This is a genomic window from Acinetobacter sp. JADD-222 (assembly GCF_049310645.1).
In genome coordinates this window covers 173,015-230,685 of sequence record NZ_JBMOWI010000001.1, presented here as the reverse complement: position 1 = coordinate 230,685, position 57,671 = coordinate 173,015, and the positions used below count along the sequence as shown (strand labels likewise).

The 57,671-nt window shown below is 39.3% G+C and carries 55 protein-coding genes, 1 tRNA gene and 1 pseudogene (2 of these 57 running past the window's edge); 27 read left to right on the top strand and 30 right to left on the bottom strand.

The annotated features are described in order from the left end of the window. The 4 genes from ACO6UW_RS01095 to ACO6UW_RS01080 form a co-directional block, all read right to left on the bottom strand. Positions 1-494, bottom strand: the 5' portion of a protein-coding gene (locus ACO6UW_RS01095; RefSeq protein ID WP_057062040.1) for an ABC transporter ATP-binding protein. Its footprint begins 442 nt before the window's first position; only the first 494 of its 936 coding nucleotides appear in the window; the start codon lies at positions 492-494; its stop codon lies beyond the left edge, outside the window. A 117-nt stretch (positions 495-611) separates the two neighbouring features. After that, positions 612-688: transfer RNA gene (locus tag ACO6UW_RS01090), tRNA-Arg, on the bottom strand. 102 nt (positions 689-790) lie between these two features. After that, complete coding sequence (locus ACO6UW_RS01085; RefSeq protein WP_081037726.1) at positions 791-1,420, bottom strand: hypothetical protein; 630 nt, start codon at positions 1,418-1,420, stop codon at positions 791-793. Between the two features lie 144 nt (positions 1,421-1,564). Then, on the bottom strand, positions 1,565-2,251 hold the full coding sequence (locus ACO6UW_RS01080; protein ID WP_057062038.1) for a putative quorum-sensing-regulated virulence factor: 687 nt from the start codon (positions 2,249-2,251) through the stop codon (positions 1,565-1,567). Positions 2,252-2,500: 249 nt separating this feature from the next. On the opposite strand from ACO6UW_RS01080, the gene ACO6UW_RS01075 reads away from it, so the two are divergent. Beyond that, positions 2,501-3,730 (top strand): alpha/beta hydrolase, encoded by a 1,230-nt coding sequence (locus ACO6UW_RS01075; protein WP_032055435.1) that lies wholly within the window; start codon positions 2,501-2,503, stop codon positions 3,728-3,730. A gap of 29 nt (positions 3,731-3,759) precedes the next feature. Here the strand turns inward: ACO6UW_RS01075 and ACO6UW_RS01070 are convergent, their stop codons facing one another. After that, on the bottom strand, positions 3,760-3,915 hold the full coding sequence (locus ACO6UW_RS01070) for a hypothetical protein (protein WP_078225145.1): 156 nt from the start codon (positions 3,913-3,915) through the stop codon (positions 3,760-3,762). Positions 3,916-3,975: 60 nt separating this feature from the next. Here ACO6UW_RS01070 and glyA point away from each other — a divergent pair, with 60 nt between their 5' ends. Beyond that, positions 3,976-5,229, top strand: a complete 1,254-nt coding sequence (glyA, locus tag ACO6UW_RS01065; RefSeq protein ID WP_348891821.1) for a serine hydroxymethyltransferase — start codon at positions 3,976-3,978, stop codon at positions 5,227-5,229. Positions 5,230-5,289: 60 nt separating this feature from the next. Here glyA and ACO6UW_RS01060 read toward each other — a convergent pair whose 3' ends face one another. The 3 genes from ACO6UW_RS01060 to adeF are packed head-to-tail and all read right to left on the bottom strand — an operon-like array spanning position 5,290 to position 11,184. After that, entirely contained in the window at positions 5,290-6,765 is a 1,476-nt protein-coding gene (locus tag ACO6UW_RS01060; RefSeq protein WP_057062037.1) for an efflux transporter outer membrane subunit, read from the bottom strand. Positions 6,766-6,777: 12 nt separating this feature from the next. Next, the gene (gene adeG, locus ACO6UW_RS01055) at positions 6,778-9,957 is read right to left on the bottom strand and encodes a multidrug efflux RND transporter permease subunit AdeG (RefSeq protein ID WP_057062036.1); all 3,180 of its coding nucleotides are present in this window, start codon (positions 9,955-9,957) and stop codon (positions 6,778-6,780) included. 6 nt (positions 9,958-9,963) lie between these two features. After that, positions 9,964-11,184, bottom strand: a complete 1,221-nt coding sequence (gene adeF, locus ACO6UW_RS01050; RefSeq protein WP_057062035.1) for a multidrug efflux RND transporter periplasmic adaptor subunit AdeF — start codon at positions 11,182-11,184, stop codon at positions 9,964-9,966. Between the two features lie 200 nt (positions 11,185-11,384). On the opposite strand from adeF, the gene adeL reads away from it, so the two are divergent. From adeL to ACO6UW_RS01025, 5 genes are all read left to right on the top strand, one after another. After that, positions 11,385-12,416 carry a multidrug efflux transcriptional repressor AdeL gene (adeL, locus tag ACO6UW_RS01045; protein ID WP_014207232.1) on the top strand — a complete coding sequence of 344 codons (1,032 nt, stop codon included), beginning with the start codon at positions 11,385-11,387 and terminating at the stop codon, positions 12,414-12,416. Between the two features lie 175 nt (positions 12,417-12,591). Next, on the top strand, positions 12,592-13,377 hold the full coding sequence (locus ACO6UW_RS01040) for an ABC transporter substrate-binding protein (RefSeq protein ID WP_014207231.1): 786 nt from the start codon (positions 12,592-12,594) through the stop codon (positions 13,375-13,377). A 91-nt stretch (positions 13,378-13,468) separates the two neighbouring features. Beyond that, a complete protein-coding gene (locus ACO6UW_RS01035; protein WP_005073444.1) occupies positions 13,469-14,158 on the top strand; it encodes an ABC transporter permease in 690 nt (229 codons plus the stop codon). Then, positions 14,155-14,868 carry an ABC transporter permease gene (locus tag ACO6UW_RS01030; protein ID WP_057062034.1) on the top strand — a complete coding sequence of 238 codons (714 nt, stop codon included), beginning with the start codon at positions 14,155-14,157 and terminating at the stop codon, positions 14,866-14,868. Before ACO6UW_RS01035 ends, ACO6UW_RS01030 begins: the two co-directional genes overlap by 4 nt. 9 nt (positions 14,869-14,877) lie before the next feature. After that, a complete protein-coding gene (locus ACO6UW_RS01025) occupies positions 14,878-15,654 on the top strand; it encodes an ABC transporter ATP-binding protein (protein WP_005068251.1) in 777 nt (258 codons plus the stop codon). A 75-nt stretch (positions 15,655-15,729) separates the two neighbouring features. Here the strand turns inward: ACO6UW_RS01025 and abeS are convergent, their stop codons facing one another. From abeS to ACO6UW_RS01005, 4 genes are all read right to left on the bottom strand, one after another. Further along, the gene (abeS, locus tag ACO6UW_RS01020; RefSeq protein ID WP_004700493.1) at positions 15,730-16,059 is read right to left on the bottom strand and encodes a multidrug efflux SMR transporter AbeS; all 330 of its coding nucleotides are present in this window, start codon (positions 16,057-16,059) and stop codon (positions 15,730-15,732) included. Between the two features lie 237 nt (positions 16,060-16,296). After that, the gene (locus tag ACO6UW_RS01015) at positions 16,297-16,560 is read right to left on the bottom strand and encodes a YfhL family 4Fe-4S dicluster ferredoxin (RefSeq protein ID WP_057062033.1); all 264 of its coding nucleotides are present in this window, start codon (positions 16,558-16,560) and stop codon (positions 16,297-16,299) included. Between the two features lie 2 nt (positions 16,561-16,562). Then, a complete protein-coding gene (yegQ, locus tag ACO6UW_RS01010; protein ID WP_057062032.1) occupies positions 16,563-17,933 on the bottom strand; it encodes a tRNA 5-hydroxyuridine modification protein YegQ in 1,371 nt (456 codons plus the stop codon). A gap of 56 nt (positions 17,934-17,989) precedes the next feature. Then, entirely contained in the window at positions 17,990-19,456 is a 1,467-nt protein-coding gene (locus ACO6UW_RS01005) for a PLP-dependent aminotransferase family protein (RefSeq protein ID WP_081037727.1), read from the bottom strand. Positions 19,457-19,688: 232 nt separating this feature from the next. Between ACO6UW_RS01005 and ACO6UW_RS01000 the strand changes: the two genes are divergently transcribed. After that, complete coding sequence (locus ACO6UW_RS01000) at positions 19,689-20,558, top strand: PhzF family phenazine biosynthesis protein (RefSeq protein ID WP_002118248.1); 870 nt, start codon at positions 19,689-19,691, stop codon at positions 20,556-20,558. A 55-nt stretch (positions 20,559-20,613) separates the two neighbouring features. On the opposite strand, the gene ACO6UW_RS00995 is transcribed toward ACO6UW_RS01000, so the two are convergent. Next, positions 20,614-21,393, bottom strand: coding sequence for a ferredoxin--NADP reductase (locus tag ACO6UW_RS00995; RefSeq protein ID WP_002118187.1), 780 nt, complete (start codon positions 21,391-21,393; stop codon positions 20,614-20,616). A gap of 101 nt (positions 21,394-21,494) precedes the next feature. Here ACO6UW_RS00995 and tsaA point away from each other — a divergent pair, with 101 nt between their 5' ends. Continuing rightward, complete coding sequence (tsaA, locus tag ACO6UW_RS00990; protein ID WP_081037728.1) at positions 21,495-22,226, top strand: tRNA (N6-threonylcarbamoyladenosine(37)-N6)-methyltransferase TrmO; 732 nt, start codon at positions 21,495-21,497, stop codon at positions 22,224-22,226. Positions 22,227-22,234: 8 nt separating this feature from the next. On the opposite strand, the gene ACO6UW_RS00985 is transcribed toward tsaA, so the two are convergent. Beyond that, the gene (locus ACO6UW_RS00985; RefSeq protein WP_057062030.1) at positions 22,235-23,506 is read right to left on the bottom strand and encodes an MgtC/SapB family protein; all 1,272 of its coding nucleotides are present in this window, start codon (positions 23,504-23,506) and stop codon (positions 22,235-22,237) included. 255 nt (positions 23,507-23,761) lie between these two features. Here ACO6UW_RS00985 and ACO6UW_RS00980 point away from each other — a divergent pair, with 255 nt between their 5' ends. The 4 genes from ACO6UW_RS00980 (at position 23,762) to ACO6UW_RS00965 (ending at position 28,067) form a co-directional block, all read left to right on the top strand. After that, the gene (locus tag ACO6UW_RS00980; RefSeq protein ID WP_057062029.1) at positions 23,762-25,519 is read left to right on the top strand and encodes a GspE/PulE family protein; all 1,758 of its coding nucleotides are present in this window, start codon (positions 23,762-23,764) and stop codon (positions 25,517-25,519) included. Between the two features lie 80 nt (positions 25,520-25,599). Continuing rightward, positions 25,600-25,959: a NirD/YgiW/YdeI family stress tolerance protein gene (locus tag ACO6UW_RS00975; protein ID WP_002118236.1), complete on the top strand. Its 360-nt coding sequence runs from the start codon at positions 25,600-25,602 to the stop codon at positions 25,957-25,959. Between the two features lie 108 nt (positions 25,960-26,067). Continuing rightward, positions 26,068-26,730 carry a response regulator transcription factor gene (locus ACO6UW_RS00970; RefSeq protein WP_014207221.1) on the top strand — a complete coding sequence of 221 codons (663 nt, stop codon included), beginning with the start codon at positions 26,068-26,070 and terminating at the stop codon, positions 26,728-26,730. Further along, complete coding sequence (locus ACO6UW_RS00965; protein WP_057062028.1) at positions 26,727-28,067, top strand: sensor histidine kinase; 1,341 nt, start codon at positions 26,727-26,729, stop codon at positions 28,065-28,067. Before ACO6UW_RS00970 ends, ACO6UW_RS00965 begins: the two co-directional genes overlap by 4 nt. Before the next feature lie 72 nt (positions 28,068-28,139). Here the strand turns inward: ACO6UW_RS00965 and hemP are convergent, their stop codons facing one another. Next, a complete protein-coding gene (gene hemP, locus ACO6UW_RS00960; RefSeq protein ID WP_002118129.1) occupies positions 28,140-28,310 on the bottom strand; it encodes a hemin uptake protein HemP in 171 nt (56 codons plus the stop codon). Positions 28,311-28,446: 136 nt separating this feature from the next. On the opposite strand from hemP, the gene ACO6UW_RS00955 reads away from it, so the two are divergent. Continuing rightward, positions 28,447-29,343, top strand: coding sequence for an NUDIX domain-containing protein (locus tag ACO6UW_RS00955; RefSeq protein WP_057062027.1), 897 nt, complete (start codon positions 28,447-28,449; stop codon positions 29,341-29,343). A 25-nt stretch (positions 29,344-29,368) separates the two neighbouring features. On the opposite strand, the gene ACO6UW_RS00950 is transcribed toward ACO6UW_RS00955, so the two are convergent. Beyond that, positions 29,369-29,917, bottom strand: a complete 549-nt coding sequence (locus ACO6UW_RS00950; protein ID WP_057062026.1) for a tetratricopeptide repeat protein — start codon at positions 29,915-29,917, stop codon at positions 29,369-29,371. A 21-nt stretch (positions 29,918-29,938) separates the two neighbouring features. Continuing rightward, the gene (mrcB, locus tag ACO6UW_RS00945) at positions 29,939-32,335 is read right to left on the bottom strand and encodes a penicillin-binding protein 1B (protein ID WP_422405102.1); all 2,397 of its coding nucleotides are present in this window, start codon (positions 32,333-32,335) and stop codon (positions 29,939-29,941) included. Between the two features lie 185 nt (positions 32,336-32,520). Between mrcB and ACO6UW_RS00940 the strand changes: the two genes are divergently transcribed. Continuing rightward, positions 32,521-33,429, top strand: a complete 909-nt coding sequence (locus tag ACO6UW_RS00940; RefSeq protein ID WP_005073476.1) for an NAD(+) kinase — start codon at positions 32,521-32,523, stop codon at positions 33,427-33,429. After that, the gene (locus ACO6UW_RS00935; protein ID WP_002118245.1) at positions 33,426-33,698 is read left to right on the top strand and encodes a YeaC family protein; all 273 of its coding nucleotides are present in this window, start codon (positions 33,426-33,428) and stop codon (positions 33,696-33,698) included. The genes ACO6UW_RS00940 and ACO6UW_RS00935 overlap by 4 nt, the downstream gene beginning before the upstream one ends. 201 nt (positions 33,699-33,899) lie before the next feature. On the opposite strand, the gene ACO6UW_RS00930 is transcribed toward ACO6UW_RS00935, so the two are convergent. Further along, positions 33,900-34,913 (bottom strand): glycosyl transferase family protein, encoded by a 1,014-nt coding sequence (locus ACO6UW_RS00930; protein WP_057062024.1) that lies wholly within the window; start codon positions 34,911-34,913, stop codon positions 33,900-33,902. 503 nt (positions 34,914-35,416) lie between these two features. Between ACO6UW_RS00930 and ACO6UW_RS00925 the strand changes: the two genes are divergently transcribed. Together ACO6UW_RS00925 and ACO6UW_RS00920 are read left to right on the top strand one after the other, a co-directional pair. Then, on the top strand, positions 35,417-36,775 hold the full coding sequence (locus tag ACO6UW_RS00925) for a dicarboxylate/amino acid:cation symporter (protein WP_002118145.1): 1,359 nt from the start codon (positions 35,417-35,419) through the stop codon (positions 36,773-36,775). A gap of 163 nt (positions 36,776-36,938) precedes the next feature. Beyond that, the gene (locus tag ACO6UW_RS00920) at positions 36,939-38,084 is read left to right on the top strand and encodes an acyl-CoA dehydrogenase family protein (RefSeq protein WP_017386519.1); all 1,146 of its coding nucleotides are present in this window, start codon (positions 36,939-36,941) and stop codon (positions 38,082-38,084) included. A 41-nt stretch (positions 38,085-38,125) separates the two neighbouring features. Here ACO6UW_RS00920 and ACO6UW_RS00915 read toward each other — a convergent pair whose 3' ends face one another. After that, positions 38,126-39,070, bottom strand: a complete 945-nt coding sequence (locus ACO6UW_RS00915) for an alpha/beta hydrolase (protein WP_057062023.1) — start codon at positions 39,068-39,070, stop codon at positions 38,126-38,128. Positions 39,071-39,253: 183 nt separating this feature from the next. Between ACO6UW_RS00915 and pheA the strand changes: the two genes are divergently transcribed. The 4 genes from pheA (at position 39,254) to ACO6UW_RS00895 (ending at position 44,859) form a co-directional block, all read left to right on the top strand. Then, the gene (gene pheA, locus ACO6UW_RS00910) at positions 39,254-40,363 is read left to right on the top strand and encodes a prephenate dehydratase (RefSeq protein ID WP_002049199.1); all 1,110 of its coding nucleotides are present in this window, start codon (positions 39,254-39,256) and stop codon (positions 40,361-40,363) included. A gap of 107 nt (positions 40,364-40,470) precedes the next feature. Continuing rightward, a complete protein-coding gene (locus tag ACO6UW_RS00905; RefSeq protein ID WP_017402977.1) occupies positions 40,471-42,717 on the top strand; it encodes a bifunctional prephenate dehydrogenase/3-phosphoshikimate 1-carboxyvinyltransferase in 2,247 nt (748 codons plus the stop codon). Positions 42,718-42,844: 127 nt separating this feature from the next. Further along, positions 42,845-43,228, top strand: coding sequence for a hypothetical protein (locus ACO6UW_RS00900; RefSeq protein ID WP_348891823.1), 384 nt, complete (start codon positions 42,845-42,847; stop codon positions 43,226-43,228). Positions 43,229-43,398: 170 nt separating this feature from the next. Then, positions 43,399-44,859, top strand: a complete 1,461-nt coding sequence (locus ACO6UW_RS00895; RefSeq protein ID WP_057062022.1) for an aminoacyl-histidine dipeptidase — start codon at positions 43,399-43,401, stop codon at positions 44,857-44,859. A gap of 34 nt (positions 44,860-44,893) precedes the next feature. On the opposite strand, the gene rtcA is transcribed toward ACO6UW_RS00895, so the two are convergent. From rtcA to ACO6UW_RS00870, 5 genes and pseudogenes are all read right to left on the bottom strand, one after another. Beyond that, positions 44,894-45,940: an RNA 3'-terminal phosphate cyclase gene (rtcA, locus tag ACO6UW_RS00890; RefSeq protein ID WP_057062021.1), complete on the bottom strand. Its 1,047-nt coding sequence runs from the start codon at positions 45,938-45,940 to the stop codon at positions 44,894-44,896. Between the two features lie 259 nt (positions 45,941-46,199). Next, positions 46,200-46,658, bottom strand: a complete 459-nt coding sequence (locus tag ACO6UW_RS00885) for a DIP1984 family protein (RefSeq protein ID WP_057062020.1) — start codon at positions 46,656-46,658, stop codon at positions 46,200-46,202. A 48-nt stretch (positions 46,659-46,706) separates the two neighbouring features. Further along, a pseudogene (locus ACO6UW_RS00880) lies at positions 46,707-47,264 on the bottom strand (hypothetical protein). A 29-nt stretch (positions 47,265-47,293) separates the two neighbouring features. Continuing rightward, a complete protein-coding gene (locus tag ACO6UW_RS00875; protein ID WP_057062019.1) occupies positions 47,294-48,562 on the bottom strand; it encodes an RtcB family protein in 1,269 nt (422 codons plus the stop codon). A gap of 255 nt (positions 48,563-48,817) precedes the next feature. Then, positions 48,818-49,792, bottom strand: coding sequence for a ribonuclease Z (locus ACO6UW_RS00870; protein ID WP_057062018.1), 975 nt, complete (start codon positions 49,790-49,792; stop codon positions 48,818-48,820). A 67-nt stretch (positions 49,793-49,859) separates the two neighbouring features. Between ACO6UW_RS00870 and rtcR the strand changes: the two genes are divergently transcribed. After that, complete coding sequence (gene rtcR, locus ACO6UW_RS00865) at positions 49,860-51,461, top strand: RNA repair transcriptional activator RtcR (RefSeq protein ID WP_057076646.1); 1,602 nt, start codon at positions 49,860-49,862, stop codon at positions 51,459-51,461. Positions 51,462-51,517: 56 nt separating this feature from the next. Here the strand turns inward: rtcR and ACO6UW_RS00860 are convergent, their stop codons facing one another. Next, positions 51,518-52,150: an alpha/beta hydrolase gene (locus tag ACO6UW_RS00860; protein ID WP_002115250.1), complete on the bottom strand. Its 633-nt coding sequence runs from the start codon at positions 52,148-52,150 to the stop codon at positions 51,518-51,520. Positions 52,151-52,275: 125 nt separating this feature from the next. Here ACO6UW_RS00860 and yaaA point away from each other — a divergent pair, with 125 nt between their 5' ends. Continuing rightward, entirely contained in the window at positions 52,276-53,049 is a 774-nt protein-coding gene (yaaA, locus tag ACO6UW_RS00855) for a peroxide stress protein YaaA (RefSeq protein ID WP_002115321.1), read from the top strand. A gap of 19 nt (positions 53,050-53,068) precedes the next feature. Beyond that, complete coding sequence (locus tag ACO6UW_RS00850; protein ID WP_057062016.1) at positions 53,069-53,692, top strand: hypothetical protein; 624 nt, start codon at positions 53,069-53,071, stop codon at positions 53,690-53,692. Between the two features lie 125 nt (positions 53,693-53,817). Here ACO6UW_RS00850 and ACO6UW_RS00845 read toward each other — a convergent pair whose 3' ends face one another. From ACO6UW_RS00845 to ACO6UW_RS00825, 5 genes are all read right to left on the bottom strand, one after another. Beyond that, positions 53,818-54,603 (bottom strand): thiazole synthase, encoded by a 786-nt coding sequence (locus tag ACO6UW_RS00845; protein WP_001154366.1) that lies wholly within the window; start codon positions 54,601-54,603, stop codon positions 53,818-53,820. A 13-nt stretch (positions 54,604-54,616) separates the two neighbouring features. After that, positions 54,617-54,814 (bottom strand): sulfur carrier protein ThiS, encoded by a 198-nt coding sequence (gene thiS, locus ACO6UW_RS00840; RefSeq protein ID WP_002115323.1) that lies wholly within the window; start codon positions 54,812-54,814, stop codon positions 54,617-54,619. A 13-nt stretch (positions 54,815-54,827) separates the two neighbouring features. Continuing rightward, a complete protein-coding gene (locus ACO6UW_RS00835; protein WP_002115263.1) occupies positions 54,828-55,193 on the bottom strand; it encodes a DUF423 domain-containing protein in 366 nt (121 codons plus the stop codon). A gap of 111 nt (positions 55,194-55,304) precedes the next feature. Continuing rightward, on the bottom strand, positions 55,305-56,171 hold the full coding sequence (rpoH, locus tag ACO6UW_RS00830; RefSeq protein ID WP_002115267.1) for an RNA polymerase sigma factor RpoH: 867 nt from the start codon (positions 56,169-56,171) through the stop codon (positions 55,305-55,307). Between the two features lie 133 nt (positions 56,172-56,304). After that, complete coding sequence (locus ACO6UW_RS00825) at positions 56,305-56,550, bottom strand: sulfurtransferase TusA family protein (RefSeq protein ID WP_033847590.1); 246 nt, start codon at positions 56,548-56,550, stop codon at positions 56,305-56,307. A gap of 372 nt (positions 56,551-56,922) precedes the next feature. Here ACO6UW_RS00825 and ACO6UW_RS00820 point away from each other — a divergent pair, with 372 nt between their 5' ends. Further along, positions 56,923-57,135, top strand: a complete 213-nt coding sequence (locus ACO6UW_RS00820) for a cold-shock protein (RefSeq protein ID WP_000126912.1) — start codon at positions 56,923-56,925, stop codon at positions 57,133-57,135. A 109-nt stretch (positions 57,136-57,244) separates the two neighbouring features. Continuing rightward, positions 57,245-57,671: the beginning of an ATP-dependent RNA helicase RhlB gene (gene rhlB / locus ACO6UW_RS00815; RefSeq protein ID WP_002115257.1), read on the top strand. It continues 725 nt past the right edge of the window; 427 of the gene's 1,152 nt are visible here — the first part of the coding sequence; it begins with the start codon at positions 57,245-57,247; its stop codon lies off the right edge, out of view.

Genomic DNA, 57,671 nt, shown 5'->3' with positions numbered 1-57,671 from the left:
GCAGTAGGCTCATCTAAAATAAGAAGTTTAGGTTCATGCATCATGGCACGTGCAATCATGAGTCGGCGTTTCATACCACCAGATAACATGCGTGCTTGTATATTACGCTTTTCCCATAGACCTAGTTTTTCTAAATAATGTTCAGCGCGTTTTTCTGCAGTCTTTTTATGAATGCCGTAATAGCCAGCTTGAGTGACTAAAATATCGAACGCTTTTTCAAACTGACCAAAGTTAAATTCTTGAGGGACAACGCCAAGTTGTTGTTTCGCTAAGGATGGATGAGTGTCGAGATTATGTCCAAAAATCTCAACTGTTCCTTCGGTTTTTTTCGTGAGGGAACTGATAATACCAATGGTTGTTGATTTGCCGGCACCATTTGGGCCTAACAACGCATAAAATTCACCTTCAGGCACAGTGAGGTTAATACCTTTTAACGCCTGAAAACCATTACGATATGTTTTGGACAAATCTCTTAAAACCAAAGCATCAGTCATGAAATTCTCACATTATGAAAGAGGGGTATATTTTGAGCGATAATGATTAATAAACCAAGTAAAATAGTCGGAATTTTATAAAATTGAGATAAATTTATGAAGTTATTATATATAAACTGGTGCGCCCGGCGGGGATCGAACCCACGACCCCAGGCTTCGGAAACCTGTACTCTATCCAACTGAGCTACGAGCGCACATGTGTGGGCCACATCATAGGAAAAAAACACCCATAGGTAAAGCACGAAATAGGTAACAAGTGAGTTTAATGCTTAATTAAACAGCAGCTTGTTGTTTTTTTAGATGCGTTGTTGAATAAGTTGAATTGAATAATTAATAGAATGAAGCGTATGTGCTAGTTCATTAGGGGGAATACGCGACTCCTGTAAGCTGGTAATCCATTGCATTTGGCACATTTTAAGCTCTTGAAGCGTTTTTATTTGTTCTATTTTCTGAATAAGTGGTTTTGCCATAAGCCCACAATATTGACTCAAGCTTTGCTTCATCAACTGTTGTATTTCTTCAAAAGAGAGCTGTTGAACTGGAATTGGTGGCTGGGTATTTTCAGTATTTGTAGATTGCAAAGATGGTAATTGAGTAACCTGAATTTCACTAACTATATTGTCACTTTTATTCTCATCTATAATATTTTTTTGATGAGCTTCTATTGTAGTTACGGATGATGGTGGGAAATATATTTGTTCATTTAATTCTGAATAATTTTCGCCAGAAGGAGCAATGAGTTTTAAGTCGATAAGCTGTTGAATAAGCTCTGGAGATGCAATACGTTTTTTAAATTCGCTATTTAAATTTTGAAAATCTTCGTGATCTATTAATAGTAGTAAACGTCTTTGTTTTGCATTTAAAGTAATGTTGCATTGTTGAAGCGCGACTCTTCCTAAATTGGTTCGATAAAAACCAGCCATTATTCTTCCCCAAATAAAAAATAAATCAGACTGTCCAATTTTCTTGGTTGAACAGTACTGTTTTTAATAAAATATAAATGGGGTTAACGATAAAACTCAAAAATGACAATATGATGAAGAATTGATGAATATCATCTATTTAAGTCTTTAAAATGCGCTTTCTAACGCTTTACGTAAATAGACGTCAAGTTCATCTTGACGTAATAACCATTGAATATAGTCTTTAGGAAGTTCAGCAATTGCTGTGCCTTTATGCTTACCAAAATTAATAGTCGTAGGGATACGTGCTTCTTCAGAAACTCGGTAAAGCTCTTCAATGTCTTGAATATTTAAATGATAGACAATATGCATCAAAATATTAGCAGTCAAAATAATATCTGCATCGGCTCGGTGCGCGCCTTTGAGCAATTCTCGCGCTTTAACGCTGCCTTGAGAAATCATATAGATGAGTGCAGAAATATTATGCGCTTCTGCATCAGGCCAAGTTTTACGCGCTAAAGCTAGAGTACAAATCGGTTTGATATGAGAGACATCCACGCCACAACGAGCAATCGCGGCAATATCGTAATCAATATTGTGACCAATAATATAAGTTGTAGTCTCTGGCAATTTAAAAGTTTTATAGTGGGGCTGGTTTTCTAAATCTGACTCTAATATATGGTGTACTGCCATAGCCGCGTAAGAGATAGGTGCACTAACCTGATAAAGTTGATCAAACAATTTGCTCTTATCTAAGGTGAGCTTGCCTTCATTAATTTCAATTGGGGCATACGCAATTTCAATAGGCAAACCATTTAGTGTATGTGTTTCTGTATCTAAAATAATGGTTTGCATAACTGGCCCTTTAATCAATCACGAGTAATCAAGAATGTTAACAGTTGGCTACCCACTTTAAAACATGAAGTGAGGTCTGAGAGTAGCGAGAACGTTAATTTATATTAAAAATAAAGTTTTCAGAGATTAATTTCATCCAATAGAACTTGCGGAAAATAAAGATTAGGCGTAAATATTTTTAAGACATTAGGAAATGTTGATTAAAAAACTAAAGCAAAACAAAAATGGAATTTAAGGGAAGATATACCAATGAAAATGAACCTATTAATAACGAGCGTTCTTAGCACGAGTTTATTTTTAGTCGCTTGTGGAGGAGGGAGTAGTGATGATGGCCCAGCTCCTACTAATCCATCTGGGACTCCAACCAATAATATTCAAAATCCAGTCGTTAAAGTCGAGGCTTACACAAGCACCAACTTAGGATCAGTTGCCGCAGAAAGTAGTATTTTGACTTATAAAATGTTGGGTCAAAGTGGTCAAGAAGTGCAGGCAACCAGTTTGGTATTTACACCAAACACTCCACCACCAGTAGGCGGTTGGCCAATTGTGGTTTGGGCACATGGCACTACGGGTGTGGCAGATACTTGCGCACCAAGTAAGGCAGCTTTAGCAGATAGTACAAAAGATTTAATTAGTAAATTACTAGCTGCAGGTTATGTTGTGGTCGCACCTGACTACGAAGGTTTGGGTACCCCAGGCATACATCCATTTTTAAATATTAAAAGTGAGGCTTTTTCAATTACAGATGCCGTGGTTGCGGCACGTAATTATTTATCACAACGTAATTTATTAACCTCAAAAAAATGGTTAACAGTAGGACATTCTCAGGGGGGGCATGCTGCATTAGGTGCTGCACAATATGCGAGCCGTGCACAACTAGACTATAAAGGTACAGTAGCGGTAGCACCTGCTTCTAATCTAGGGGGTATTTTAGTAGATGGAGAGGCGCAAGTTGCGAATGCACCGATAGATATTAAAATTGCAACCTATGCACAGCTTGATACATATACAGCTTTGGTTACAGCTGGCATTCGCAACACACAACCTGCCTTTAATTATTCACAAGTCTTTACTTCACAAATTTCAAGTATTGCCGCACAAGCAGAAAACCTTTGTTCAGGACCATTGTATGGAGCCTTTTATGAGGGTATGAGTAATTATGCTAAAGACCATAATGGCACACTAGATGGCTTTACACGTACACAACCTAATTTTATGGCTGTGCCGTTAGTTAAAACGTTTTTGGAAAAAGATTCGCAGCCGTTACAAGTAAAAGTCACTACTCCAATCATCATTTATCAAGGGATAGCTGATCCTACAGTACCTAAATTAGCAACTGATCTATTGATATTTAATGCCACTACCTTAGGCACTAAAATTAATAGTTATGTGACGGGTAACTGGGACCATGGCACGGTGATGAGTAATAATGTAGATAATATTGTTGGAAATGTTCAGTCTTTACTGGCAGCTCAATAGAGTCATTGATATTTAATACTTTTTTAGTATTAGCGAGAGCTAAAATTAATGATAGAGAAATTTAAAATATAAGCTTTAAACGAGCTTTTTAATTGATTTATAAACAATGGCTCATTTTTTATAAAACTTGAGCCATTTTTATTTAAAACTGAGCTAACTTCATTCTGTTTAATTATAAAGTTCATGCTACAATATGCCGCAATCTTAGCACGGCTTAAAAGCCCTAATTTATAGGACCCCCGCTAATGTTTGCCAATATTTCCATTTCTGAATTTGATCCAGAATTAGCTCAAGCAATTGCTTCTGAAGGTGAGCGTCAAGAAGCACATATCGAGTTAATTGCATCTGAAAACTATTGCTCTCCTGCTGTGATGGAAGCGCAAGGATCAAAACTTACGAACAAATATGCAGAAGGTTATCCAGGCAAACGCTATTATGGCGGTTGCGAGTATGTGGATATCATTGAGCAAATGGCGATTGATCGTGCTAAAGAACTTTTTGGTGCAGATTACGCAAACGTTCAACCACACGCTGGTTCACAAGCTAACTCTGCTGTTTATTTAGCGCTTCTTAACCCGGGCGATACAGTTTTAGGTATGAGCTTGGCTCACGGTGGTCACTTGACTCACGGTGCAAAAGTAAGCTTCTCTGGTAAAACTTATAATGCAGTTCAATACGGTCTAAACGCTGAAACTGGCGAGATCGATTACGAAGAAGTTGAACGTTTAGCGTTAGAGCACAAGCCACGTATGATCGTTGCTGGTTTCTCTGCTTATAGCCGTGTTGTAGATTGGCAACGTTTCCGCGACATCGCGGACAAAGTTGGCGCTTACCTTTTCGTCGATATGGCTCACGTTGCAGGTCTTGTTGCTGCTGGTGTATATCCAAACCCAGTTCAAATTGCTGACGTAACAACGACGACGACTCACAAAACACTTCGTGGTCCACGTTCTGGTTTAATCCTTGCGAAAGCGAATGAAGAAATTGAGAAAAAACTTCAATCAGCTGTATTCCCTGGTAACCAAGGTGGTCCATTAATGCATGCGATTGCTGCTAAAGCAATCTGCTTCAAAGAAGCTATGTCTGATGACTTCAAAGCTTACCAACAACAAGTTGTGAAAAATGCTCAAGCTATGGCTGAAGTATTCATCGCTCGTGGTTATGATGTTGTTTCTGGCGGTACAGACAACCACTTGTTCTTGTTATCTTTAATCAAGCAAGATGTAACTGGTAAAGATGCAGATGCTTGGTTAGGTGCTGCTCACATTACTGTGAACAAAAACTCAGTTCCAAATGACCCACGTTCTCCATTCGTGACTTCTGGTATCCGTATCGGTACTCCAGCAGTAACAACTCGTGGTTTCGGTGAAGCTGAAGTTCGTGAACTTGCTGGTTGGATCGCTGACGTGATTGACAGCAAAGGTGACGAAAAAGTTATTGTTGACGTAAAAGCGAAAGTTGAAACTGTTTGTGCAAAATTCCCTGTATACGCACAATAAGTTGTAAATATAAAAAAAGCGCCGTATGGCGCTTTTTTTATCAAGTTAATTAGATAAGAATTAACTTTTAGATTTTACCGATGACTCGGCATTATGCCAGCCACCACCTAATGCACGGATTAAATTTACACTAGCCATCATTCTAGTGCCGTTAAGCTGTGCAGAAAGTTGTTCTTGTTGCAAAATAGTCCGATCCGAATCAATCACATCAAGATAGCTAATAGCACCTTCTCGATAACGTAAATGAGACAGTTGATTTGCATGACGAGAAGAGGAGAGTGCTTGATTTTGAGCTTGAATTTGCTGATCAAGTATTCTTTGATCTGATAAACCATTTTCAACTTCGCGAAATGCATTCAACACAGTTTGGCGATAGTTTGCCACGCTTTCTTCATAGGCAGCTCGTGCTTGAGCAACTCCAGCCTTACGTTGTCCACCGTCAAATAATGGCAAAGATAAAATAGTACCTGCCACTGGACCAAGTAAGAATGTACGGCTCGACCATTTACCCAACTCACCTAAACTTGATGATTCATAACCGAGTGCACCTGTTAGGTCCAGTTTTGGGAAGAAAGCAGCACGTGCAATTCCAATACGCGCATTATCTGCTGCCATAGCATGCTCGGCAGCCGCAATGTCAGGTCGTCTTTCAAGTAAAGCCGAAGGTAAACCTGCTGGCAGACGAATGCTGTTTGCAGTTAAAGGTTGAACTGCCAAGCTAAACTCAGCAGGTGTTTTGCCTAATAATACTGCAAGAGCATGCTCTGCATTGGCTCTGTTACGAGCAATATTTAATGCATTGGTTTGTGCTGTAGCAAGTTCGGTCTGTGCGCGAGAAACATCTAATTCACTGACTAAACCATTTCTAAAACGTGTTTGAGCTAAGTCGCGTGTCTCGCCAAGCAGTTTAATAGTGCGATTATAAATTGCTTGTTCAGCATCAAGCTGACGAATGAGAAAGTAGCCTTGGGCAACATCTGCTTGTAAAGCTAAAAGCGCCGATTGATATAGAGCTTCTTGTTGCTGTACATCAGCTGTTGCTGCATTGACACTACTGGCAATACGGCCAAATAAATCGAGCTCATATGAAACATTGGCTTGAGCACGCCATAAGGTCTGTGCAGATGTATGGGCATTGTCATCTAAACCCAATGAAGCAGGAGAGGGTTTTTGACGAGTTGGGCCAAAGCCAGCACCAATATTTGGCAAACGTTCAGCTTGTGCTGCGGAACGTAACGCACGTGAAGCCTGAATATTAGCCGCTGCCGCTTTAAGGCTCTGGTTTCCAGAAATGGCTTGTTGTTCGAGCTCATTTAATTGAGCATCATTAAAAACACGCCACCACTCACCTCGAATCTGCTGATCGGCAGGTTGGGCAATTTTCCAGTTATTGTCTTCAAGTTTTGGGTCAGACTCTTTAAATTTGACTGGAACTATCACTTTTGCAGGTTGATATTCAGGAGCCAAAGAGCAGCCTGCAAGCAGCAGGCTTCCCATGAGTGAGGACAAAAATAAGCTTTGTTTTGCTGTAGCCATTAAATGTCCTCCTTAATGATCATGTGGGGTAGATAAAGGTGCTTCATGAACTGCTGCCGAATGCAATTTATGTTTGCTGTTCAATGTGCGAATCAGGACATAAAAGGCAGGGGTTAGGAACAAACCAAACAGCGTTACACCGATCATGCCGAAGAACACTGCAATACCCATCGCATGACGCATTTCAGAACCTGCACCAGTTGAAGTAACCAGTGGTACGACACCCATAATGAATGCAATAGAAGTCATTAAAATTGGGCGTAAACGTAGACGACTTGCTTCAACTGCCGCTTTGAATGCAGTCGCACCTTGCATTTCGAGTTCCCGTGCAAACTCAACAATTAAGATGGCATTTTTACAAGCCAGCCCGACAAGCACCATTAGACCAATTTGGGTAAAGATGTTGTTATCTCCGCCTGTCAGCCAGACACCTGTCAGAGCTGCCAAAATTCCCATTGGTACAATTAAGATTACAGCTAAAGGTAAAGTTAGACTTTCATATTGAGCGGCTAAAACTAAGAACACCAGTAATACGCTAATTGGGAATACCCAAAGTCCTGCATTACCAGCCAAGATTTTTTGGTAAGTTAAATCTGTCCATTCAAACTTGATACCACGAGGTAGAGTTTGTGCAGCAATACGTTCAACCGTAGCTTCAGCTTGGCTAGATGAATAACCTGGGGCAGGGCCACCGTTAATATCTGCTGAGGTATAGCCGTTATAACGCACCACCATTTCTGGACCATAAGTTTGAGTCACATTTACCAATGAAGATAACGGCACCATTTGTCCCGCACTGTTACGGGTTTTAAGCTGCAAAATATCTTCAGGATTTGCACGGAAAGGCGCATCGGCTTGTGCACGAACCTGATAAACACGTCCAAAGCGGTTAAAGTCATTAACGTACTGAGAACCTAAATAAATTTGCATGGTGTTGAAAACATCTGTCACGGCAACACCTTGTTGCTTGGCTTTCACACGATCCAGATCTACATTGAGTTGAGGTACATTAATTTGATAACTTGAGAACATTGGACCAAGTTCAGGGGCTGATTGTGCTGCTTTCATAAAGTTTTGGGCAGCATCATTCAAGGCTGAATAGCCTAAGGTACCTCGGTCTTCAAGTTGGAGTTTAAAGCCGCCCATGGTGCCTAAGCCCATCACGGGTGGTGGTGGGAAAACCGCAATATAGGCATCTTGAATAGCTGAATATTTCTGGTTGAGAGCACCAGCAATTGCATTGGCAGATAAGTCTTTCGCTTTACGTTCGTTGAATGGCTTTAAGGTCACAAAGACAATACCAGCACTCGAACTGTTGGTAAAACCGTTAATTGATAGACCAGGGAAGGCAACTGCACTTTCTACACCAGGCTGTTTAAGTGCAGCGTCACTCATTTTACGAATCACCGCTTCAGTACGATCTAATGAAGCGCCGTTTGGTAATTGAGCAAAGCTAATCAAATATTGTTTGTCCTGCGCAGGTACGAAGCCACCCGGAACAATATAAGAAATCCCAACGGTTAAGCCTAAAAGTGCTGCATAGACACCCATTGCTGATGCTTTATGGGAAATAACACGACTTACGCCTTTACCATAGTTGTCTGATGCACGGGTAAACACACGGTTAAACAGCGCAAAGAAACGTCCGAATACACGGTTCATAAGGCGTGTTAATGCATCAGGTTTAGCGTCATGTCCTTTTAGTAACATGGCAGCCAAAGCAGGAGATAGGGTAAGGGAGTTAAATGCCGAAATAACCGTTGAAATGGCAATCGTCATGGCAAATTGTTTATAAAACTGCCCTGTTAAGCCTGTCATAAATGCAAGTGGTACGAACACGGCAACGAGCGTTAAAGCAATCGCAATAATTGGTCCACTCACTTCTCGCATGGCGCGATAAGTTGCATCTCTTGGGCTTAAGCCTGCTTCAATATTCCTCTCGACGTTTTCGACGACGACAATCGCGTCATCGACCACAATGCCGATGGCAAGTACCATCCCGAACAGTGATAGCGCATTGATTGAGTAACCAAAAGCGAGCATGAGCGCGAATGTACCAATAATTGAAACTGGTACAGCAAGCAATGGAATGATTGAGGCACGCCATGTTTGTAAGAATAAAATAACAACCACAACAACCAGTGCAATCGCTTCAAGTAAAGTATGAACAACCGCTTTAATACTGGCACGTACGAACTGAGTCGGGTCGTACACAATGTCGTATTTAATTGAAGATGGGAAATCTTTTGAAAGCTCCTTCATCGTGCTACGCACTTGATCGGAAACTTGTAAAGCATTAGCACCCGGTGCTTGGAAAATTGGAATCGCGACTGCTTGTTTGTTGTCGAGTAATGAACGTAAGCCGTATTGTGAAGCTGCGAGTTCAACACGAGCAACATCACCCAATCGGGTAACCGCACCATCTGGTGCAGTTTTTAAAATGATATCTGCGAATTCTTGCTCGGTGGTTAAACGACCTTGAGCATTGACTGAAAGCTGTAAAGGGGAATTACTTGGTGATGCACCGATTGTACCCGCTGCAACCTGAATATTTTGTTCACGGATTGCATTCACAATTTCGGTCGCGGTGAGGTTACGCTGCGCTACTTTTTGCGGGTCGAGCCATACGCGCATCGCGTAGTCCCCAGAACCAAATAATCCGACTTCACCTACACCTTGTAAACGTGCCAAACGGTCTTTCACGTTGAGTACCGCATAGTTACGTAAGTAGGTCATGTCATAGCGACTATCTGGTGAGGTCAGATGCACAACCATGGTTAAAGTCGGTGAGCTTTTTAAGGTAGTAACACCTAAACGCTGTACGTCTTCAGGTAAACGAGGCATGGCCTGAGACACACGGTTTTGAACCAGTTGTTGCGCTTTGTCTGGATCAATCCCAAGTTTAAAGTTCACCGTAATGGTTAAGTTGCCGTCGCTGTTAGCCTGAGATTGCATATACAGCATGTCTTCGACGCCGTTGATTGATTCTTCAAGTGGAGAGGCAACGGTTTCAGCAATCACTTTCGGGTTTGCACCCGGATATTGAGCACGTACCACCACAGATGGCGGAACAACTTCTGGGTATTCAGAAATCGGTAACTGGAATACCGAAAGCAGGCCGGCGAGTAAAATCAGTACTGATAACACACCAGCAAAGATCGGCCGATCAATAAAAAATTTAGAAATATTCATATTTGATTAACCTTTTGCCGGAGTTGATGTTTTATCTGTTGGCTGAGGTTGAGGAATAGTACTGCTAGCAGTGATTTGTGAATTTGGCATTGGAACGAGGTGCGGGGTCACAGGGTCACCCGGACGAATTCGCTGTAAGCCGTTCACTACAATACGATCACCTGCTTGTAATCCGCTATTCACGATTTGCAAACCATCTTGTTGGGCACCGAGTTTTACTTCACGGTAGGCCGTCTGATTTTTAGCATCAACTACTACGACAAAGCGTTTATCTTGATCGACCCCAACTGCGGTTGGGCTAATCAGAATTGCTGAACGAGGTTGACCACCGCCTAAACGGATTCGTGCATATAAGCCCGGTAATAAAACACCGTTTGGATTATCAAAAGTCGCGCGAACACGAATCGTACCCGAGGTTGCATCTAGGTTATTGTCAATTGAGTTGATCGTACCTTCGCGAGAGAAACCAGTTTCATTGGCAAGTCCCATATAAACAGGAACTTGTGCTGAGTTGCGCTGGTTACTGATATATTTCAGATAAGTTTGTTCATCAACATCGAAAGATGCATAGAGGCGAGAGACAGATACTAAACTTGTTAAGACTTGTGCACCGTTACCCGCAGAGACTACATTGCCGACTGTTACTTCGGCACGGGAAATTCGACCGCTGACAGGCGCAGTAATACGGGTGTACTCTAGATTTAAGCGGGCAGATTGAACTGCTGCTCTAGCGGCTTGTAGGTTGGCACTGGCTGAGTGTGCATCATTTTGAGCTAAATCTAGCTCTTGACGTGAGACAGCATTACTTTGAATTAAACGTTGAATACGAGAAAGATTAGAACCCGTATAAGTGACCTGTGCTTCAGCTGAAGCGAGTTGAGCTTGGGCACGATTCAGTTCTGCCTCGAAAGGTCGTGGATCAATGGTAAAAAGTAAGTCGCCTTTTTTTACGAGACTGCCATCTTTGAAGTGAACGGCAATGAGTTTGCCGGAAACTTGAGGTCGAATATCGACTTGATCAATTGCTTCTAAACGACCGGAGTATTCTTGCCAGTCGGTAATAGTTTTGCTGATGACATTAGAAATATCAACAGTTGCAGCTTGTTGGGCAGAGGTCGGTGCAGCTTTTGCATCGGCATTTTCATGTAAAAACATAAAACTGCCTCCTGTTGCTAAAAGGGCAACAAAGATGGCAGACAGTGCGAACTGTTTGCGGGAAAATGACATGAGGTGCTCCTAGTTATTTGGATACCTGTTTTCAGACTTTTAGTTGTGGTCCGTATGGGAGAAACAGGGTTTATGGGATGGACGGAGCATAAAAGTTTGTCAATCACGAATAAATATATTAAATTCGATAACACTATTCGTATTTTTATAACAATTGGTGCATTTGATTAAAAAATGCATTGATTGATAGGAGTGTGCGTGTGGATCTATTTCATGCGATGAAAGTATTTAACAAAGTTGTCGAAACAAATAGTTTCAGTTTAGCTGCTGACAGTTTAGGCCTACCGCGTGCTTCTGTGACGACAACCATTCAAGCTTTAGAGAAACATTTACAAGTTCGTCTGTTGAATCGTACAACACGAAAAATCAGTCTCACACCGGATGGTGCCGTATATTATGATCGGACAGCCCGTATTTTAGCGGATGTTTCCGATATTGAATCTTCCTTTCATGATGCAGAGCGGGGACCAAGAGGTCAGCTTCGTATTGATGTGCCTGTATCGATTGGACGTTTGATTTTAATTCCAAGGCTGCGCGATTTCCATGCACGCTATCCAGATATTGATTTAGTAATTGGCCTTAACGACCGACCTGTAGATTTGGTGGGAGAGGCCGTCGATTGTGCAATTCGGGTCGGTGAATTAAAAGATTCAAGCTTAATTGCGCGTCGTATTGGAACTTTCCAGTGTGCAACAGCTGCTTCACCGATTTATTTAGAAAAATATGGCGAGCCCACTTCAATTGAAGATTTACAGAAAAATCATAAAGCGATTCACTTCTTTTCAAGCCGTACCGGACGCAACTTTGATTGGGACTTTGTGGTTGATGATTTAATTAAAAGTGTGTCAGTACGTGGACGTGTTTCTGTAAATGACGGTGATGCTTATATCGACTTAGCTTTGCAGGGTTTCGGTATAATTCAAGGCCCACGTTATATGCTCACCAACCATTTAGAATCGGGTTTGTTAAAAGAGGTATTGCCTCAGTGGACGCCGGCGCCAATGCCGATTTCAGCAGTTTATCTTCAAAATCGTCATTTATCGCTTAAAGTAAAAGTGTTTGTAGATTGGGTCGCCGAATTGTTTGCAGGTTGTCCATTGCTGAGTGGTTGCTCAATGTCCTTAGATCAAAAATGTGAATTTGCCTGTGATAAAGAAACTGGTCATGAATATACAATTCGTACTTTGGTCGAGCAGCATAATATTGCTGAAGCTTACACACTCAAAAACTAACTTAAAATTTGAGTGATTTTTCAACATTTAAACAGTTAATACAATCCATTATTCAGACACCTTCATAAATCCTTAATTTACTGGTATAGAAATTGCAATTCTTTCGGCAGAAGAGTAATTTAGAAATTGCTCAAATTTTTATCACCTTATTAGGATTTTAAGGAGAAGCTTCAAGATGGCAAGCTTTATGAAAAAAATGTTCGTTTCAACAACCCTAGTTTTGGCTGCTGTTGCGACGAATGTTCAAGCAAAGGATTGGAAGGTGATTCGTTTTGGTACTGAGTCGTCTTATGCGCCGTTTGAATATAAAACACCAGATGGCAAGTTAACTGGTTTTGATGTTGATTTGGGTAATGCAATTTGTGCAAAACTCAAAGCCAAATGTGTTTGGGTTGAAAACTCTTTTGATGGGATGATTCCAGCACTTAAAGCGAAAAAATTTGATGGCATTCTTTCATCAATGACCGTTACTGATGAGCGTGCAAAACAAATTGCATTTAGTAGCAAAATCTACAATACACCAACCCGTATGGTTGCAAAAAAAGGCTCGCCTTTATTACCTACCGCTGCCTCTTTGAAAGGTAAACGTGTCGGTGTACAACAGGGCACAATTCAAGAAACTTATGCTAAAACCTATTGGGCGCCAAAAGGTGTAACGGTTGTACCTTATCCAGTCCAAGATTTGATTTATCAAGACATGATGTCAGGTCGCTTGGATGCAACTTTACAAGATGCAATTATGGTTGATGGCGCTTTCTTAAAACAACCAAAAGGTAAAAACTTCAGTTTTGCTGGTGGTAATGTGGTTGATGCAAAAACACTAGGTGTAGGCGCAGCTATTGGTTTACGCAAAGAAGATGCGGATTTAAAAGCCAATATTAATAAAGCACTCGCTGCAATCATTGCAGATGGTACATACAAAAAACTCGAGAAAAAATATTTCTCCTTTAGCATTTACTAATGATGTGAAAAATGTCGGCTTTAAGCCGACATTTTTAGATCTATTCTCATCTCATCAATATTAGATATTGTTTTTAAGGAGAAGATGAGTCATGTTTTTTTCTGGCTTTGGGCCACTCCTGCTCAGCGGGACATGGATGACCATACAGCTTGCGTTGTTGTCACTTTTACTTTCTGTGATTATTGGCTTAATTGGTGCGAGCTCAAAACTCTCTAGTATTAAAATTTTACGTTATATAGCAACCGCTTACACTACGCTAATTCGAAGTGTACCTGACTTGGTGATTATGCTGCTGTTATTTTATAGCTTGCAGTTGGGTCTCAACCAAATTACTGAAGCACTGCAAATGGACCAAATTGATATCAACCCATTTGTGGCGGGTGTGATTACTTTAGCGTTCATTTATGGTGCATATTTTACCGAGACCTTTCGTGGTGCATTTCAATCGGTTCCAAAAGGCCAAATTGAAGCAGCAATGGCCTATGGAATGACTCCTTGGCAGGTTTTTCATCGAGTGTTATTCCCTCAAATGATGCGTTTTGCGCTGCCTGGTATTGGTAATAACTGGCAAGTTTTAATTAAGGCGACCGCACTAGTTTCTATTATTGGCCTGACTGACATTGTAAAAATTACGCAAGATGCAGGTAGAAGTACCATGCAACTGTTCTTTTTTAGCATCGTGGCTGCTGCCATTTATTTAGCGATTACCACCGTGTCGAATCTGATTTTAATGTGGCTTGAACGTCGTTATTCTGCTGGTGTGAGGAAGGGACAATTATGATTGAAATCCTTCAACAATATTGGCAGGCATACCTTTGGACCGATGGTTTGCAAATGACTGGCGTAGCGATGACGACTTGGTTATTGGTGCTTTCTATTGGCATTGGTTTTGTTCTCGCTGTGCCCTTGTCACTTGCACGAGTATCGGAAAACCTTTGGTTGCGTGGCCCAGTTTGGTTATATACCTATGTTTTCCGTGGCATACCACTTTACATCCAACTGCTGATTATTTATTCAGGTATTTACAGCTTTGATTACATCCATGAACACCAGACTCTTGATGCTTTTTTTCGAGAGGGTATAAATTGCACCATTTTGGCATTCGCGCTCAATACTGGTGCATATACCACTGAAATCTTCGCTGGGGCGATTCGTTCTATTCCACATGGCGAGATTGAGGCTGCACAAGCTTTCGGTATGTCGAAATGGAAACGATACACTCGCATTATCATTCCGTCGATGTTACGCCGTGCTTTACCATTTTACGGCAATGAAGTCATTTTAATGTTGCACGCGACAACCATTGCATTTACAGCAACTGTTCCTGACATTTTAAAAATTGCGCGTGATGTGAATGCGGCAACCTATGACACCTTCAATGCTTTTGGAATTGCCGCGGTGTTATATGCAGTGTTGGCTTTTATTTTGATTGGACTATTTCGTAAGCTTGAAAAACGTTGGTTGGCATTTTTAAAGCCATCGAATCATTAGGAGACATAAATGGAACAAGTTGCAAAACTAGTGATTCGCGATTTACATAAGAAATTCGGCGATCATGAAGTGCTTAAAGGAATATCACTTGATGCAAATGCCGGTGATGTGATTAGTATTATTGGTTCATCGGGTTCAGGTAAAAGTACTTTACTCCGCTGCATTAACTTTTTGGAACAACCGAGCAATGGCACGATTAAGCTCAATGGTGAAAAACTACGCACAGTCTTTGATAAAAAAGGCAATTTAAAAGTAGTTGAACCAAAGCAACTACAAAAAATGCGTACGCAGCTCATGATGGTATTTCAGCATTTTAATTTATGGTCTCACATGACAGTGCTGGAAAATGTCATTGAAGGGCCCATTCACGTACTTGGGGTAAAACGTGCTGAAGCTGAAGAGCGTGCACGCAAATATCTGCGTAAAGTTGGATTACCTGAAAGTGTTGAAAGTAAATATCCGGCATTTTTATCTGGTGGTCAGCAGCAACGTGTAGCGATTGCTCGTGCTTTGGCTATGGAACCAGAAGTTATGTTGTTCGACGAACCAACCAGCGCGCTTGATCCAGAGCTGGTGGGTGAAGTACTAAAAGTAATGCAGGGTTTGGCTGAAGAAGGACGTACTATGATTGTGGTGACACATGAAATGGGCTTTGCACGTCATGTATCTAATCAAGTGATTTTTTTGCATCAAGGGAAAATTGAGGAACAGGGCCATCCTGATGAAGTACTCAATAACCCGAAAAGTGAGCGTTTAAAACAATTTTTGACGGGCAGTTTGAAATAAGCTGTTCATACCGAGTAAGGTGAAATTTTTTATAAAAAGAGTTTCATCGTACTCGGTTGCTTTTTAATTATATTTTTATAAATGGGTATTTTTAGAAAACACATTAATAATGATAATACCTGCAATCATTAAAGTAAGACCAATACAGGCCGCCAAGTCTAAATGCTGTTTGTAAAATATCCAGCCAATTGCAGAAATTAAAATAATACCCGCACCCGACCAAATAGCGTATGCAATCCCGATCGGAATTGTTTTTAGCGTCAGCGACAATAAATAAAAAGCAATTGCATAGCCCACCACCGTAACGATGGACGGAATGGGAACAGTAAAACCTTGAGATGCTTTTAAGGCTGAAGTTGCAATGACTTCACAAGCAATCGCAATTGCTAAATAAAGATAAGACATGGGGAGCTACGCCAGAAAGAGTTTTAATCAATCTATATGAAATGTTGAAATGGTTAGACCAGTTTTAACGATTGTGCAATTTTTGGGGTACAAAAATACCAGTAAAACAAACTGAACTGATCATTTGATTTTATCATTAGCAAAGTGGCTTAAGCTATTTATTCATTTATTTAATCATTGATCTGTATAGTCATAAAAAGAGGATCAGCCACCTTAGCCTGATCCTCGATAGACTTTTTAAGAGATAGATTCGCCGAGTATATTTAAATCCTTAAATTTCTCTAGCAGTTGCTCTTTATTTTCAATATGTGCAGGGTCTGGTTTTATGCAATCGATAGGGCAAACCGCCTTACATGTGGGTGCATCATAAAAGCCTACACATTCGGTACAACGGTGTGGATCAATTTCATAAACTTTGTTGCCTTCAAAAATGGCGATGTTCGGGCATTCTGGTAAGCACATATCACAATTGATGCAGTCACTTGTAATCAAAAGCGCCATATTTAACTCGCTGAATAAGCTAAGGTAGAGGCAGTAATGTTTTCCTTAGCATGCGGCAAATTGCGTATGAGTAGGGCATAACTAACATCAACATCTTGTGAAAGTGGAATCTCAACAAAATGCCCCGAACCTTTAGCATCGGTAATTGGGTTACCTTTTAAATCGCGCATTTCGGTTAAAGTAAAGGTGATATTACCTTGAGGCGTCATCAGCTCAAGTGAGTCGCCCACCACAAAACGGTTTTTAACTTCAATGCGAATATAATCGCCGTGACGTTCTAAAACCTCTCCACAAAATTGTTGGTAGTCGAAATGCGATGAACCATCAGCATAGTTTTGATATTCGCTATGCACATGACGTCTTAAAAAGCCTTCGGTATAACCACGGTTTGCCAAACCTTCGAGTTGGGTCATTAAGCTTGGGTCAAAGGGTTTACCTGCTAAAGCATCATCAATAGCTTTTCGATAAATTTGAGCAGTACGCGCACAGTAAAAATACGATTTAGTACGGCCTTCAATTTTCAGTGAGGCGATGCCCATTTTGGTTAAACGATCTACATGCTGTACCGCACGTAAATCTTTAGAGTTCATAAAATAAGTACCGTGTTCATCTTCTTCGGCAGCAAACATGTCTTCATCATTACGTTGTACAAGCAAAGTTTGAGCTGAAGTTGTCTCTGATTGTGCTGATGAGCAGCACGACTTTTCTGAGGTGTTGAGCTGAGTGACTGGAATTACATCGCCGTTTGCATCTTCTTGGGCTTCATGCAACTTATAGTCCCAACGACAAGCATTGGTACAAGCACCTTGGTTGGCATCACGTTTGTTCATGTATCCAGAAAGTAGGCAACGACCTGAGTAGGCCATGCATAGTGCGCCATGTACAAAAACTTCGAGTTCAATATCTGGTACGTGTTGCTGGATTTCTTCTATTTCTTCTAATGACAACTCACGAGATAAAATGACACGGCTTAAGCCGTAATCTTTCCAAAATTTAACAGTGGCCCAGTTAATTGCGTTGGCTTGAATAGATAGATGAATTTGTACTTCTGGAAAATGCTCACGCACCATCATGATTAAGCCCGGATCAGACATAATAAGAGCATCTGGTTGCATCGCTACAATCGGCTCAAGATCACGAATAAAGTTTTTTAATTTGCTGTTATGTGGCTGAATATTCACCACAACATAAAACTTTTTACCCAAAGCATGCGCTTCATCAATTCCGATTTTTAAATTGTCATGATCAAAAGCATTATTACGCACACGTAAACTGTAACGTGGTTGGCCTGCATATACGGCATCTGCACCATAGGCAAATGCATAGCGCATGTTTTTTAGTGAACCTGCGGGAGATAGGAGTTCGGTTTTCATAAAATAAAAGGCATAAAAAATATATGGTTTTATTTTATTAACTCTATATTTTGGATTCAACCTACTGAATTAGTAGGGATTTGATCATTATCCTTTTGTACGGGCAGCATATTTTTTGCTAGCTCTCCTAAGCGCATCAAAGCATTTAACATTTTGGGATTTAACTCAAAACAAGCTGCAATTCGTAAACAATGACTAAAACGTTTATCAGCCGAACACAAAATTCCGGGCATACATAAGATTTTTTCGTCCATTGCTTGGTGAAACAGTTCTAGGGTATCAATTGATTCGGGTAGTTCTAACCATAAAATAAATCCCGCTTGCGGACGACTGACTCGGGTACCGATTGGGAAAAAGCGACAAATATAAGATTTGATGGTGTCAATTTGCTGTTGATAGCGTTTTTTGAGTTGACGTAAATGCAGGTCATAACCACCATTCTCTAAGAAAAGTCCTAAAGTTTCTGTGAGTAAAGCTGGCTCTGCAACAGTGGTTGTAAATTTAAGCTGCTGCACAATATTACGAAAGCGCCCAGCTTCTAACCAACCAATCCGATAATCAGGTGCTACAGTCTTGGTATAGCTAGCACACACCAAAACCCATCCGTTTTGGTCAAACGCTTTGATGTTGGGTAAGAGGGGCTCGGTGAGTTGCAATTCGGCATACATCGCATCTTCAATGACAGGAACTTGGAACTGATTAGCTAACTCTGCCAAGCGACGACGGTTACTTTCAGGCATGCTAAAACCGAGAGGATTGTGTCCTGTTGGAATGGTTAAAATGGCTTGTACACTTTGAGATTTTAATAGTTCTTCAAGAGCATTTAGGCACATACCTGTATGTGGTGAGGTCGGCACTTCTACAATTTTTCGGCCTAAATTATGGAGGAGTGGGTACAGGTTGTGAAATGTTGGAATCTCAAGCGCTATGCTGTCACCCGCTTGAGTGGTTGCCATAATCGCAAGACTTAAAGCCTCCATCGTGCCATGAGTCAGCACAATATCATCTGCTGAAAGAAACATACCTAGCTGTAAGCTTCGCCTAGCAATTTGAGTACGTAAACGTATAGAACCGGGCGGCAAGGTATAGCTTTTAAAAATATCTGATTGAGAGCGCAACACCTGAGCAGTTAAGCGTTTTAAGCGCTCAATTGGATAAAAATTTTCCCCAGAAGGGCAAGCTAGGGCCAAATTGACATAGTCGGGGTCCATTTGTTTTTTAACAATTTGTGCGAGAAAACAGCTAATTCCTGAAAGAGATACTTTTTCTTCACTGACATAACGCTCTTCGAGTTCTAATAAGTTTGAAGGAGCATGACAAACATAGTAGCCAGACTGTGGACGAACTGAAATTAAACCTTGATCTTCAAGCTGGCGATAAGCTTCTTTTACGGTATTAATACTAACCTGATAATGCTGGGCACAATCTCGAATTGATGGCAACCGAGAACCCACAGGTTGCCTGCCATTTTGAATTTGCAGGGTGAGGTCATCACTCACTTTTTTATATTTGTACATGTCAATTCATTAAAAAGCCAAAGCAATGGATACACTTTATAGTGATCTCTTAATTATCTCAAATATTGTTAGTTTTATAGATTTATCCATTTAATCTGAATCTATTTTTAACAACTGTGTCTATTATTTTTAATATTAACTGATACTGTGACCATTAAAAATAAATCAGTAAGATCAAGAAATGGTGAGGACTTAATAGCCATAATTTTTTAATTACAAAATCAGTAGGAGTGGGTCTATGTCTGTTGTTGCATTTAAACAAGTTGATGTTTTTACTTCACAAGCATTTAAAGGAAATCCTGTTGCGGTCATTATGGACGCCAGCACTTTAACGTCTGAGCAGATGCAAGCCATTGCGAACTGGACCAATCTTTCTGAAACCACATTTGTACTCCCTGCGACCGATTCTCAAGCTGATTATCAGGTTCGAATTTTTACTCCGCAAAGTGAGTTGCCATTTGCAGGCCATCCTACAATTGGTACTGCCTATGCTTTGCTTGAGGCGGGTCTAATTAAAGCGAAAGAAGGTAAGCTGGTACAGCAGTGCGGTGCTGGTTTAGTGACTCTGACCGTGAGTGAGTCAAGTCATATTTCATTTGAACTCCCTAAGCCTAAAATTACTCCACTAGATGCTATGCATACTGAGAAATTAGCAGAAATTTTAAAATGTGAAATTAATACTCAATGGAACGCTGCATTGGTTGATGTAGGGGCGCGCTGGATTGTATTACAAGCTGTTAATGCTGAGGCTGTTCTAGATAGCCAACCAGACTTTGCCGCTTTAAAAGAACATGATTTAGAAATGAAAGTTACGGGTGCGACAGTTTTTGGTTTTCATGAAAATAATGATGAACAAAAACACATAGAAGTTCGTTCATTTGCCCCTTCATGTGGAATAAATGAAGATCCTGTTTGTGGTAGTGGTAATGGTAGCGTAGCTTCATTTATTCGTTATTATGGGATTCTTCCTGCACAAAATGATGTCGTACTTTCTTCACAAGGTGGGGCGGTAGGTCGAGACGGACAACTTCAACTTGAATTGTATCAAGATAAAATTTTGGTGGGTGGAACCGCTGTCACCTGTATCGATGGCACAATTAAGTTATAAAAACAGAAATAAAAAACCGAGGACTTTGCCTCGGTTTTTTTATTTCTAGAAAAAATTATTTTTCTACGAACGCACGTTCAATGACGTAGTCGCCCATTTCACCCATACGAGGTGATTCAACTAAACCGTGTTGGTCAAGTAATGCAGCCACATCTTTTAAGAATGCAGGGCTACCGCAAAGCATTGCACGGTCAGTTTCACGGTTGAAGCGTGGTAAACCGATTTTTTCAAATAAAGCGCCAGTTTCAATTGCAGTTGTTACACGGCCTTGAGTGTGGAAAGGTTCACGAGTAACAGTAGGGTAGTAAACAAGCTTGTCTTTAATACCTAACTCTTCAAAGAATTCATGGTTTGGTAATTCGTTCAAGATAAGGTCTTGATAAGCTAATTCAGAAATATAGCGTGTACCGTGAACAACGATTACTTTTTCAAAACGTTCGTAAGTTTCTGGATCACGAATAATTGATAAGAATGGAGCAAGACCAGTACCAGAAGATAAAAGGTATAAGTTTTTACCTGGTAAAAGGTCATCATGAACCAAAGTACCTGTTGGTTTTTTAGAAACTAAGATTTCATCACCAACTTGTACTTTTTGCAAAATCGAAGTTAAAGGACCGTCTTGTACTTTAATTGAGAAGAATTCTAACTCTTCTTCGTAGTTTGCACTTGCAATCGAATACGCACGCATTAACGGTTTGCCATTCACTTCAAGTCCGATCATTACGAACTGACCATTTTTAAAACGTAAGCTGGTATCGCGTGTAGTTTTAAAACTGAAAAGAGTGTCATTCCAGTGGTGAACATGAGTAATGCGTTCAACGTTAAAAGCAGCCATTAAAGGTCTCGATCACGATTAAAAGAAAACAGATTGCTATTCTAATCTAATTTCATTCCCGATAAACTGAATATATTTAATTGTGTTTATAAGAAAAAGTGATGATCAATTCTGTCACCTTCCCTATCATTGGCCACATGTGCTCTCCCTATCGTGAAAAATTCGGTATTCCACGCCAGCCTAATTTGGTCAATATCGAGTCTTATATTGATATGGTAGAACCATATAACGACTTGTTAGCATTTGAGGGAATTGAGCAATTTAGTCATCTCTGGTTAGTTTGGCAGTTTCATGACAATAAAAATCAAGGCAGTGCAGATAAGTTCCGTCCACAGGTTCGTCCGCCACGTTTAGGTGGTAATGAAAAAATTGGAGTATTTGCTACACGAAGTATGTATAGACCTTCTCCAATCGGGCTTTCAGTCGTAAAACTTAATAAAGTCGAAAAAGTGGGGAAGTCTGTGCGTGTCTATGTCACTGGAAGTGATTTATTAAATGGCACCCCAATTTTAGATATCAAACCCTATATTCAATATTCTGATGCAATTGCGGAGGCTCAAAGTGGTTATGCACATGCAGAACCTGAACGAAAGGCAGTCATGTGGACTGAAGCTGCATTAACAGCGCAAAAATATTTTCTTCAAAATAAAGAAATAGATTCGCAATACATTGATGAGCTTGAGCAAGTATTAGCTTTAGATCCTCGGCCTGCCTATCAAGAAGACTCTGAAAGAATCTATAAAATGAAATTTTCAGACTTTGATATTCATTTTAAGGTCGATCAGTTTGTAGTTACCCTCATTGATGTGGTGAAGACTTCTGCGCTTGCATAATAGATATTTTAAAACCAGTGGATGTTGAGCCAAAGTAAAGTAATAAAAATAGCCATATGAATGAGCTGGGCGGGAACGAAAGCAAGGGCATAGTGTAGTCCGCCCGAAATTGCAGAGTTCACACTTTTAGCAAGAGCGTGAACTGCAAAACCTCCTAAAAAGGCAATTAATAAAGGCGTCATATGTGCGCTATCAGGTTCTCCTTGCACAATGACCGCCGCTATAGCTGCATGTATTTCAAATAATGAAGCAAGTAAAGTCCCCGCGATTAATCCCGCATCGCCTAAAGATAGACTTAAACCATAAACACCTGCCTGAATAAGGGTAAGTGTACCCGCAATAATAATGGCTTCTTTTAAGCTGAACATTCTTGAGTCCAGCTCGGGTGAAGCTGTACTAGGCTCGGCTTTACGTAATAAAATAAAGGCCCATACTGCTAAAACTACTAAGGCAATAAGTGTAGGAAATATAATCAGCTTGAACCAAGCAAAGCTAATGCCGATCACAATAATTAAGGTTTGAATCAGTGTTGAAACGCAAGACATCAATGCAGCACCTGCATTTGTTGTTGCGTTGGCTTTGCCTGAGCGTACTTCTAAACCTAAACTGGCAATAGTTGCTGTACTAGAAACAAATCCAGAAGCTAAAGAAGAAAGTAATAAAGCATTTTTAGATGACAAAAGTCGCTTTGCTATATGGGCAAGGGCTTGTACAAATAAGATTAAAGTCAGTAATTTTAAAATCACATGTGGATTTAAAACTGGACCCCAAAAAGGTTTATTTGGAACTAAAGGCAAAGCAATTAACAGTAAGGCAAGTAGAAAAATACCATCACGTAATTCAGATTCAGTAATCCACTGACTGGCAATACCATGCATAGACTGCTTAGCTATTAAGATAGTTGTCATGATCACAGCTAGGCCGGCAGCGAGCGAAATATTCCAAATACAAAGTGCCCCGATGAAGTAAGTCATAATAAAGGCGAGTTCGGTGGTCACGCCCGGGTCATTGGGTTGATTTTTGAGGGAAACAATACTAATGGCACCAATGAGTAAGGCACCTACAATTCCAATTTCAATGCCAAATAAAAAACAGACCGCTCCTAATAATGCACTAATGGCAAAAGATCGAAATCCCGCAAAGGTTTTATATTCATGTTTAAGCTTACTTCGTTCTCGTTCTAAACCAATTAATAAGCCACAACCAAGCGCCGCAGCAATGACTGTAATGAATTCTTCAAATGATGCTGTTTGTAATGACATTGTCATTGGAAGTTCCATATTACTTCCTCTTCGCTTATTGTTATATGTGGATTTGAATCATTTTAAAATCATGTATTCATGTTCAGTTTATGCTTTTTATTATAGTGAGCATAGTGTCTTTTTTAGACAAAACTATGTAGAAAATATTTCTATAAATATGACCTGTGACACAAAAAAATATTAAGATGAGAATTGGTTTAATTAACTGATGTTAAAGGATATTTAAATGTGAAACATCTCTGCTATATTATAAAAATATATTGGGGATAACGCATGAATGCACATGTAGAAATAGATACGTATTGGTGTCTAGAACAACTATTACAAGAAGGCCGTATAACAGAACGAGATAAATTACTGGTACAGACAAGTCACCGCCAAAAAGACCAGTTAAAGTGGCATCCATTACAGTGGATAGCACATTTTAATTTAAAAGATCAGCAACACACACATGCGCATTTGAGTTTAAACCGCTTATGTTTATGGTTTGCAGATCGGGTTCAGCTACCTCTATTTGTGATCGATCCTTTAAAGGCAGATGTCAGCGCTTTAACGCAGGTCATGTCACAAGAGTTTGCCATTCGTAACCATATTTTAGCTGTTGAAATTCATGCTGACCGAATCGTGATTGGAACAGATCAACCATTTCAAACAGATTGGCTTAATAACCTTGAACGTAGTCTAGCGCCTAAAAAAATTGAACGGGTACTGCTTAATCCCGAACAGTTACAACGCTATTTGCGCGAATATTATCAGGTGAGTCGCGCGGTAAACTCTGCTCAAAAAGATGCAGCTCATGACCGTGACAGTAAAAATGTTGAAGCACTTTTGCAGCTTGGCGATAGTCAAAACCCAGATGCTAATGATCAGCATATTGTGAAATTAGTCGACTGGATTTTACAGTTTGCATTTGAGCAGAGTGCCAGTGACATTCACATGGAACCGCGTAAAGATAATGGTAAAGTCAGGTTTAGGATTGATGGCGTTTTACACACTATTTATAACATGCCTTCAAATACACTGACCGCCGTGATTTCTCGGATTAAAATTTTAGGACGTTTAAATGTAGCGGAAAAGCGTAAACCGCAAGATGGTCGATTAAAAACACGGATACCTAAAGGGCAAGAAACCGAATTACGTTTATCAACCTTACCAACCGCATTTGGTGAAAAACTGGTTATGCGTATTTTCGATCCTGATGTGTTGGTACGTTCTTTTCAGCAATTGGGTTTTGAGGAGCGTTTATTACAACAGTGGCAACAATTAACAAAAAATAGCCACGGTATTATTTTAGTCACGGGTCCCACAGGCTCCGGTAAAACGACCACGCTATATTCATCTTTAAAGCAGCTTGCAACCGAGCAGGTCAATGTATGTACCATTGAAGATCCGATTGAAATGCTAGAGCCTAGTTTTAACCAAATGCAGGTCAATAATACAATTGAATTAGGCTTTGCAGACGGTGTGCGTGCGCTTATGCGCCAAGACCCTGACATTATTATGATTGGGGAAATTCGTGATCAAGATACAGCGAATATGGCCATTCAGGCAGCATTAACAGGTCATTTGGTTTTATCAACTTTACATACAAATGATGCACCGTCTAGTTTGACTCGTTTACATGATCTAGGGGTACAGTCTTTTCTGACAGCCGCAACCATTTTAGGTGTGCTCGCACAGCGTTTAGTACGGCAGCTTTGCCCACACTGTAAGCAAAAAACTCATATTAATGAGGATGAGTGGGAACACCTAACCTTTGACTACATTATGGAAATGCCTGAAACGGTTTATCAGGCAGTAGGCTGTGAAGAATGTCGTCATACAGGCTATAAAGGGCGAGTCGGTATTTACGAATTTATGCCAGTCAGTCTTGAGCTTAAACACCTTATTAGTAGTCATGTGACATTAAATGATTTAAGAACTCAAACTAAAAAAGAAGGTATAGAACCTTTAAGAATTGCAGGAGCCCGTAAAGTGATTGAAGGACTTACGACATTAGAAGAGGTCTTGAGGGTTGTGCCATTAAATTAAGTTTTTCTTAAGATTCACCTCATTTATGGTTGATTTAATTGCTTTATCCCAAGAGGGAACCATAAACAGAGGGTAATAATATGAATATGCTTAAAGTAATGTTGATGACTGCTGGTATGACTGCTGCTGGCGTAGTTGTCGCGAATACACCAGTGAATCAAGCTGCAATTGCTCCGGCAACTGTCACCACAGTAAAACAGGCATTAACCTCAAAAGATAATACACCGATCAAATTACATGGTCAGGTTGTAAAGTCTTTAGGTGATGAAAAATATCAATTCCGTGATAAGACAGGTAGCATTACAATTGATGTAGATGATGAACTTTGGCAAGGTCGCCCTATTTCAGCCAATACAAATGTGACTTTAATTGGTGAAGTAGACATTGACTATAAACCTTTAAAACGCGTAGAAATTGATGTGGATCAAGTTCAGTTCTAATGAATAAGGTCTGTAGATCTACTACTTTTAGCCGCATTTAAATCATGCGGCTTTGCTTTTTTTATAAAGGCTTGGCAAGATCAAATCAGGATATAACAGGAAAAATAGATGAGAATTTTGCTTGCAGAAGATGATCGCTCTCAAGCTGAAAGCATTCAATCATGGTTAGAGTTAGACGGTTATCAGGTAGATTGGGTCGAAAGAGGTGATTATGCACTTACGGCAATCGAACAGCATGATTATGACTGTATTTTGCTTGATCGGGGACTACCTCAACTGGCTGGTGAAAAGGTTTTAACAACGATCCGCCATAAACAAAAAAATGTTCCTGTTATTTTTATTACTGCACGTGACAGCATTCATGATCGGGTAGAGGGGCTAGATTTAGGCGCAAATGATTATTTGGTTAAGCCTTTTAGTTTAGAAGAGTTATCGGCTCGCATCCGCGCTCAATTACGCAAACAAACTTTGAGTCAGCAATCGGTTTTAACATGGGGTGACTTACAACTTGATACACAAGCGAAAGTTGTATTAAGCGCAGGCAAGTCTATCGATTTAACTGCAAAAGAATTCCAAATACTGCGTAAGCTTATGGTGCATCCCGAGCATATTATTACCCGTGATCAATTAGAAGAAGCACTCTATGCATGGGGCGAGGAAATTGAAAGTAACGCAATCGAAGTATTTATTTATCAACTTCGAAAAAAAATCGGAAGCAGCAGTATTAAAACCATACGGGGGCTAGGCTACCGTATGGGAGATGTAAAATGAAATCGAATCGCTCATCTTTGCAGTCTCAACTGGTTAAAACTACGATGTGGAGTAGTATCGTGGTGGGATTACTGGCTTTAAGCTTACTCACCATATTTTCTATCTATCACAACATGTCAGTGCAAGATGAAATTATGGATGAAATTTCAGATACTTTGCTGGTTTCAGATCTTTCTGAACACTCCATGAAACAGTTTGATGAGTTGAGTGATGAATTTGATATTCAATATGAGTTATTAAACACAGGCCAAGTACTTACTCATTCTCATAGCTATCAGCATGAACTTTTTGAGCAAGGTAACTTATCAAAAGGTTTTTCGTATTTTTGGTTTGATGGCCAATTATGGCGTAGTCTGGCTGCACAACAAGAAGACTCTCAGCTACAAGTTGAAGTTTTTCAACCAATGAGTACACGTGTTGAAGAGGTACTCAAAGCACTTGCTGGATATAGCGGTCTTATGGTGTTGTTCTGGCTATTACAATGGGTGATTATAAGTTGGCGTACCGAACATGAGTTGGCCGCGTTAAATCTACTCTCTAGACGGATTGCTCAAAAAACTGCATCAAATTTAGAACCGATTCAAGAGCCGGATGTCATTACAGAAATTCAACCTGTTATAGATGCTTTAAATCAATTGCTTGCAAGACTGCAAAGAGCTCTCGTTGCTGAACAGCGTTTTACCGCGGATGCTTCGCATGAGCTACGCTCTCCCTTATCTGCCATACAAATGCGTCTTCAGGTTTTGCAGCGTAAATACCAACATCTTCCAGAACTTCATCAAGATTTTGAACGCATACAAGAAGACGTTTCTAGAAGTACAAAAATACTTGAAAATTTATTACTTCTGGCCCGCTTAGAACCTAATGAAGCTGAACAGCCTGAACTTCCTAAGACAGTTATCGATTTAAATTACTTACTAGCAAGAGTCATTGAAACTGTAGATTTAGACGCGAAAGCTAAACAGATGTTGATAGAGACCAATACTTTATCGACAGAAACTAAAACATATGCGAATGAAGAATTACTGTTTATTGCTTTTAGAAATTTATTTGATAACGCCATTCGTTATAGCCCGACACTAGGCTCTATTCATGTTGAGATTAGTCAATATGAACAGCAAATTAAGGTGTGTATTGAAGACACGGGAAATGGAGTAGATGATGAAGTGCTATTACGGTTAGGGCAGCGTTTTTTTCGGGTACTGGGTACTCAGCAGCAAGGTTCTGGCTTAGGAATTTCAATTACTCGAAAAATTATTGAATTGCATAATGGCAAATTACGTTTTATGCATGCTGAACAAGGTGGTCTGAGGGCAGAGATTATTCTTCCTTCATAAAAAATAGCATGGTTACCCATGCTATCCATTTTTTGTTTTCCCACGAATATTATTGAAACGCGAGTATATTTTTTATTTAGTTAAAATTAGGCGATTGTTGCGAGTGAGGCGTAAACGATATTCCTCGCCAGCATGCATAATGCGAATTTCACGGCCTAATGCAAAGAGGTTATTAGAATGTAACATTGGTAAGGCGTGAGCTGTGTCATTGTTACGGGTAAATAAGCTAAAAGGTGCGTTCATTTGTTGTGCTCCGTGGTATGTTCTTGAACGATTTAAATGATAATCATTATCGAATAGATCTGTCAATGAGATTTTTAAGATTTTATAAAATGATAAAATTTGCTTACACTTGAGAAAAGTTTTAGAGAGTAAAAAGATGCCCAAACCAATAGTCGATGTCGCTATAGCAATCTTGATCCATCGTGGAAAAATATTAGTTGGATGGCGCGAAGAGCAGCAACATCAAGGTGGAAAGCATGAGTTCCCTGGTGGAAAGGTTGAACAAGGTGAAACACCAGAAGAAGCCTGCCGCCGTGAAATCTATGAAGAAGTGGGTATTGGTTTAAAAGATTGGCATCAGTTTGATTATATTCACCATGAATATGATGACATTATCGTCAACCTTCATTTGTTCCATAGTTATGTACCTGATGAGTTATTAAATCTTATTCACCAGCCATGGGCATGGTACACACGTGATCAGCTACTTCATTTAAACTTTCCAAAAGCCAATAAAAACATCATAAAACGACTCTATTGGCCTCATCTCATCAAAATTAGCAATACGCTTTCAACGGTAGAAAGTAGTGATGCTTTATTGTACTGGCGTATCGAAGAATTCGAGCCGCAGTATATAGAGCAATTAACTGCTTTAGATGAAGGGCAACGATCAAGTTTAATTATAAATGTAGATATCTGGCATCAATTAAGTCCTGAATTACAAAAACAAATAAAGACAGTTCATTTAAAGCAATCTCAACTCATGAATTTGCATAAAGGCGATTTAACAGTGGGCGTACGTTATATTGCTGCTTGTCATGATGCCGTTTCTTTAAAACAAGCTCAGCAGATTGGTTGTGATGCTGTTTTTATTAGTCCTGTAAAACCAACAACGACTCATCCAGATGCTGTTGTATTAGGTTGGGAACGTTTTAGTGATCTCGCTCAAAATAGCCAGATTCCAGTTTTTGCATTAGGAGGAGTGCATCCGGATGATTTAGCCACTGCACAGCAGCATGGTGCATATGGCTTAGGAGGTATTCGTAATTTCTAATGAGAAAATAAAAAAGCATTAAAAGCTAAAGGGCTTTTAATGCTTGCTGTGCTTCTTGAACAGTTTTTTGATTATTGCGTTGTTGCCCAGCTTTTAAGATAACCAACCAAAGCTGCTTTTTCATTGGCTGACTTTGGGCAAAACTCAAACCACGTCTTGCTAAAGACTCAGCATTAGAATATTGCTGTTCATGATTTGCCGTAAGTGCAAGAAATAAATAAGTCTCAGCGGCCTGTGGTGCTAAACGCTGTGCTTGAAGTGCATAGCGCTCTGCCTCTGACCACTGCTGATTTTTATAAGCCTGCTGTGTTTTTTGCATTAAAACTTTAAATGCAGGTAACTGGCTGCCATCATCACTAAAATGTTGAGGCTTTTTTTGCTGAGGAACAATCACCTGTAAATTTTTACGTTGAATTTCTGGGTGATCATAAGGCGTAATTTTTACACCTGATGGAGTTTCCGTCTTTTTGACTGGAGGAGTAGGTGTTTTCTCTTTGGAGTCAGAATGATCGGGCAGAGTTGTGCAGCCGACCATAAGAACAGCACCAATATAAAAAACACCTTTCTTCAACATATCCTAATTTCCTGTTAACGCTTAGTTGTTATAACTACCACTTGAAATTACCCGTGAGTTGTTTGACAGATCTTGTTCCATCTGGTTTTCACTTTCACGAATATAACTGTCGGTATTATCATCCTGAGAGTCAGGAATTGTGTTATCACTTTGTGGCGTATATGTTGGATCAACTTGATAATAAGGTGCTCCACATGGCGTAGCACGGTGCGGAACCGTATGCGTTAGCATCGGAATATACATAGCACCATCACAAGCTTGAGCAGATAAATCACCCGTTGCACGGTCAATCCACTGCCACTGTACAGTGTCTGGTTGGCGTAGGTTTACAGGCGTTTGACGTAATTGTTTCATCACATTAATCCATACTGGCAATGCACCAGATGAACCTGTTAATCCAGTCACTTTGTTGTCATCTAAACCTAACCACACTACAGCAACGTGGTTACCTGAGTAACCCGCAAACCATGAGTCACGTGTATCGTTAGTCGTGCCTGATTTACCCGCCAATTTTAAAGCTGGAGACAAGCTATTATAAGCTGCGCGACCAGTACCCGAAGACATGACCTGTTGTAAACCATAGTTCATGATATAACCAACAGATGGATCAATGGTTTGTTGAACATTCAGGCCATAACGGTCAAGCAGGCGACCATTGGCATCTACGACAGATCGAATCGCACGAGTTGGATATTTAAAGCCACCTGTAGCAAAGTTCTCATAAATTCCCAGAACCTCCATTGGTGACATATTGACTGCCCCAAGGAAAATAGAAGGGTAGGCAGGAATGGTCGACTCAACACCAAACTTTCTTAAGTTGTTTGTAAATGTAGATAAACCAAACTCTTGACCCAAGCGTACAGCAGAGAGGTTATATGAATTTGCCAAAGCTTCACTCAGGCTGACTACACCATGTCCGCCACCACTATAGTTTTTAGGTGTCCAACTTTTGCCACCATCTACAGGGACACTAATCGGCGCATCTTCAATTTGGGTTGCCCAGTTGTAACGCCCAGATTCAATAGCACTTAAATAAATTACAGGTTTTAATAAAGAACCGACTTGACGTTTTGCATCTACAGCACGGTTAAAACCAGTAAAGTCTTGTGTAGAACCAACAGCAGCAACGAGCTCGCCGTTTTCTGGATGTGCAATGAGTACCGCACCCTGTAAGTTTTTCAAACGGGCTGGGTTGCTGTTTGCTAAGCGGTCTACTGAAGCTTTAAACGCATTTTGAACTTGAGTTTGAGTAATTGGGTCTAAAGTCGTAAAAATACGTAAGCCTTGATTAGTTAAATCACTTTCTTGATATTCTGTGCGTAATTGACGACGCACAATATCTAAAAAGTCAGGGAATTTTGCAGGACCTAAACTTGGTTTGCTTAGCACATTTAAAGGACGTGCAATTTCATCTTCGTATTCTGCTTGAGTTAAATAGCCCATTACACGCATGTTATTTAATACGGTATCGCGGCGTTTTTTTGCACCTTCAGGATTTTTCCAAGGATTATATAAAGAAGGGCCTTGCACTAAACCAACTAAATAAGCTTGCTGTGCAACGCTAAGTTCACGTAACAGTAAACCAAAATAAAATTGAGAAGCCAAACCATAGCCATTAATTGAGTAGCTACCATTTTGGCCTAGATTCACTTCATTTAAATAGGCTTCTAAAATTTCATCTTTGCTGTAATGCAGCTCAATGAGTAAAGCCATTAATGCTTCATTAACTTTACGTTTTAATGTGCGTTCAGGTGTGAGATAGAAGTTTTTAACTAATTGTTGAGTTAGGGTTGAACCACCTTGACGCTTTCCGCCTGTAATATTACTCACCAATGCACGAGCAGTACCACGAATTGAAACCCCGTGATGATGATAGAAATTACGGTCTTCTGTTGAAATTAAAGCTTCAATAAGAGGTTTAGGGACATTATTCAGTTTAATGAGAACACGGTCTTCATTATGTTGAGGGTAAATCCCTCCAATCAAAAGTGGCTCTAGCCGCGCAACACCTGTTGAAGAAGGTTTTGTACTTCGAACTTCAGCAACTTGATCATTTGCAAAACTTAATTCTAGTACTTGTTCGGGTTCAACACTGTCGCCGTAATCAAAACCACGTGTATGGATATACATATTGCTACCCTGAGCAACATAGGTTCCAGACTTGTCATAATTACTTGAAGTTTTGTAACCCAAGAGTTTTAATTCTTGAGTGAAATTTGCTTGGGTAATAGGTGCGTTATTATAAATTTCCAAAGGTCGTGCGAACACTTTGGCAGGAATATCCCACCGTTGTCCTTCAAATTTTTCACGGATAATATTATCTAAACGAATCAGATAGATACTAAGAGCAATAAAAGCACCAATGACCAAAATGGAAAAGATTAGTGCAAAGAAACCGATACCACGTTCAAACTTCATAAAAATGAGATAAAACCCTAACAATGCCTGTAATGATGCGATAGCTTGTCATCAATTTGCAATGATAAAACTGTGAATAATTGGAAAACTTAGATTGAATTTTACAGCATCTTGTTGTTATGTTTTTTTAAATTAATCAGGTTAATGTTATTATAGCCAAGTATCGCAGCGGAGCTTACTCATTCGTGCAAATTTCACATAAGTCCTTCAGAAACGTCGGGTTAATCGGTCGACCAGATAAATCATCAGTAGTAGAAACACTATGTTTAATTCATGATCATTTGTTGAACCTAGGCTTAAACCCCATTTTTGATCAGGAAACTGCTGAATTAGTGCCTTATGATCATGCACAAATTGTAAGTCGTCATTTATTGGGTGAAGTTGCTGATTTAGTCATAGTTGTTGGAGGCGACGGTTCTTTACTCCATGCTGCTAGAGCTTTAGTTCGCTACAATACGCCTGTTATCGGTATCAACCGCGGGCGGTTAGGTTTTTTAACTGATATCAAACCTTCAGAAGCCATTTTTAAACTTGACCAAGTACTTCAAGGGCATTTCCAGCTTGACCGTCGTTTCTTACTTGAAATGGAAGTACGAACAAATGGTGAAGTCATTTATGACGCCATTGCTTTAAATGATGTGGTTTTGCACTCGGGTAAATCAGTACACATGATTGACTTCGAACTTAATATTGATGGTCAATATGTTTACCGCCAACATAGTGATGGTTTAATTGTTTCGACTCCAACCGGATCAACGGCTTATGCATTGTCAGGTGGTGGTCCAATTTTACATCCAAGTATGGATGCTATTGCATTAGTTCCAATGCATCCCCATACATTGTCATCACGTCCCATCGTAGTCGGTGGTCAAAGCGAAATTAAAATCGTTATTCGCGAAAATCGGGTATTACCAATGGTGAGTGCAGATGGACAACATAGTGTCTCGCTCAATGTTGGAGACAGTTTACACATCCGTAAACACCCATTTAAACTAAGTTTATTGCATCCACCAGGTTATGATTTCTATATGGCCTGCCGTACCAAACTTGGTTGGAACCAAGATTTTGAATCTTTTCAAAGAGATGAATCATGAATATTGAACAAATGCTATCTGTTTTAAACCCTGAAATTGTAGAGCGTTTAAAAACAGCAGTAGAAATTGGTAAATGGCCAAACGGCGTTGTTTTAACTAAAGAGCAGCGTGAAACTTGTATGCAAGCTGTAATCGCTTGGGAGTTGAAGAACTTACCAGAAGATCAGCGTAGCGGTTATATTGACCGTGGTACCAAAGAAGAAGGTGAAGAGTGTGATGATGATCATCACAAGCATGAACCAGAGTTTAAACCGATTCGTTTTGTTTAAAACTTAATAAGACAGAAAAATTATTTTTGGTTATTCCATAGAGCCTTATATAGCATGTTTTTCATAAGTTATAGCATATAGGCTTTTATTACTTTTGAAGGATCAAAAGTAACCAAAAATCCTTTGTATCACTGACGATACTTCCTGTATCGCAGTGATACGGTCGACATCCATGTCGACCTTCACGATAGTATTTGTTAACTACGAATTAAGATTGCTTAAATTTCGTGTATTCCATAACACTTTTGCTTTTTGCATCGCTTCTTCAAAATTAGCAACAACGCCCATCGTATATAGCGCGATTCCGATGGTTTCTGTTACGGCTATTTCTCCATATTCATGGTGCTGTTGACCAAGCCATACTGCTTTAAACGTTGCTAAATCTAATTCTTCTTCAATTGGGCTTCGTTCAGGTGTGAGCTTTGGCAACTCATGTTCATAGAGCTCACCATTTTTAATACCACAAATGAGTGTTTTTGCATCTGGATTTCGTTCAAATTCACCACCTTCACCTTTAATGACGGCACTATTTTGATAGCCTAAGCGTAATGCACTATGTTGGTGAGAAGTTCTGTAAGCAGGGTGGAATATTGCTTGTAAGGTAGCCTTAGCGTTAAAAGGATTAATCAAACGGGCCAAAGTATGAATAGGCGAACGCAATCCCATGACATTTCTTAGAGATATCAATTCGCTTAAAACTGGTGAAATCACGTCTAGGGGTAAGTAAGCAAAATTTTGCTCTGCTAATTGTGTACGAACTTCTTGTTCAGAATGGCAAATTTGATAACCAAGATATTCTAAGACTTGCTCAGTATAAACACGGTTAAGCGTGTGACCTGATGCACCATGCATAACAATTTTATGGCCATGCTGAGCAAGTGTAAGAGCGGCTAACAAAAACCATGGATAGTGTTTTCGCTTACCTGCATAAGATGACCAATCTAAATCAACATCTAAAGGTTCAAAATGAAGCTGATCTTTGGTCGCTTGCACAAACCCTGCAAGTTCATCAATCGATTCTTCTTTAACCCGAAGCAGCATTAAAAATGCGCCTAGCTGTACATCTAGCACTTCACCTTTTAAAATCATGGTAAATGCTTGATAGGCTTCTTCATAGCTTAAAGAGCGAGATCCGGTTTTCCCCTTACCTAAAATACGGACATATTGAGCAAAGGGATGTTCAGCATCTTTATAGATATTACGTTTAGTATTCATCGTAGTTCAAAACAATAAAAATGATGGGATGTAGGCAGCTCAAAATGAAATGTCCACAAGTATTTAATCAATATGACATAAAAAACTGCTGAAAAAATATCAAAAGTGTTTCTTATACTAAAGTCTTAGGATTGCCTGAGTGTTTTTTATGCGTATCAGCTAAAAATTTAACCGAATCGTTATTTAATTCGAGTACACTTTCCCGTGCTTTTTTGAGCACTCATATCATAATTTTATGTGATTCTCCTATATCTTCAGCTTTTTATTGAAAAAGTAAGAGGTTATTTCTAGCTACTCATAGTGGTTAGAAACTTCAGGTATTCTCCTGTTTTAGAAAGCATTGATTTTGTTTTCATTGAGGTAGTAGGAAGGTTTTTTGTTCACAAAAAACCATTTCCCTTTTGCGGTGTTAATGTGAAAGGTTAGGGCTGTGTATTCGTAAAGAATAGACGTTTCATTTTGGTATTTCCAACGGACTTGGAAATATAGATTGAAGTAAAGTTATGGCTAAAAAACCGATTTATAAATCACTTTATTTTCAGGTGATTATTGCGATTATTGCGGGTATCTTGGTAGGGCATTTTTCTCCAAGCTCAACGCAAATTGTCAATGGTGTCGAACAGCATATTCCGGGGTTAGGTGAAAAACTCAAGCCATTAGGTGATGCCTTTATTCGTTTGATCAAGATGATCATCGCTCCAGTTATTTTCTGTACCGTGGTAAGCGGTATTGCTGGCATGGAAAGCATGAAGTCAGTCGGAAAAACTGGCGGCGTTGCGTTATTATACTTTGAAATCGTTTCAACAATTGCACTTCTAATTGGCCTTGTTGTAATTAACATTGCTAAACCGGGTGTAGGGATGAATGTTGACCCTACCACTCTCGATACTTCGGGCATTCAAAAATATGTCAGTTCTGGTGAGTCACAATCTACCATTGATTTCTTAATGCACATCATCCCAGATACGGTAGTTGGCGCATTTGCAAATGGTGAAATCTTACAAGTCCTTCTTTTTGCAATTCTCTTTGGTTTTGCTTTACATAAGTTAGGTGATGCAGGACGTCCAGTTTTAAAATTTATTGATCAAGTTGCACACGTGTTCTTTAACATTGTGAATATGGTCATGAAATTAGCTCCGATTGGTGCATTCGGTGCAATGGCATTCACTATCGGCAAATATGGTGTTGGTTCACTCGTACAATTAGGGCAGCTCATTATCTGCTTCTATATTACGTGCTTACTCTTTATCTTCTTAATTTTGGGTACAATCAGCCGTATTAGCGGATTCAGTATCCTTAAGATGATTCGCCTGATTCGTGAAGAGTTATTAATTGTACTTGGTACATCTTCTTCTGAATCTGTTTTGCCTCGCATGTTACGTAAACTTGAAATTGCAGGTTGTGAAAAATCTGTAGTTGGTTTAGTTATCCCAACAGGTTATTCATTTAACCTTGATGGTACGTCAATTTATTTGACTATGGCCGCAATCTTTATTGCTCAGGCAACAAATACACAGCTTGATATTCAACATCAGATTACTTTGTTATTGGTACTCTTAATTTCATCTAAGGGTGCTGCGGGTGTAACAGGCTCTGGCTTTATTGTTATGGCTGCAACTTTATCTGCTGTAGGACATATTCCAGTGGCAGGTCTGGCATTGATTTTAGGTATTGACCGTTTCATGTCAGAAGCCCGTGCATTAACTAACCTTGTTGGTAACTCATTAGCAACGATTGTTGTTGCAAAATGGGTCGGTGCTTTAGATAAAGATAAGCTAAATGATGCTTTAAACAATCCAGATGAAGTCGACAGAAAAATGATGGAGCAAAAAACTCCTCAAGTCGCTGAAGGTTTAGATTAATTCAAATAAATCTATATAAAAGAGGAAGCTTTGGCTTCCTTTTTTATTGGCTGACTGAAAAGTACAGTTTTAATGAGCAGCTATGTCATGACAGTAGCTTAAAAAATGATTAGCATGCACAACAATCAGATTAGATAAAACAATAAAGCCGAAGGAAAATATTATGTTGGCATACGATGCAGATTTAGAATTATTCCGTGATAATTTTAAACGTTTTATGAATGAGCATATTGCTCCACATTATGACCAATGGGAACGCGAAGGAATCATGCCACGTTCTGTCTGGAATCAACTGGGCGAAAATGGCTTTTTATGTGTGGATGTTCCAGAAGAATACGGTGGTTACGGCGTACCAACCTATTATTCATTAATGTTGGTTGAAGAATCGGCACGTGCTGGATTCTGTGCATTATCAACAGCGATTTCTTGCCACTCTGAAATTGCTGCACCATATATTTTACACATCGGGACAGAAGAGCAAAAACAATATTGGTTGCCGAAAATGGTGACAGGTGAAGTGGTTGGTGCAATTGGTATGACTGAACCTGGAGCAGGCTCGGATTTACAATCAATGCGTACCAGTGCCATTTTGCAAGATGACCATTATTTATTAAATGGCTCAAAAACATTTATTTCAAATGGACAACATGCTGACCTTGTGGTGCTTGCAGTAAAAACTGATCCTCAAGCGCGTGCGAAAGGGGTGTCGTTATTATTGGCAGATACTCATCTGGAAGGCTTTAAGAAAGGTACCAACCTCGACAAAATCGGTCTACATTCTCAAGACACATCTGAGCTATTTTTTGACAATGTTAAAGTTCCTAAAAACCAGTTACTCGGTCAAGCTGGACAAGGCTTTGCTTATTTAATGCAAGAGTTACCACGTGAACGTACCGCTATTGCATCTACCGCAATTGGCGCTATTCGTGGTGCAATTGATTTGGCAACTGCTTATGTAAAAGAGCGTCATGCATTTGGTCAACCTATTTCACAGTTCCAAAATACGCGTTTTGTTTTAGCACAAGCAAAAATTGATGAGCTTGCTACAGCTGCTTTTTACGAAAGAAACGTTGCTCTATATCAAGAAGGTAAACTTGATGTTGAAACAGCAGCAGCGCTTAAAAGTTTCAGCACTGACATGCAAATGAAAGTCGCAGATAACTTGCTGCAACTCTTTGGTGGGTATGGCTATATGACTGAATATCCAATTTCACGTTTCTTTGTAGATGCACGTATTCAACGTATTTACGGTGGTACAAATGAAATTATGAAAGAAATCGTGGCGCGTGGATTAATCGGTAAAGCTTAATAATAGCTTCAAAAAAGCCTACCTTTGAGTAGGCTTTTTTATTATTTAGCTGTTTTCTGCGATGGTTCATCGAATAAAGATTTACAGCTTTCTAAATTTTGACATGAAGCAAACATAAGTGCTTTAGGCAAGCTCGCATACAAATTTGTAATGTGTTGTTCAGCAGGGTTATAAAAATGCCAATAACTAAATTGGTTTGAACGTTTATTTTCTAAAGCTTTAAAGAAATCTGCTTCATTTAATTTATTGTTAAGTTGAGTGCGAGGGCCACCTTGCTCATGTGTACCGACTGTGGTCATGAGTAAAGGGGAATGATTTGGTTTCTGACTTTGCCAATGATTTAACTGCTGAAATAACATGCCTTGGTCAAACCAGAGAGAAGGGCTTGCAGCAAAGTAACGCTGAAATGCATTTGGCTTTTGAAAAAAATGATAAAGCACAAATAAACCTCCAAAAGAATGTCCATAAAGACTTTGCTGTTGGCTATTAATCGGAAATTGTTTTGCAATTGTAGGCTTGAGTTCGCTATTTAAAAAAGCAATAAACTGATCAGCACCCCCATATTTATATTTACCTTGTGCTTGAAATTGGGCAGAAGGTTTTGGAGTGTAATCATAAGCACGCTTTTGCACATCAAAGGTTTTTTGCTGAGGGTAACCAACCGCTACTATCATGAGTGGATCTAGTCCTAATTTGGTAGAACCAGCGCCAATCGACTGAGCAATATTGGCAGCACTTGGAAATATAGCATTTCCATCTAATATATAAAGTACTGGATACCCATGTTGGGGCGGGGCGACAGGTGGTTTATAAATTTGAATAAGATAATCATGGCCTGTATTTTTAGATTTAATTTGAAATTGTGCCTGATTATTTTGAAAAACGATTTTTGGTTGATTTTGTATAGGCGTTTGGGCGAGGGCAGAACAGCTTATTAAAGTATTTAATAAAAAACTAGTAGATAAAAGGAAAAATGATCTTTGCATAATGGGCGATAATAAAATTTATTATACAAATAATAAATGAAAATCATTATCAAATAAAGTAATCAAGAAATGGAAGCAAAAAGGTTAATGAAAAAAGCTCTTACAGCTATATTGCCTAACAAATCAAAGCAGACTATTGTTATACTCTCGTTTAAAAGATGATTTTACTGAGGCTGCATTCTAATGATCAACGATGATCAAAACAAAACGACTTCTCTTAGTTTAGAACAAATTCGTGAAGATATTGATAGTGTAGATCAACAGATTCAAGAATTATTAAATCGCCGCGCAAGCCTTGCTGAAGCTGTTGCTAAAGCTAAATTTGCTTCCGAAGAGAATCCTTTGTTTTATCGTCCTGAACGTGAAGCACAAGTTTTACGCAAAGTCATGGAGCGCAACCAAGGTCCTTTGTCTGATGTCACCATGGCGCGTTTGTTCCGTGAAATTATGTCTGCTTGCCTTGCTTTAGAAGCTCCGCAAAGTATTGCATTTTTAGGACCGGAAGGGACTTTTACTCAATCTGCCGTGCTTAAACACTTTGGTAAAGATGCAGTTGTTCGTCCATTACCAACAATTGATGAAGTGTTCCGTGAAGTAGAAGCAGGTAGTGCACATTACGGCGTAGTGCCAGTTGAAAACTCATCTGAAGGTATTGTGAACCATACTTTAGATTGTTTTAAAACATCGAATTTAAATGTGATTGGTGAAGTTGAATTACGTATTCATCATCAATTCCTTGTCTCTGAAAATACACGTAAAGACAGTATTAAACAAATTTATGCCCACCAGCAAACTTTGGCTCAATGTCGTCAGTGGTTAGATGCGCATTATCCGGGTGTTGAACGTGTTGCTTTAAACTCAAATGCAGAAGCTGCACGTCGTATTCGCAACGAATGGCACTCAGCAGCGATTGCATCAGATATTGCAGCAGGTATGTATAATCTTGAAATTTTACATAGTAATATTGAAGATAATCCGGAAAATACCACTCGTTTCTTAGTCATTGGCCGTGAAAAAATTCCACAAAGTGGCAATGACAAAACTTCATTATTAATTTCAGCACATGACCGTGCTGGTGCTTTATTAGAAATTTTAGCGCCGTTTGCAAAACATAATATTAGCTTAACAAGTATTGAGACCCGTCCAGCATTACCTGAAAAGTGGGCATATGTATTCTTTATCGATTTAGAAGGCCATATCGATCAAGAGAATGTTGCTGCGGCAATCAATGATATTCGCCCAATGGTAAAAGAGCTTCGTATTTTAGGTTCTTATCCTGCTGCCGTTCTCTAATTACTCATGTTGGAATAATGACATGCATCAAGATGGTCATGTCATTATGCTTAAAAACAAATTGCTCAAAGGTTTAAATCACTTTGAGCAAAAGCAAAGTTGAAGTTATGTCACACCCCCTATTTAAAAAAGTTGCATTTATTGGTTTAGGACTCATCGGGTCGAGTTTGGCACGGGTTATTGTTGCCGAAAAGTTGGCGACAACTATTGTGGCATCTACACGCTCACAGAAAACTTTAGAAGATGCAAAATCACTTGGCTTAATACAAGAAGGATTTTCTGATCCTGTAGAGGCTGTGAAAGGGGCTGATTTAGTGGTTTTAGCTTTGCCAGTACGTGCGACACAAAAAGTGCTTGAGCTAATTAAACCTCATTTGACAGAAACCACGATTGTAACTGATGTGGGAAGTACAAAAGGTAATGTCGTCGATGCAGCAAAAGCTGTATTTGGTGAAGATTTACCAGCAGGTTTTGTACCAGGACATCCTATTGCTGGTAGTGAGCACACGGGCGTTCATGCAGGTAAGGCCGATTTATTTGCAAATCACAAAGTTATTTTAACGCCGTTACCCACAAGTGCAGAATGGGCTGTTGATAAACTAATTCAACTTTGGTCTGCTGCTAAAGCTGAAGTCATTTGTATGGACGTTGCCAAGCATGATGAAGTTTTAGCACATACAAGTCATTTACCGCACTTGATGGCATTTAATTTGGTTGAGCAACTTGCAAACCGAGAAGATAATCTTGATATTTTCCGCTATGCAGCAGGTGGCTTTCGTGACTTTTCACGGATTGCAGCTAGTGATCCACAAATGTGGCATGACATTTTCTTTGCCAATAAAACAGCCATATTAAATGCTGTAGATGGCTTCGAAAAGCAACTAACCGTACTTAGAAAATTGATTGAAAACGAAGACTCTCATGCATTAATGGGTTTACTCGGCCATGCTCAGGCAGCACGTCAGCATTTCAATCATATGTTAGCCAAAAAACCTTTAATGGAGAAAAATAAGGTGACACAGCAATTCAGTATCTTACCGGGAAATAAGGCATTTAAAGGTAAATTTACCGTACCGGGTGACAAATCTGTGTCACATCGCTCCATTATGTTTGGTGCTATTGCAGAAGGCACTACGCATGTAACTGGCTTCCTTGAAGGTGAAGATGCTTTAGCAACTTTACAAGCTTTCCGTGATATGGGTGTAAGTATTGAAGGCCCTAAGAATGGGGAAGTGACCATTCATGGCGTGGGTATGCATGGTTTAAAAGCACCAGCGAGTGCCTTGTATATGGGTAACTCTGGAACCAGCATGCGTTTGCTTTCAGGCATGTTATCAGCACAAAAATTTGATTCTGTCATGACAGGTGATGCATCACTTTCTAAACGTCCAATGGAGCGTATTGCTAAGCCATTGCGTTTAATGGGTGCGCAAATCCAGACAACAGGTGAGAAAGGTACACCACCTGTAAGTATTACTGGTGCTCAGCAATTAAAAGGCATTCAATACGACTTGCCAATGGCATCTGCTCAGGTGAAGTCGGGTATTTTACTTGCGGGCCTATGGGCTGAAGGTGAAACTTCAGTCACTGAGCCAGAACCAACTCGTGACCACACAGAGCGTATGCTTCGTGCATTTGGTTATGATGTTAAAACCGAAGGCAACAAGATTTCACTCGTTGGTGGTGGAAAATTAGTAGGTACTGATATTCAGGTTCCATCTGATATTTCATCTGCTGCTTTCTTTATGGTGGGTGCTGCAATTACTGAAGGTTCCGATGTTGTTCTGGAAGCGGTAGGTATTAATCCAACACGTACTGGTGTAATTGAAATTTTAAAACAGATGGGTGCAGACCTGACTGTTGAAAATGAACGTATTGCCGGTGGCGAACCTATTGCTGATATTCATATTAAAGGTTCACGCACACTTAAAGGCATCCATATGCCTGAAGACCAAGTACCTTTGGCAATTGATGAATTCCCAGCTTTATTTATCGCAGCAGCTTGTGCTGAAGGTCAAACTGTATTAACTGGTGCAGCAGAGCTTCGAGTGAAAGAGTCTGACCGCATTCAGGTCATGGCTGATGGCTTAAAAATCATGGGTATTGATTGTACGCCAACTGATGATGGCATCATTATCGAAGGCAAAGGTAAATCTGGCGATTGGTCACCAATCTTTGCTGGCGGTGAAATCGAGTCACATCATGACCACCGTATTGCCATGAGTTTTAGTATGGCAGGTCTTCGTAATTCTGGTCCGATTACAATTCATGGTACTGAAACTGTGGCGACAAGCTTTCCGACTTTCACGGAGTTGGCGAATCGTGCAGGCTTAACAATCGAAGTTAGCCAATAACTTTTGACCTAAAACATTTTATAATTGCTAACACAATAGCAACGGCAGCAGCGAGCTAAAGGCTTGGCTGCTGTTTGTTTATTGCTTATGCTAAGTGCAGATAATGATAAAAGTGTTAGGACAAAGGATGAAAAAATTACAATTTATTGCCAGTTGCCCACAACATGGGGTGCTTGATCATCCACCAAATGAATGCCATATCACTCAAGAATATGTAGCGGCTTTACTGTTTAAACAATTGGGGCATTATGGCTTTGATGCACAGCATATTGTGCATGAACATGAAAAAGTAGAAGTGAGTATTGATAATCATCTTTTACCCTTGTCTATTACTTGCCAGAAAACAGACCATGAAGGGCATTTGATGTGTGAAATCTCTGCCAATCCAGATGAGGAACAAGACTGGTTTGAGAAAATCGAAACACAAAGCATTATTCGTCAGCTTGAACAGGCAGTTGAAAATAGTTTGAAGGCTGATCATAGCTTTTCAGCATTTGAATGGAAAAACTAAGCGCACGGCTGTTAAGAGTTATTCATGAAGTACGGCTTTTTAGAAAGGTCGTACAATCTCTTTAGATTAAATATAAAAATACAAAATCTTTCCCGAAATCCCTACCTATCTTTAATGCATTGTGTATATTGAAATTATTAAGATATTTACATAATTAGAGTGTGGTTTTCATGACACAAGTTGATATTGCAGCACTATCTCCTCAAGTGGTTTGGCAGCATTTTCAAACACTTTGCATTATTCCTCGTCCTTCAAAGCATGAACAGCAGCTTCGTGAATTTTTACAAAACTGGGCCGAAAGTCGAAATTTAGAAACTTACGTAGATGAAGTGGGGAATTTGATTATTCGTAAGAATGCGACTCTGGGTAAAGAACATGTGTCTGGCGTTATTCTGCAAGGCCATTTAGATATGGTCACTCAATCCAATACTGGCACAGTACACGACTTCTTTAAAGACCCGATCCAGCCAGTCCTCGAAGATGGCTGGTTAATTGCTAAAGATACTACTTTAGGTGCTGATAATGGCATTGGGGTAGCATTAGCTTTGGCAGTTTTAGACTCAAATGATATTGCTCATGGGCCAATTGAAGTTCTTCTAACAGTTGATGAAGAAGCAGGGATGAGTGGTGCGCGACTTTTACAGGCAGGTGTACTAAAAGGGAAGTGGCTATTTAATATTGATACAGAAGAGTGGGGCGAGTTGTATCTCGGATGTGCTGGTAGTATTGATGTTGAGGTAGAGCAGCCGCTTAATTATGAACCAATTCCTGACAATCTTAATATTGTGAATATTCAGGTGGCTGGTCTTAAAGGTGGGCACTCTGGCGTAGATATTCATTTAGGACGTGGCAATGCCAACGTTATTCTGGCCCGTTTTTTAAATCAGCATTTAGCGAAGCTTGGTGGACGACTTGTTGAGTTTATAGGTGGTACAGCTCGTAATGCTTTACCTCGCGAAGCTGTAGCAACCATTGCCATTTTATCTAACCAATTGCCTGAATTAGAAAAATTACTCGCTGAATATCAAACGACATGGAAAAACCAATTACAGGGTATTGATGACAACCTGCAATTAACTATTCAGCCTAATAGTGCTGAAGTGACCGAAGTGATTGCTCAACAACAGCAAAATGAATGGTTGCAAGCTTTAGCAACAAGTCCTTATGGCGTTGCAAGTATGAGTCAAGTTCTACCAGATGTGGTTGAAACCTCAAACAATATCGGGGTTGTAAAATTAAATCGAGAGGCCGGAAAAGCTGTCTTAATGGTTCGTTCAATGGTGAACCAAGAAGCTCAAGACTTTGCAGAAAAAATTCAGGCACATTTTAGTCAATTTAATATAGCTTCAGCACTCACACCGTTAGTGTCAGGTTGGACACCAAACCCTGACTCGGCGGCTCTAAAGTGTTTACAACAGGCCTATCAAAATGCATTTAATATTGAGCCAAATCTAAAAGTAATTCATGCAGGCTTAGAGTGTGGGATTATTGCCGAGCATTATCCACATTTACAAATGGTTTCTTTTGGACCGGATATTCAAGGTGCGCATGCACCGGGTGAACGAGTCAAAGTTGATACTGTAGAGAAATGCTGGAAGCTGTTGGTGACAGCTTTGGCATCTGTAGAGTAGTTTTTTATAAATAAGAAGCTCAATCATGAGCTTCTTAAACTTTAACCTTTACATGAAAATGATGTGGATTTAACTTGATAAACTCGATTTCACAATCAATAAATTTTTCAATCATGGCTGCTTGAGTACGAGTGTGTTCGCTAATACATTGTGCGGTGAATTCACCACCTTGACCTAGAGCTAAAGGTAGAAGTAACTGATCTGCCAAATACTCATCTACAACAGCCTGCGAAGATAAATATAGATTTACATCTTTTGCTAAATGATCAGCTATTTGCTCTGCACTTTTGCGCATCTCACCTAAAGCTGTAAACAGTTGAGTGTGATATTGATGAGTAACTTTCACATAGACTGTATTGCCTTGGCTAATTCCATTTAAATGAAATTGTTGCTGAGAGCTTAAGTTTAGTTTTTTACTTAATGTGGTTAATTCACGTTGTACTATCTGTGCTTCTTCTGAAAGATTTAATACTGCTGCAAAAGCTTTATTGCATTGCAAAGCACCACGATCTAATAACTTTAAGCTGTTTCGATGTTGCCATGGCTGAATGGTAACTTGAATTTCACCCGCACCAATTGGAAAAAAGCCAGCTTTATTTAATCTAAAATCGACGTTAATTCCAATCTTTGTTAGAGCAGGTAAAAAGCAGTGTTCAATAAAATCTGCTGTTGGTGCAAGTGGGTTATGTGTACCCCCTGAAATGGTGAGTTCGGTAGCTTCATTTTGTAATAACAAAACAGGTAGAAGCGTTTGTAAAACCAGTGTTGTACTACCCGCTGAACCGATTTGAAATTGATATTTACCACTTTGAACATGCTGAGGTGTGAAATATAAACGTTGGCTATGTAATTCAGCACCCTCTACATAAGCTTGGCTAATTTGTTGAGATGCTTGTACACAAACCAAATGTTGACGCATTAAACCTGGTTTTTTACGCCCAGCACGTATATTAATTAATTCAAACGGCTGGCCTGTAATCATTGAGAGGGCAAGGGCAGTTCTTAAAATCTGTCCACCACCTTCACCTTGTGAGCCATCAATTTGAATGACTTTTGGTATATTTACCAAAACTGTATTCACTTCTATTTTCCTTATTTTCTAATTTAATGAACATACTGTCAGTACATGGTAATGCGAAGTAATGTGTGACTTTGTTTTCGACAAAGGTTTACTAGGTGCATAGTGCTGAGCCTGATAAGTGAATATCGATGCACGGCTCACATGCTGCCATAGCCGCCTGAATTATTTTCAATCCCTCAGATCGGAGTAATGCAGGATCTTGTACTCGCCCAGTATGTCCAAACTTTGATTGTGAAAAGGATTTCACAAAATCTATTGTTTAATCGATTAGATCAATTTGCCAATTAGTAGCCTGAATTTTAACGTTTAAGTCACGGAGTTTTGCACTGATATCATCCGCCTGTTTTTGTAAGCTAGAAACCGGAATGACCTTCTTCCACTTAATTTCACGTGAGCTATAACGATCAGGTTCTCGATGCGTATTGGCAATCGCATCGATTAAAATCTTATGCTGTTCAGCATAACTATCGCGCAAGCTTAATAGAGACAATAATACTTTGCCATCTTCCAGTTTTGCTTGTGCATTGGTCAAATGGATACGATAAATCAATTGATTGCTTTCCTGAGTTAAAGCAAATACTTGTTTGATGAGTTCATTTGGATCTTCACTAGGTTCATCACCGTCTTGTACCAATACATTCGCATTGATTCGTTGTTTTAACGAAGTGAGCTTTTTTTGTTGATCGCTTCGAAGTAAAAGTGCTTCTGCGAGTTTCATATTTTATTTTCCTAAAAATTTATTCTTTAATCTGTTGAGCTGGCAACTTTAATCTGTTGAGCTGGCAAGTAGTAAGCAACCTTTATTTTGCTCTGGTGAATAGATGGTTAAGCACCAATTACCTCACCATTCTCGGCCCGGTTCAAAATAATCATTCCATTCAGAACTTTCTTCCCGACCACTACCTGGATAGCCAACCCAATCATATATTTCACAGTCTTTCTCCGTGAAAAGGCATAGCCGCAAGAAAGCTTGAAAGAATGTTACCTGATTAAAATGGGTAAGGGTTGTGCCATATGGTGGATCAATAATTGCCTCTAACAAGCCCCAAAACCAATTATGTCTAGAAAATAAATTAGGTTTGTCCAAACGATTAAAACTTACAAGGCTGCGATCTAATTTTTTAGTGGTTAAAGTATTTAAGTCTAACGTTTTTTCTATTGCTAAACTTTCACAATTCAATAACATCTGTTGGTGAATAGCTAGCGTATTCGAAGATTCTGTCTTATGTACGACATTAAACAAAAATACTTCAAATACGGCTTGTATGGCATCAAGATCAGATTGTAACTCTTTGGTATTCAAATGATCTAATTGGACAAACATATGCTCACCTTCTGGGTATGGTAAATTATCTAACCCTTAACACACACCACTTGTCTTAATGTATAAACCACTTCAACCAAATCGCTCTGAGCTTTCATTACATCTTCAATTGGTTTATATGCCGATGGAATTTCATCAATAACCGCAGCATCTTTACGGCATTCCACACCTTCAGTTTGTGCAATTTGATCTTCAACAGTAAAGCGTCGTTTTGCTTCAGTACGGCTCATAACACGGCCTGCACCATGCGAACATGAACAGAAAGATTTCTGATTTCCAAGTCCACGGACAATAAACGACTTCGCTCCCATTGAACCTGGAATAATTCCATATTCACCTAAGCGCGCACGGACAGCACCTTTACGGGTGACCATTACTTCTTCACCGTAGTGTTCTTCCTTTTCCACATAGTTATGGTGACAGTTCACCGCTTCCAAACGTGCCTGAAAAGGCTTTGGTACAATCGTAGCCAAGGCTTTAATCGCAGATTGCATCATGATTTCTCGGTTCTTCATCGCAAAGCGTTGAGCCCAGCCTACCGCAAACCAGTAATCATCAAAATGTTCAGTTCCCTCGACTAAGTATGCTAAATCTTTATTTGGTAAATTAATAAAATGCTTCTGCATGTCTTTACGGGCAAGTTCAATAAAATGATTGCCTATAGCATTTCCTACACCACGAGAACCTGAGTGCAACATAATCCAGACATGATCATGCTCATCTAAACAGATTTCGACAAAGTGGTTTCCAGTACCTAAAGTTCCCAAATGTTTGCGGTTGTTGGTGTTTTTTAAACGTGGGTGTTTTGCGCAAATATATTCAAAATCTGCAACCAGATCGGTCCAAGCTTGATCTACCATTTCTGGTGGAGTTTCCCATGACCCACGATCACGTCCGCGTTTAGTCATTCCGTGTGGGATTAAACGTTCAAGTTCAGTACGTAGAGCATGTAAGTTATCTGGTAAATCTGAAGCAGTTAAGCTTGTACGGGTTGCCATCATTCCACAACCAATATCTACACCCACAGCAGCAGGAATAATTGCCCCTTTAGTTGGAATCACGCTACCAATAGTTGCTCCTAAACCGAAGTGTACATCTGGCATAACAGCCATCCATTTATAAATAAAAGGCATTTGAGCTGTTTGCAATAATTGTTGTTTTGAGTTGTCATCAACAAGCACGCCTTTAGTCCACATTTTGACTGGCATACTTTTTTCATTTTGCAGAACTTCATAAGAACGTTGTTGCTGCTTTTGTTCAAACTGAGCTTGTTGGTTAATTTCTTCAATGACAGACATTTTCTTTTCCTTTCAAAGCCTGCCTGCCAAGCGTTTGCAGGCAGGTGTTATTCACAATATCCGAATGATGTTGTGTGCTTTGTACTATTGCACTGAATGTGCCAACTTTTAAAAATACACTTAATTAAAAATATAAGTTATTGAAAATAATGTATAAAAATAATTATTCTTTCTGCGTAACTAATTTCTGTTGGAAATTTTAATATTAAAAATATATCTAAAAATATATTTAAATATCTTTTTGGATATACTTAATTAACTGGTTTTACGGTTTTTATCGACTTTTAAAAGCTGTCCAGCTTCATTTAAAGTAAATTCGTCAAAATCATTGGCTAAATAAAAATGACCTTTATAAAACTGGCGAACTTCTTCAGTAATAGCTTGTTGCCCAGCTTTATCCTGATGTCTAGGGCTAAAGTGCGTCAGAATTAAATTACTCAAAGATTGCTGTTCTGCAAATTCAGCCACCATTTTTGCTGAGCTATGCATTGGACCTTTGCCGACTTTATCTAAAACCGTTTGCAAGTAAGTCGCTTCGTGAATAAGGAGTTGAGCATCTTTGCAAGCGTCAGCTAATAGTTCAGGTTGGTTATTATCACCACCAATAATTGCATGAACTTGTTGATTTTGAGTTTTGATGAAGTCTTGAGCTTTTAAAGTTTGTCCCTCAAATTCGATATTGTAGCCTCGTTTCAAATGGCCCCACATATCGCCTTGAGGTACGCCAAGCTGAGTTAGAGCTTGGGTATCTAACTTCTTCTGAATAGATTTGATATAAATGCTAAAAGCAAAACTTGGAACACGATGGCTTAGTGGATGTGCTTGAACAATGAACCCATCAGTGATCTGTTGTGGCTGGGTTGCTACATTCACATCAATAAATTGCAGTGAATAGGGTAAATGTAAATCTGTAAGTTGGGCAGTGATTTCAAACCATTGCTGAATTTCTTTCGGTGCAATCACGATTAAGGGTTTACTACGGGCATTCATGCCTGCACTTGCCAATAAACCAACTAGACCATAACAATGGTCGCCGTGAACATGTGTAATACAAATGGCAACTAGGTTTTGTAATGAAAGTTTAGCTTGTTGAATACGGTGCTGTGTCCCTTCGCCGACATCAATTAAAATCCAGTCCTTATTTTTGCTGTTGCGAACTGCTAATCCTGAAACATTACGTGTCAGGGTGGGGACACCTGAAGATGTGCCTAAAAAAGTAAAATGAAGCATATTCTTGGAATTTTTTGGTCAAATGCGTATTGTATATTATAGACACTTATAAAATTTTATAGAAATTATGACGGATGCAAAGAAAACAGTCGTTATTGGCTTTGTCGGTTCTACACTTGATCAGGGGAGAAAGCCAGATCGCTGGCAGCGTTGGCGTCCTACAATTAGCCTGTTAATGCATGAAGATTTGCTTGTAGATAAATTGGTACTGTTACATGATCGACAACATCATAATTTAGTTAAATCTATAGCAGCAGATGCTAAAGAGATTTCTCCACAAACTGAGGTTTCTGGACATAGGGTCAGTATTAAAGATCCTTGGGATTTTGCTGAAGTTTATGGTGCACTCTATGACTTTGTAAAAACCTATCCGTTTGATGTCGAAAAAAATAACTATTTACTGCATATCACGACAGGAACGCATGTTGCTCAAATTTGTTGGTACTTATTGGTAGATGCGCATTATTTGCCAGCTCAACTCATTCAAAGTTCACCTAACCAACACAAGACATCAGAAGGTGAATATAGAATTATTGATCTGGACTTATCTCGATACGATGTTTTAAAACAGCGCTTCGATGATGAGCAAAAGCAAAATTGGCAACAACTTAAAGCCAATATTTCTACTCATAATAAAGCGTTTAATCAGCTTATTGAGGAAGTTGAATTAGTTGCAACCCGCTCTAGTGCGCCTATTTTAATTATGGGGGCAACAGGGGTTGGTAAGTCTCATTTGGCAAAACAAATTTTTCAGTTAAAGAAAGATAAATTTCAATTAAGCGGCCGTTTTATTGATGTTAACTGTGCAACTTTGCGTGGTGATAGTGCCATGTCAACTTTATTTGGTCATATAAAAGGTGCATTTACAGGAGCAGCTGCATCTCGTGCCGGTTTATTAAGAAGTGCTGACCAAGGCATTTTGTTTTTAGATGAAATTGGTGAATTGGGACTTGATGAACAAGCTATGCTGCTAAAAGCGCTAGAAGACAAAAGCTTTTTTCCCGTTGGAAGTGATAAGGAAATTCAGGCCGATTTTCAGCTAATCGCAGGTACTAACCGCGATTTACGTAATGAAGTTCAAGCTGGCCGATTCCGTGAAGATTTATGGGCCCGTTTGAATACATGGACATTCTTCTTACCAAATTTAAAAGACCGTGTAGAAGATATTGCACCCAATATTGATTTTGAGCTACAGCGTTTTGCTGCAATTCATCAAAGACAATTGCGTTTTCAACGCGATGCTTTAGAAATGTATTTGAAATTTGCTAAATCAGGAGATGCATCATGGCAAGGAAATTTTAGAGATTTAGCAGCGAGCGTAACTCGTTTGGCTACTTTATCGCAAGGTGAGTTAATTCGCTGTGAAGCTGTAGAAAAAGAAATTCAACGCCTAAAGCAACTTTGGCTTACTCAGGATGAATCTTACAATGATAAAGATGAAGATATTCTTTTGAACTATTTGAGTCCTGAGCAGCTAGAACAAATAGATGAATTTGATCAGATTCAATTGCGAGGTGTGCTCAAAGTCTGTGAAAATTCAAAATCAATGGCAGAGGCGGGAAGACAACTCTTTTCGGTATCTCGCCAACAACGTAATACAACAAACGATAGTGACAGAGTGAAAAAATATTTAGCCCGTTTTGGGTTAAGTTGGAATAATTTTCAATAAGGACATGGCTTAAAAATGATGGGCATACTCTCAAGTTATGCCCATCAAGTTACCGTTTATTTCATGATAATAAAACGTGTAATGATTTGGCGAAGCTGCTTTAAATAGCCTGTAAAGAAGTGGTTAGCACCCGGTAAAATTGTGATTGGATGTTTTTGTGGTTTTGCCCACTCAATTGCATCTGAAAGTAAAGTAATATCATCTTGCTCACCATGAATGAGTAGAATATCACCTTGAATTTCAGGAGTTTTATAGTGGCGTAAACCTACTACAGTAGCTGTTGGTAAACCACATAAAATTAACTGTACAGGTCGTAATTCAGGTTCAAGCTGTGCAAAGCATTTTGCTAAAACATGTGAGCCAAAGCTAAAACCGCCTGCATAAAAGGGTAGGCCTTCATGAAGCTTACGAACGTGCTCAATTACAGCTAAGATATCTTCAGTTTCACCATGGCCTTCATCATGAATGCCTTCACTGCCGCCTAAACCACGGAAACTAGGACGGTAAACAATACAACCATATTCATTAAAAATTTGGGTTAAAAGGGCAGGGACTTTATGCTGAGGGGTTCCACCTTGCAATGGGTGCGGATGGCAAACAACCGCAAAGCCTTTGATTTCACCTTCAGGGCGGTCAACGAAAAGTTCAATTTTACCTACTGGACCCTGGATGAAAGTTTGCTCAGACATATAAGAACCGCTAAATAACAATACGTAGTGCTATTTTACCGATAGTCGTCATTGAAAACACGAGTTAGCATTAAAAAATATCTACTGTTATAGTTGGTATTAAGAATAATTTTTTCAGGTTGTCTATGCTTGCTTTAATTTCTCCTGCAAAAACTTTAGATTATGAAACAGCGTTACCTACAGATGAGTTTACTCAGCCTCGCTTGTTAGAAAACTCAGCACAATTAATTGATGTTTGCCGCAAACTTTCTGCTTCGGAAATTGCGAGTTTAATGAGTGTAAGTGAAAAAATTGCCACACTAAATGCAGATCGATTTAGAGACTGGAATCCCGAATTTAATTTCTCAAATGCTCGCCAAGCAATTTATGCATTTAAAGGGGATGTGTATACCGGTTTAGATGCGTACCATTTAAAAGATAAAGATATTGACTTTGCACAGCAGCACTTGCGTATGCTCTCTGGTCTATATGGTTTATTGCGTCCTTTAGATTTAATGATGCCTTATCGTTTAGAGATGGGTACTAAATTAAAAAATACTAGAGGTCATAATTTGTATGAATTCTGGGGTGATATCATCACTAACCAAATTAATGAAGACTTGGCAGCAATTAAATCTGAATTGCTGGTAAATCTAGCTTCAGATGAATATTACAAGTCTGTCAATGAAAAGAAAATTAAGGCTGAAATTGTGAAGCCTGTTTTTCTTGACCAGAAAAATGGCAAATATAAAGTCATTAGTTTCTATGCGAAAAAAGCACGTGGTTTAATGGCTCGTTTTATTGTTGAAAACCAATTAAATAAAGCTGAAGACATCAAAGCGTTTAATACCGAGGGTTATTACTTTGATGCTGATAACTCATCGGCAAAAGAGTTAGTATTTAAACGTGATGAGCAATAATCTTAAGCGTGGTTAATAGATGACGATGCAGCTTTATTTATCAAAACTAAAGCATGTTTGGTTTGAGCTGCATCAGTATTATAATTTTTCTGAACCGCAGAAAATCTATGATGAACTTATTGCGGCTTATAGTGAAAAACAGCGAGCCTACCATACCGTCCAACATTTATATGAATGTTTGAGTTTAATGGAGGCGGTCCAATACGAATTAAATGATCCGTATGCTGTTGCATTGGCTCTCTGGTTTCATGATGTTATCTATGATCCTCAAGCACCAGATAATGAGCTTAAAAGTGCTGAGTTATTTGAACAATTGATGGCGCAAGATTTATCGTTTGATACCCTAAAGAAAATAAAGCGTTGGATTCTTGCGACTCAAAAGCATGCATTAACTGATGAAACAGATTTGCAATTTTTGTTGGATATTGATTTAGCTATTTTGGCAGCAACACCTGAACGTTTTATCCAGTATGAACAGCAAATTCAGCAGGAGTATTCTTGGGTTGATCCTGAAGTATATGCGATTAAGCGAAAAGAAGTTTTAATGCATTTTTATCAGTCTGAGCCACTTTATCAAACTGTATATTTCCAAAAGAATTTTGAGTTAAACGCCAAGGATAATTTAAGACAAATATTGGAATAGCCTAAGTTAGGTATAAGAATTTAGATCTACCATTAGAATAAAGCGATATATTTTTAAAAGGTAAAATGGTTATATGGTAGGAGAGAGAGGAACCACTGAAAAAGCAGTGATTCCTTAGAAATAAATTATTTAAAGAAATAACCTGTTTCAGGTGAGCTTGCATTTGCCATACGTTTACGTGGCATACGACCAGCTAAAAATGCTTCACGTCCAGCTTCAACAGCTTTTTTCATCGCTGAAGCCATCAAAATAGGGTTTTGCGCAGCTGCAATAGCAGTATTCATCAATACACCATCACAACCGAGTTCCATTGCAATAGCAGCATCACTTGCTGTACCAACGCCTGCATCGACTAAAACTGGTACTTTCGCATTTTCTTTAATAATTGAAATGGTATGTGGATTTAAAATACCTAAACCTGAACCAATTAGACTGCCTAAAGGCATAATCGCAACACAGCCCATACTTTCAAGTTCTTGAGCAATAATTGGATCATCAGAGGTATAGACCATAATTTCAAAACCATCATCAATCAAAGTACGAGCGGCTTTTAAGGTCTCGGTTACATTTGGATATAAGGTTTTTTCATCGCCCAAAACTTCAAGTTTTACTAGGTTATGACCATCGAGTAACTCACGCGCTAACATGCAGGTACGTACTGCGCTATCAGCATCAAAACAACCTGCGGTATTTGGTAAAATTGTATATTTCTCTGGTGGGATGACCGAAAGTAAATTCGGTTGATCTGGATTTTGTCCAATATTCACACGGCGGATTGCGACAGTTACGATTTCTGCACCACTGGCTTGAATAGCTAAATCCGTTTCATTTAAGTCTTTATATTTGCCAGTTCCGACCAATAAACGAGATTGAAAAGAACGTGAACCAATAATGAGAGGGGTGTCTTGCATGGATAACTCCGACTTAGCCGCCGCCAACAGCGTGAATAATTTCGATACGGTCATGTTGAGCAATAGAAATTTGCTCTAATTTGCTTTTAGAAACGATTTGCTGATTGTGCTCAACAGCAAAACGTTTTCCTTCAAGTGCCAACTCCTGAATGAGTTGCAACAGGTTTTGGCTAGGCGTGTCCGTTAATTCGCCATTTAAATAAATTTGCATGATCACATTCCGATTATTTTGCGTATTTGAAAGCATTCCAAGCCAAGACTAGCCACCCCGCAATCATTAAGGCTCCACCAATTGGCGTAATTGCGCCTAATATTCGTGGTAAACCTAACGCCATGATATAAAGCGAACCACAAAAAAATAGAATACCAATCTGGATAAGCAAGAAAGATAACTTGATTGGGAAATGAGGAAGAACCTTACTTAAAATACCAAGAGCTAATAGGCCAAGCGCGTGATAAAAAAAGTAGTCGGTTGCAGTCTGCCACCAAGCAAGTTGCTCAGGACCCGCGTGAGCTTTAAGACCATGTGCTCCAAAAGCACCCAACATGACTGCAAAAGCAAGATTAAGGGCTGAAATGGCGATCCACATAACAAAAAACGCAAATGAATAATGAAAGGCAACGTTAACATAGATTAGGTTGGCTAAACATAGCCAGATAAAACAAAAGGGCGATTCGCCCTTTTATTTTTTTCATTTATTTTAACTTGCTGACATGGCAGTTTTAATCTTTTCCATCGCATTTTTTTCAAGCTGACGAATACGTTCTGCTGAAACATTATATTCAGCTGCTAACTCGTGAAGAGTAGATTTGTCATCATCTAACCAGCGGCGTTGTAAAATATTACGCGAACGGTCATCTAACTGGTCCATCGCATCATGCAAGGCTGAAGTACTTTGCTCTTCCCAGTCTTCGTTCTCGACTAAACGGGCAGGGTCGTAGCGGTTATCTTCAAGATACAACGCAGGGGCAGTATGTGGAGTATCGTCGTCGTCATCGCCTTGTGCTTCAAAAGCAGCATCATAAGCAGTTAAACGACCTTCCATTTCCAGAACTTGTTCTGGAGTTACATTTAAGTCATTAGCAATCGATTGAGCTTCTTCGAGCGTTAATTTTTTACTCGATTTTTTTAAACTACGTAAATTGAAAAATAATTTACGCTGAGCTTTTGTCGTTGCAATTTTGACGATACGCCAGTTGCGAATAACGTATTCATGAATTTCTGCCTTAATCCAGTGGACGGCAAAAGATACTAGACGCACGCCCATATTTGGGTCGAAACGTTTCACGGCTTTCATTAAGCCTAAATTACCTTCTTGAATAAGGTCGCCTTGTGGTAGGCCATAACCTGCATAGCTGCGCGCAATATGAACGACAAAACGTAAATGCGACATTACCAGCATTTTTGCGGCATCAAGATCTTGGTCATAATAATAACGTTCAGCAAGTTCTTTTTCTTGCTCGGCCGTTAAAATAGGAATCTGATTGACAGTACTGATATATGCACCAAGGTTTACACCGGGCGCAGACAATGACAGGGGCATCAATTGATTGCTGCTGTCACTCATGAGTTCTCCTTATAGGATCGAATGGGATAACCAATAAATTCATCTTAATTTGAATCAGCTTCATAATTAAGGAAAATTGGGTAGAGAAATGTAAAATTTTATGCAATTTCTAATCTTTTAGTTTAGCAAAGAATTATTGAGTTTCAATTAAATAGTGAAATTCTCTTTCCGATATGTGTGTAGTTTGACACATAAAATGATGTAAACCACAGTAACGAGTTACATCAATTTCACTATGAGGATCTGAAGATTTTAATAAAAATTGTTGTTTGCCTGACGCTTTTTTAAGTTCACGTTTTAGCATTAACAATGGCATTGGGCAGGGTTGCCCAAGGGCATTAATTTCAATGGGTGCTGTATTAGAAGAAGTATTGCTCATTCATCATCAAAACAACTGAAAAAAATATTCTAACAAATTTTTAATAAATACAGCATATTTTATGAAAGAAGATGCAGGAATTTCTATAAAAAATATTGTAATAAGCTGTTTAAAAAAAGAACTAAAAATAGGGGAAATATTTGAAAAAAATTCTATTAATTGTCATAAACCCGTGTTAAGCTCGAACCGTTTTAGGATTTACCACACAATCAAATTGATTTAATAACCCTATAACAAATGGATGTAACCGGAAATTGTTGATAGTTTTACAGAATGATTACAAGCTTTAAGATTATAAATATTTTAAAACCTTGTTTGCTCTGCTGTTTGCAACACCGGAAGGTCCTTTTTTCAACATCTGAGGATTGACTTATGACAGCTCGTGAACAAGGCGTAGTAAAGTGGTTTAATGACACTAAAGGCTTTGGTTTTATTCAACGTAACGGCGGCGACGATGTATTCGTTCACTTCCGTGCAATCGTAGGTGACGGTCACCGTTCTCTACGTGATGGTCAACGTGTAGAGTTTAGCGTTGTACAAGGTCAAAAAGGTTTTCAAGCTGAAAACGTTCAGCCTTTAGACTAAGACTAATTCATCTTTTTGATGAATGATGGACGCTCCAATTTTTGAATTGGGGCGTTTTTGTTTATAATGATCTTCTCATTCGAGAGATTGTTTGTTAGAGCGCGTATTTATGACATCTGGTTTTGAAACCTTGAATTTACATCCGCAACTTAAAAAGGCGATTGATGCTTTAGGGTTTACTCAAATGACCCCAATTCAGCAAAAGGTTTTAAAATATACATTAGCCGGGCATGATGCAATTGGGCGAGCACAAACAGGAACAGGTAAGACAGCTGCCTTTCTGATTAGTGTAATTAATGATTTACTCAATAATCCGATTCAAGAGCAACGCTTCCGTGGCGAGCCTCGTGCTTTAATCTTGGCGCCTACTCGTGAGTTGGCATTGCAAATTGAAAGTGATGCGAAATTTCTCACAAAATTCTCTAATTTACATTTAGTGACCCTATTGGGTGGTGTTGATTTCGATAAGCAGAAGAAGCAACTTGATGCTAATTTTGTCGATATCATGGTAGCCACACCTGGGCGTTTAATCGATT

Excerpts from the sequence above, each read along its gene's own strand:
- ACO6UW_RS01080 (WP_057062038.1), bottom strand. The coding sequence starts at position 2,251 with ATGCAAACCATTATTTTAGATACAGAAACACATACACTAAATGGTTTG.
- ACO6UW_RS01075 (WP_032055435.1), top strand. The coding sequence starts at position 2,501 with ATGAAAATGAACCTATTAATAACGAGCGTTCTTAGCACGAGTTTATTT.
- ACO6UW_RS01070 (WP_078225145.1), bottom strand. The coding sequence starts at position 3,915 with ATGAACTTTATAATTAAACAGAATGAAGTTAGCTCAGTTTTAAATAAA.
- glyA (WP_348891821.1), top strand. The coding sequence starts at position 3,976 with ATGTTTGCCAATATTTCCATTTCTGAATTTGATCCAGAATTAGCTCAA.
- ACO6UW_RS01060 (WP_057062037.1), bottom strand. The coding sequence starts at position 6,765 with ATGGCTACAGCAAAACAAAGCTTATTTTTGTCCTCACTCATGGGAAGC.
- adeG (WP_057062036.1), bottom strand. The coding sequence starts at position 9,957 with ATGAATATTTCTAAATTTTTTATTGATCGGCCGATCTTTGCTGGTGTG.
- adeF (WP_057062035.1), bottom strand. The coding sequence starts at position 11,184 with ATGTCATTTTCCCGCAAACAGTTCGCACTGTCTGCCATCTTTGTTGCC.
- ACO6UW_RS01040 (WP_014207231.1), top strand. The coding sequence starts at position 12,592 with ATGGCAAGCTTTATGAAAAAAATGTTCGTTTCAACAACCCTAGTTTTG.
- ACO6UW_RS01035 (WP_005073444.1), top strand. The coding sequence starts at position 13,469 with ATGTTTTTTTCTGGCTTTGGGCCACTCCTGCTCAGCGGGACATGGATG.
- ACO6UW_RS01030 (WP_057062034.1), top strand. The coding sequence starts at position 14,155 with ATGATTGAAATCCTTCAACAATATTGGCAGGCATACCTTTGGACCGAT.
- ACO6UW_RS01025 (WP_005068251.1), top strand. The coding sequence starts at position 14,878 with ATGGAACAAGTTGCAAAACTAGTGATTCGCGATTTACATAAGAAATTC.
- abeS (WP_004700493.1), bottom strand. The coding sequence starts at position 16,059 with ATGTCTTATCTTTATTTAGCAATTGCGATTGCTTGTGAAGTCATTGCA.
- ACO6UW_RS01015 (WP_057062033.1), bottom strand. The coding sequence starts at position 16,560 with ATGGCGCTTTTGATTACAAGTGACTGCATCAATTGTGATATGTGCTTA.
- yegQ (WP_057062032.1), bottom strand. The coding sequence starts at position 17,933 with ATGAAAACCGAACTCCTATCTCCCGCAGGTTCACTAAAAAACATGCGC.
- ACO6UW_RS01000 (WP_002118248.1), top strand. The coding sequence starts at position 19,689 with ATGTCTGTTGTTGCATTTAAACAAGTTGATGTTTTTACTTCACAAGCA.
- ACO6UW_RS00995 (WP_002118187.1), bottom strand. The coding sequence starts at position 21,393 with ATGGCTGCTTTTAACGTTGAACGCATTACTCATGTTCACCACTGGAAT.
- tsaA (WP_081037728.1), top strand. The coding sequence starts at position 21,495 with ATGATCAATTCTGTCACCTTCCCTATCATTGGCCACATGTGCTCTCCC.
- ACO6UW_RS00985 (WP_057062030.1), bottom strand. The coding sequence starts at position 23,506 with ATGGAACTTCCAATGACAATGTCATTACAAACAGCATCATTTGAAGAA.
- ACO6UW_RS00980 (WP_057062029.1), top strand. The coding sequence starts at position 23,762 with ATGAATGCACATGTAGAAATAGATACGTATTGGTGTCTAGAACAACTA.
- ACO6UW_RS00975 (WP_002118236.1), top strand. The coding sequence starts at position 25,600 with ATGAATATGCTTAAAGTAATGTTGATGACTGCTGGTATGACTGCTGCT.
- ACO6UW_RS00970 (WP_014207221.1), top strand. The coding sequence starts at position 26,068 with ATGAGAATTTTGCTTGCAGAAGATGATCGCTCTCAAGCTGAAAGCATT.
- ACO6UW_RS00965 (WP_057062028.1), top strand. The coding sequence starts at position 26,727 with ATGAAATCGAATCGCTCATCTTTGCAGTCTCAACTGGTTAAAACTACG.
- hemP (WP_002118129.1), bottom strand. The coding sequence starts at position 28,310 with ATGAACGCACCTTTTAGCTTATTTACCCGTAACAATGACACAGCTCAC.
- ACO6UW_RS00955 (WP_057062027.1), top strand. The coding sequence starts at position 28,447 with ATGCCCAAACCAATAGTCGATGTCGCTATAGCAATCTTGATCCATCGT.
- ACO6UW_RS00950 (WP_057062026.1), bottom strand. The coding sequence starts at position 29,917 with ATGTTGAAGAAAGGTGTTTTTTATATTGGTGCTGTTCTTATGGTCGGC.
- mrcB (WP_422405102.1), bottom strand. The coding sequence starts at position 32,335 with ATGAAGTTTGAACGTGGTATCGGTTTCTTTGCACTAATCTTTTCCATT.
- ACO6UW_RS00935 (WP_002118245.1), top strand. The coding sequence starts at position 33,426 with ATGAATATTGAACAAATGCTATCTGTTTTAAACCCTGAAATTGTAGAG.
- ACO6UW_RS00930 (WP_057062024.1), bottom strand. The coding sequence starts at position 34,913 with ATGAATACTAAACGTAATATCTATAAAGATGCTGAACATCCCTTTGCT.
- ACO6UW_RS00925 (WP_002118145.1), top strand. The coding sequence starts at position 35,417 with ATGGCTAAAAAACCGATTTATAAATCACTTTATTTTCAGGTGATTATT.
- ACO6UW_RS00920 (WP_017386519.1), top strand. The coding sequence starts at position 36,939 with ATGTTGGCATACGATGCAGATTTAGAATTATTCCGTGATAATTTTAAA.
- ACO6UW_RS00915 (WP_057062023.1), bottom strand. The coding sequence starts at position 39,070 with ATGCAAAGATCATTTTTCCTTTTATCTACTAGTTTTTTATTAAATACT.
- pheA (WP_002049199.1), top strand. The coding sequence starts at position 39,254 with ATGATCAACGATGATCAAAACAAAACGACTTCTCTTAGTTTAGAACAA.
- ACO6UW_RS00905 (WP_017402977.1), top strand. The coding sequence starts at position 40,471 with ATGTCACACCCCCTATTTAAAAAAGTTGCATTTATTGGTTTAGGACTC.
- ACO6UW_RS00900 (WP_348891823.1), top strand. The coding sequence starts at position 42,845 with ATGAAAAAATTACAATTTATTGCCAGTTGCCCACAACATGGGGTGCTT.
- ACO6UW_RS00895 (WP_057062022.1), top strand. The coding sequence starts at position 43,399 with ATGACACAAGTTGATATTGCAGCACTATCTCCTCAAGTGGTTTGGCAG.
- ACO6UW_RS00885 (WP_057062020.1), bottom strand. The coding sequence starts at position 46,658 with ATGAAACTCGCAGAAGCACTTTTACTTCGAAGCGATCAACAAAAAAAG.
- ACO6UW_RS00875 (WP_057062019.1), bottom strand. The coding sequence starts at position 48,562 with ATGTCTGTCATTGAAGAAATTAACCAACAAGCTCAGTTTGAACAAAAG.
- ACO6UW_RS00870 (WP_057062018.1), bottom strand. The coding sequence starts at position 49,792 with ATGCTTCATTTTACTTTTTTAGGCACATCTTCAGGTGTCCCCACCCTG.
- rtcR (WP_057076646.1), top strand. The coding sequence starts at position 49,860 with ATGACGGATGCAAAGAAAACAGTCGTTATTGGCTTTGTCGGTTCTACA.
- ACO6UW_RS00860 (WP_002115250.1), bottom strand. The coding sequence starts at position 52,150 with ATGTCTGAGCAAACTTTCATCCAGGGTCCAGTAGGTAAAATTGAACTT.
- yaaA (WP_002115321.1), top strand. The coding sequence starts at position 52,276 with ATGCTTGCTTTAATTTCTCCTGCAAAAACTTTAGATTATGAAACAGCG.
- ACO6UW_RS00850 (WP_057062016.1), top strand. The coding sequence starts at position 53,069 with ATGACGATGCAGCTTTATTTATCAAAACTAAAGCATGTTTGGTTTGAG.
- ACO6UW_RS00845 (WP_001154366.1), bottom strand. The coding sequence starts at position 54,603 with ATGCAAGACACCCCTCTCATTATTGGTTCACGTTCTTTTCAATCTCGT.
- thiS (WP_002115323.1), bottom strand. The coding sequence starts at position 54,814 with ATGCAAATTTATTTAAATGGCGAATTAACGGACACGCCTAGCCAAAAC.
- ACO6UW_RS00835 (WP_002115263.1), bottom strand. The coding sequence starts at position 55,193 with ATGTGGATCGCCATTTCAGCCCTTAATCTTGCTTTTGCAGTCATGTTG.
- rpoH (WP_002115267.1), bottom strand. The coding sequence starts at position 56,171 with ATGAGTGACAGCAGCAATCAATTGATGCCCCTGTCATTGTCTGCGCCC.
- ACO6UW_RS00825 (WP_033847590.1), bottom strand. The coding sequence starts at position 56,550 with ATGAGCAATACTTCTTCTAATACAGCACCCATTGAAATTAATGCCCTT.
- ACO6UW_RS00820 (WP_000126912.1), top strand. The coding sequence starts at position 56,923 with ATGACAGCTCGTGAACAAGGCGTAGTAAAGTGGTTTAATGACACTAAA.